The following is a 57,671-nucleotide window of genomic DNA, read 5'->3' as shown; positions in this document are numbered from 1 at the left end:
TTAAACAAAAAAATCCCCTGAGTATAATTTACCCAGAGGAAAAATTCTTAGTCTAATTCAGCAATTGCTTCTATTTCGATTATTGCTCCTTTTGGAAGAGCTGCAACTTGAACTGCACTTCTTGCTGGTTTGTGTTCTCCAAAAAATTCTGCATAAACTTCGTTCATATCAGAAAATTGTGATAAATCTTGCATGAACACGCCAACTCTTGCGATGTTTTCTACTTTGCCGCCTTCAGTTTCGATAATATGTAAAATATTATCTAATGATGCTTTTGTAGCTTTTTTTATATCAGTTTGTAACTCTCCATCAACGATTGGAAGTTGTCCTGATACATAAATTGTTTTGTTAGCAGATGTTGCTTGTGAATATGGTCCAATTGCAGCAGGTGCTTTGTCTGAATGTAAAAATTTCATACTGTCCTCCTAATTCCACAATCTTTCTATATCGTAGAAAGAACGTGCTTCTTCTGTAAATACATGTACTATAATATCATTAAGATCTAGCAAAATCCAGTTACCTTCGCTGTAACCTTCTTTTCCTAAAATCTCAAAACCATTTTCGTCGCACACTTTTTCCACTTCATCAATAATAGATTGAGCGTGGTTAGGTGCATTGGCAGTTGCAATCACAAAATAATCTGCAACAGCTGAATCTAATTTCAAAGTTACAATGTCTTTTCCAATCTTATCGTCTATTGCTTTTTGAACTAACTCTAATTCAGTCATCTATACTCCCTTCAATAAATAATTTCTGACATTAACACTAGTGATAGATATTTCCCTCTCACCTTCTATAAGATATTTTATCGTATCATCTAGTGATTTGACAATTGCTTTATTCAAATTTATTTTGGATAATCTTCTGATTTCATCAACGTCATCATAATCTCTCTTATCTTCGGTCTTATCAGCCAAGTAAATTATTTTTTCAAAATCAGTCATATTAGTTCTTCCAGTTGTGTGAAATTCTATCGAATCCAAAATCTCTTCGTCATTCACGCCGTATTCTTTGTTAGCGACAATTCTACCCAAATAGCAATGCAATAACTTAGGATTTTCCATATCAGGATTTTTCCCCCTCAATTCTCTAAGCTCTTCAAATTCTTTCTTGTACTTATCCAAATACATCTCTTCGTTGTTTTTTGCACAGTCATGAAGTAGTGCCGCTAATTCTATTTTTGTAACGTCTTGATTGTGAAGCTTTGCTAATTCAATAGCTTTGTCTCTTACTCTCAAAACGTGTTCGTATCTTGTTTTTTTGAGCATTTTACTCAAATTATTTTCTATTTCTTTAACTTTCATATAATTTGTTTCTCACAATATATTCAAAAACTTGATTTGGCACGAAATACCTAAAATCCTGATTTGTTTGAACTTTCTCTCTGATTTTTGTAGAAGAAATATCTATAAAACTTGTGGGAATTTTCTCCACAATATATCCCTTTGATTTTAAATCATCGATTTTTACATCTAGTTTGGAAATCTCTTCTTGTCTTCTAATACAAGCCAAAATCTTAGTATTTTTTAAAAAATCTTCTGCATTTTCCCAAGTTTCCACACTCATTAGCGAATCTTCGCCCATTATAAAATAAAAATCATAGTCGTAATTTTCTCTCAAATATTTCATAGTTTCCCATGAATATGTCACGCCATTTTTGTTGATTTCATAATCACATACATTAAACTTCTTGTTATCCTGTGTGGCAATCTTCACCATTTCAAATCTTTTTTGTTTGTCTGTGACATTTTTATCTTGCTTAAAATTCGGATTACCAGTAGGAATAAACCACACTTCATCCAAATTTTTGTAATTAATAGCTTCCATAGCTAATATCAAATGTCCTATATGAATGGGATCAAAAGTCCCACCCATTATTCCGACTTTAATCATCTAAATCTATTACCTTGTTTTCAGACTCTCTGTAAATTGTTAGAATATTTCCCATATATCTGACAAATTCACAGTCAAGTTTTGTCAATATTTCGTCTATCAACATATCTCTATCGTCCAAATTATTGTTGAGAATTTTTATCTTCATGACTTCTCTCTTGTTCAAAGTATCATCGATTTGTTTCAAAGTATTTTCTGAAATTCCACCTTTGCCGATATTTACAAGTGGTTTGTAACCATGAGAAATCTTTTTTAATTTCGCTCTTTGTTTTGGTGTTATCATTTTATCTCCTATTCGTAAAAATCAAATTCTACATCACCGATAACTACGTTGTCTCCATCTTGAATTCCAAGATCTTTTAATTGTTGGATAACTCCCTTGTCTTCGAGAACTTTTTGCAAGTGGTTAACAGATTCGTACACTTCAAAGTTTGTTCTGTAAATTAAGTTTTCAATCAACGGACCTTCGACAATGTAGTTTTCGTTTTCTTTTCGAACTTTGAAATCAGGTTCTTTTTCCTCTTCAAAGTAAACGTATTGTTCATCCAATGTAGAATAATCATCTTCTATACTATCCAAAGTATCTGCAATCAAATACATAAGTTTGTCCACATTCTCTGTTGTAGCAGCGCTTATTTCTACGATTTCATCAACTTTGTCAGAATATTTTTCTCTGAATTCTTTTATATTATCTTCTGCCCCTAGGTCAGTTTTATTCAAAACCACGAGCATCTTCTTGTCGTTCAATTTGATATTGTATGAAGCCAATTCGCTATTGATAAGTTCAAAATCTTCGATTGGATTTCTACCTTCACTTCCAGAAATATCCAACACATGAACTAAAATTTTAGTTCTTTCAATGTGTTTCAAGAAATCATGACCAAGTCCCAGCCCTTCACTTGCTCCTTCAATTAATCCAGGAATATCTGCAAGCACGAAACTTTTTTCTCCTACTTTACACACTCCAAGATTTGGCTCAAGTGTTGTGAAGTGATAATTTGCAATTTTAGGTCTTGCGTTTGACATTATAGACAACAGTGTAGATTTCCCAACATTAGGAAGACCAATCAATCCAACATCAGCTAAGAGTTTTAATTCTAACTTAATTGTTTTTTCTTCACCTTTTGCTCCAGGCTCTGCAAATCTTGGCGCTTGTCTTATAGATGATTTAAAATGAACATTTCCCTTTCCGCCTTTGCCGCCTTTGCAAATTACAAACTCTTCCTTGTCGTGTTTTACATCGTAGATAACCGTATCTGTATCGTAATTTTTTATCAAAGTTCCAACTGGAACTTTAAGAATTAAATCTTCACCTTTTTTACCAAATTGTTTTTTGTTTCTGCCGTCGCCACCATTTTCAGCTTTATAAATGGATTTGTAACTGTAATCCATCAAAGTTTTAATGTCTTTGTCTGCGACAATTATTATACTACCGCCATCTCCGCCGTCGCCACCTGCAGGGCCTCCTGATGGTTCGTATTTTTCTCTTCTAAATGCAACAGAACCGTCTCCACCTTTTCCAGCTTTTAGTTCTATCTTCGCTACATCTATAAACATTTTTCACCTCTTTATTAATGCTCACTATACTTGTAAGTTTACATTATTTTCCACTAAAAAAGCAACACCTTACGATTATAAAAAGGAAATCCAATTTATAATCATAACAAAGGTGTTGCTAAAAATTAAGCTTCTTTTGGATATACAGAAACTTGCTTTCTGTTTTTACCAATTCTTTCGAACTTAACTACTCCGTCAATTTTAGTGAAAAGTGTATCGTCTCCACCCTTTCCAACGTTGTTGCCTGGATGTATTTTTGTTCCTCTTTGTCTAACTAATATGTTACCAGCTAGAACGTATTGGCCGTCACCTTTTTTAGTTCCTAATCTTTTGGATTCGGAATCACGACCGTTCTTAGTAGAACTTACTCCCTTTTTACTAGAGAATAATTGTAAATCTAATTTTATCATTATTACACCTCCCGATAGTTAATTTTCAAGTGTTTTATATTTTCGTTTCGTATTGATTCCAGAGCGAATACCAATGATTTCATCAAAATATCCACTTGAATCATTTCAGTCTCATTTAGTAAGTCATAGTTTATTTCGAAGAAAGCATCTCCGCTTTCAAAATGAAATTTCAACTTATCACTGTCAAGCTTAAGTATTTCAGTAAATGTGTTAACAGTATTAATCAGATAAACACTGATAGCGCTGCAGACCACATCATTTCCATAGGATCCATGATCAGCATGACCAGTTGATTTGACTTTTACAAATTTTTCGTCTTTTCTAAAAATATCGACAGTTACCATTAAGCATCAATTTTTTCGATTTTAACTAATGTATATGGTTGTCTGTGACCTTTTTTCTTTCTGTAGTTTTTCTTAGCTTTGAATTTGAAAATAACAATTTTCTTGTCTTTCTTTTGATCCAAAACTTCAGCTGAAACCTTAGCTCCTTCTACTACAGGGCTTCCAACTTTAACATCGTCTCCAGCTACCATTAATACTTGATCAAATTCGATTTTATCGCCTGCTTCAGCTTCGATTTTTTCAACTTTAATGACATCTCCTTCAGAAACTTTGTATTGTTTTCCACCAGTTTTAATAATTGCGAACATTTAGTGCACCTCCTCATTTTTAAGACTCGCCAAATCTAGGTACTTTTGAAGTTTGAAAACCCGATTCGAGCGGTTACACACCAAATAATTGTACAGTAATTTCATTTATTTGTCAAGTTTTACTGTGAATTCTAATAGATTTAAATTGCTAAATCCATGAAAATTTATATTCGGTTCACCAAATTCATTTTCAATAAAATCTGATAACTTTTTGTTGTCACCTTCTCTGACGCAATCCACAATAACCATCCCCACCATATTCTTCAAATAAATCATTTGGTGGATTTTCTTCAATGCTTTTGTGTTTAATTCGTGAAAATAATCCTCACCCATTATCATTTGAGCTGAATTCACATCCACAACCCACATTGCCTCAGTTTTTTGAATGACAATCTCTGCGTTATTGTCCAGTTTTATTATTTCTGAATTTTTATCTATTATATCACGACTTATCAAATTATCATAGTTATAATTGTAATTTTCATCAAATTTTACATTTAAAATCCCCTTGTACTGTCTGTAAACTATTCTGTCATTAGTTATCAAATAATCCACATCTTTTTCTTGAATTATTTTATCCACTGGATTCTTCTTGTACAAAAGTTTTGGAATCGGAAGGAATTTCTTCTCTGTTTCAATATAGTGTAATTTGTTTACAATGAATTTCATTTCTTTTTCTTGTTGAGACTTTTCTTGTTTGAAGAAATCTTCTCCCACAATTCCTGTGAATGTGTATTTTTGTTTGAAATCATCGATATCTTTGTATTTTTGTTTGCCTTCAAATGTTAATTTATCGCCGTTTGTGTATTTCAAATTTTCTGTTTCAATCGTAATTTTGGTTGTGAATTTGGGGTATTTATCACCTATTGATTCTTTTGTCATCTGAACTATTATTTCATCAGATGGTTTCAAATTTTTGGTGAACTTTGTATTATTCAGAAATCCTGTTTTCTTTTTGTCGTATTCTATAAAAAACGCGTCGAGTTTTTTATCATATTTTGTGATTTTGGCTACATAGATGTTTCCAAGTTCACTGTCGTAATCTCCTAATAATTTAAGCTCATCATCATAATATCCCCAAGTGTTTTTGTCTATAAATAGATATTTCATCTTTTGAAAATCCTATCGAAAAATCCGATTTTCGCTTCTTTGTCTTGTTTGTAATTTTGGATAATTTCAGTTAGTTTTTCATCGACATTCTCAGAATAGGAATTAATTTTCATCTCGTATTCTTTTGTGAATTCTAATTTTCCAATGTATTTGTAGTCAGATTTCCTTTTAGATGATGAATCCGTAATTTGATACAATTTTTTTGCGTGAGATTTTTCTTCATTTCCCCACATTATTTCTTCATCAAATTCTATTCCAATATCTTCAGTGAATATTACAATGTCAAACTCACTTAAATTGTCTAGCAAATTTTCGTAATCTTCATTTGACGCAGAATATTTTTCAGGTTTTATGGTTGAAGGTATAACATATCTATCTTCTGTGATTTTGACCATTGATTTCTTGTAATCAACCACATTACTCAACACATCCAATGTGTCATAAACGCAGTAATCCTCCACCCCTAATGCGTATTCTATTTCTCTTGATTTTTCAGAATTTACTATTAAAATTTTTCCGTCTAATAAATTACAAAGGCTTTGTATCAACAAAGCCTTTTTTTGTAATTGTGAATTAACGAGTACTGTTTTCATACATATCATTCTCACTCTCAGTATTTTCTTGTTTTTCGTCTTTTTCTTTTTTTAATTTCAACGCTTCTGCCATTATATCTCTTGTCATTGGTCCATTATTCGTGCTCGTTCCACCTTGCATAATAACTGTTACCACTGCAACTTTAGGATTTTCAACTGGAGCAAATCCAATCATCCATGCATGGTTGTCATATGTCTCTCCAGTTACTGGATTAACCCCAACTTGGGCTGTTCCTGTCTTAACTCCCGCAGAAACTGGGAAGTTTTTAAAAGTATTTTTTTCGTAGCCTTCAGTCGTAGCCAAGTGAAGTCCTTTTCTGATATATTCCAAATTTTCGTAATTTTTCAATTTGATTTTTTCGCTTTTCTTTTCGTTTTTAAATAGCGATGTGGAATTGTCATTGGATTTTACTTCATTTACAAGCGATAATTTGTTCAAGTATCCATTATTTGCAAATGCAGACATATATCTTGCCATTTGAAGTGGCGTGTATGCGTTCTGTCCTTGACCGATAACTACGTTCAACATATCACCGATATTCCACTTTGATTGGCTCAAATAATCGAATTTGATTTTATCGGCGAACGAATTTCTCTCTCCGTCTAGTTTCTTTTCTGCATCAAATCCCAAACTATCCAACGTATTTATAATGTTTGTTCTTGTCTGAAGATTTTTGTCGTCTGCAAGTAACATTATTTTGTCGATTTTGGATTTCATTTCTTTTGCAGTAAATACTTCTCCTTCTTTGACGTATTTATCTGCGTTTTTTTCCAAAAATCTTCTGAAAATTGCTTTGAAGTTGTTTTCTTTTATTAATGGATCTGGAACCGTTCCTGTACTTTCGACTGGAACATTTATATCTATTCCTGTTTTACTTCCTAGACCAAGTTTTCTTGCAGTAGATACTAATTCATCAACACTTAATTGGTATCCCAAATCTCTGGAACGTCTTTGATCTTTTCCAAGTGCTAGAGAATAATAATAGTAGTTACAACTGTCTCTTAGTGCTTTCATCACATTGTCGCTACCGTGAGTTCCTTTGTGTTCATTCCATATCCAACAACCAAATATAGAGCCGCCGACATCCACGTATCCTCCACATTTTATTTCGTGATAAGGGTCAAATCCGCCTTCTAATGCTGCAAGTGAGGTGTTAAGTTTGAAAATAGAACCCGGTTGCATCGCAGCTTGCATTGGAATGTTATACAAAGGTCTTGGAGATATTGGATCTTTTGGATCTTCTGCTTGTAAACTTTCCCAATCAGTTTGTGAAATCCCCGTTGAAAACAAATTTGGATTGTACGATGGGAATGAAGCCATTGCAAGTATTTCTCCAGTTTCAACATCTACTGCAACTGCTGCACCACTTTTTGCGTTTTTGTATCCAGCTAAAGTTTTGTCGCCCCATTCGGATACATAAGTTCCTCCAGTGCTTACGGCTTTTATAGATTTTTTCAAAGATTCTTCGGCAACTCTTTGAACATTAGTGTCAATACTCAAATACACATTGTCGCCAGGAATCGCTTTTTTCTCGGACAAAGTTTCAGTTCTATTTCCTTTGCTGTCGACCATAACCCTCAAAGATCCGTCTTGTCCTTTTAATGCATCTTCCTTGCTTTCTTCAATTCCAGTTTTACCTATCAAAGCATCCTTGCTGTAGCCTTTTTGTTTTACGTATTCTTCGATTTCTTTTTCCGTAGAAATCTTGCCAATATATCCCAATACGTGGCTTAATTCTTCACCATTAGGATAATATCTAACTGACCTTGTCGCTACCTCTATTCCTTGGTTTTTACCAAATCTTTCTTCTATGCTACTCACGGATTCTTCCGTTAAATTGTAGCTTAGAGCGATTGGCTCATAACCTTTTTGTCCTTTGTTTTTCAATTGATTGTAAATACTTACGATGTTGTAGGCATCGTATTTTGAATATTTTTCGCATTTATTATTCTTCAAAATTTCTTCATACAAAAGCTTAACATCAGAATTTATTTCCTTGTCGTAACTCTTGTAGAAATCTTCCATATTTTTTTCGTAAATGTACTTCCAATCATTAACACTAATCGAAGGGTTGATGTTGTTTTCAGTGTTTACCGATTGAGCAATAAGTTTTATATCATCGTCTGTGATAAACTTATATGATAAATTATTCGAATTCAATAAATCTGCAACGTGTTTGTATGGATCTGTAGACTTTTTACTTTCTGTGACAAACTTAGCCTTAACTTTTGGATTTTGCTTGTCTTTTTCATCCAAGCTAAACTCTACATTTGTTTGTATTCCGTTTTTCTTGAGTAAGTTTAGGGCTTTTTCCAACACGACAGTTTTCTTGTCATCTTCTACATCTACTTTTTTCAAAAGCTCAACTATAGTATTGTCTTTTACAATATTTACAAAATCGTCAGCAGCCTCTGTTTTAAAATCAATTTTGTTGGACAACTTCATCATTTCAACTTTTTTCTCCAAAAGTTTTTGGTTGTCTTTCAGTTCCATATCTTTCAGAACGATATTATCTTGAAGATTTTCCTTTTCCAATTCCTTGTAAACCATCGACCTAATGACGCTGTCGTTCAAAAGTTTTCTGATAATTGATTTGTCTTTTTGAATTATCGTAGCTATCGCAGAATTAACATCTGAAGTTTCCTTTAGTCCGTGTTTTTTTAGTAACTTCACAGTTTCTTTGTCATTTGTATCGAACTTTGTATTATCTTTACGATCCAATTTCAAAGTCAAACCTTTTGAACGAAGTGCGTTCAAGCAATAATCCAAGACTGTTTTCTTATAAATTCCTTGATTAGTTTCTTGTGTGTAAGTCTTGTCGATCAGATTTGCCATTATGTTTTTATCCATGACAATTGATGCCACTTTATCAAGCGGTGATTTATCTTCTTTCAAATAATCGTCCGTATTTCTGTAAGTAAAAGCGTTTAGTGCGATTGGAAAATCTTCGGTGTTCATTGAACCATCTTTTTCCAAAATTCTCGATAAATTCAACAATGCGTCATTACTATCGTCAAGCTTCATTTGTTTGATTTGATCTTTGTACAAATTAGCGACATAAACATTTTTCGTCGTCGCTAACAATTCTCCGTTTCTGTCGTAAATATTTCCCCTAGGAGCAGGGATTTTGACTTCACGAAGTCTATTATTCTTGGCAATATCCCTGTAGTAGTTTCCTTTAATTAATGTCAAATGCATCAATTTCAAAGTAAGTACAGCCATCATTATCGCCAATATCACAATAATTATCGTGAATCTATCGTATTTTTCAAGTTTTTTTAAAAATTTATTGTCAACTTTCTTCATTTTGTACCTCAAATAAACTTAAATTTTGGAAATTTAAATATCTTTTTGAACAATTTGAACAAAACATAATACAATAGAACATTTAAAATCATTTCGATTAAAATCGGTCCTTTTAAATAAGCTTTATTGAATCCATTTCCTGTAATATAGAGTACAAAATAATGAACGAGAGTGTAATACAAAGTCACAAAAAACGTAAGTATCATCCCACTTCTTGGATCTTCTTTGTTAATTCCTGCTTCGCTATTTCCAATCAAAAATCCTGATGTAAAATAAATCAAAGCTCTTACTCCAATAACTGGACTGAATATCGAATCCTCAATTAGCCCAATTATCATACCGTTTAACGAGCCTGTGTACGCACCAAATCCAATGGACAATAACACTACTATCGGTATTGAAATATTCGTGTACACGTTGAACACTGAAATTCTGGAAAGAAGTGTCGCTTGGATTATGATGTCCAACAAAACTATCAAAAATATTTTTAATTTGTTCATCTAATTCACTCCTTGTCCATCAACTATAAGAACGCGGTACATATTGTTGAAGTTGATTTGGGATTTGCATTTGATAATTTTGGTGAAATTATCCTTTGTCTTGATAACTTCTGTTACTTCTCCGATTTTGATATCTCTCGGATACACTCCTCCAAGTCCCGATGTTGTAATAATATCTCCAACTTTTACATCAGCATTAGAATCGTACATATATCCTTTTAAAATATCTTTTTCTTTTTCATTCAAAATCCCAACATCTTCACTCTTTGCTAGTCTAAACCCAACGTTGTTTCCGCTATTCATAATAGTGTCCACTTTGCTATGGTTAAGTCCGACTTCTGTTACAACTCCAACCAAACCTTTTTCGATTCCATCATTTGAAGACACAGCCTCTATCACGATGTCACCTTTTTTGATTTTATCCATTGAACCTTTATCTATACTAAATCTAGTAAAAATATTTCCCGGATCTTTTCCTGTTATGAAAGCTTTTGTTTTTATAGTCCTATCCTTACTCAAAAGTTCATATTCTTCTTGCAAATATCTCTTGTCACCTATAACTTTGTTCAAATTATCTACGTTTTTTCGTAGCTTTGCGTTTTCTACAGTTAATCTTTGATTATCTTCACGCATTTTTTTAGTTCCAAAAACATAATGAACTGATTCCTTAAATTTGGAGCCTATCACATAAAACACTTTGTTAACAGGAGTAATCACTGTTCCTATCGCGTTTTCTCCAATAGACATGTAAGTTTTATTATTGTTTGATATTGTAATAGTCAATATGAGAAACAAAGTCACCGCAAAGAAGAACACTCTTTTTCTAAGCTTATTATTATATCCAAACTTAGCCAATTATTTGTCTCCCTTCTTTAAGAATTTGCCAATACCAATTCCCGTGCAATCCATCGGACTGTCCACTTTCAACACTTTGATTCCCAAAACATTTGTGATGTATTCATGAATGTAGTCGATAAGACTCACTCCACCTACAATGTAAATTCCTTCAGCTATAATGTCGTTTGCGATATCCGGTGGAGTTTTCTCCAAAACTTTTCTCAACGCTTCGATGCACATATCTGCTATCGGCACAATCGCAGGTGTAATATCCTTCGCCCTAATCTCAACAGATTTTGGCATCGTGGATATCACATCAGTTCCTCCGACAATCATCGTGTTGTTTTCCCTGTCAGAATTCAATGTCGCAATCTTAAACTTAATCGCTTCTGCTGTTGAAATACCGATGTTAACTCCAAATTTTTTCTTCAAAATTTGTTTGATTTCTTGGTCAATATCTTCTCCACCGCTTTTGATGCAGTAGCTTGTAACAATTCCACCCAAACTAATCACAGAAGCTTCGATTGTACCTGCGCCTATGTTTAAAACAATGTGTCCCGTTGGTTCATCTACATCGACACCCAATCCTTTAAGAGAAGCGATGTTTTCTTCAACCAATTTTACACTTCTCGCTCCAGAATTTAGCGCCAAATCTTCCACGCTTCTTCTCTCAACATCCGTCAAAGACGCAGACACCGATACACACACTTCTGGTTGAAAAACCGAAAAATTTGGTCTCGCTTTTTTTATAAAATACGAAAGCATACTAACAGTCGATTCAAAATCAGCTATAACGCCGTTTTCAATCGGACTTATCGCCACGATATTGTCAGGGGTTTTCCCAATCATACTTTTCGCTTCAGTTCCCACTGCGACAATATCATAATTATTTATATCTATAGCTACAACGCTAGGTTCGTTGATTATTATTTTCCCATTTTCATCGGAAATAATGGAATTAGAAGTTCCCAAATCAATTCCCAAACCCTCTTGTTGAAATTTAAATAATTTCATTTAAAAATACATTCCTTTCCTCATACTCAGACTATCATTTGAGCTAACGATAATATGATCTAACACTTGTATTCCTACCAAATCCCCCACTTTATCCAATCTTTTTGTAACTTCAATATCCGCATTTGATGGAATAAGAGAACCTGAAGGATGATTATGTACTAAAATAATCGAATTCGCTCCCTTCTTAATAGCAGATTTGAAAACTTCTCTAGGATGAACGATAGATTGATTGATAGTACCTTTGCTAATAAGCTCTTTGGAAATAATTCTATTTTTAGTATCGAGAAGTAGTGCGTAGAAGTTTTCCACATCGCAACTTCCAATCTCATTACAAAAAATCTCTGCAACGCTATCTGGATCATTCAGACTGAAACTATCCATCGCTTTTCTCAAAGCAAGTCTTCTTCCTATTTCAATTCCAGCCAAGATTGATGTAGCCTTTGCCATCCCAATTCCCTTTATTTTCATTAACTCTTCAACGCAAATATCCTTGTAATCATTTTCGTTAATGTAATCAACGACTCTTTTCGAGAGAATTTCTACTCCTTCTTCTTTGATTCCAGTCTTCAATATGATTTGCATCAATTCTTCATCACTCATTGAAGAAATACCATTGATTTTCATTTTTTCTCTGGGTCTTAGGGACTCATTCATTTCCTTAACTCTCATTGTTATCTCCTGTTATTAAACAAATAATTTTTTTGCTTAGAAAGTGCATTTGTTAGGTAATTTGAAGTAAGTCCAACAAATACACCTGTAAATATACTCAAAAACACCAAAATTGGCAAATAAACCAAAATTCTAAGATTGTTCAGCATAACTGCACACACCAAAACTTGCGATAAGTTGTGGGTAAAAGCTCCAAACAAGCTAACACCAATCAACGAAAAATATTTTCTCAAATACTTGTTGACCAAATACATCACAACAAGTGAACTTATAGCTCCTGCCAATGAATAGAAAAAGCTTATAACGGCCCCTGTGATTAGCATTAGTAAAAATGATTTTAAGATTCCTATTACAAGAGAATCCCTAAAACCAAAAACAATTAAGCATGTTAGTATTACAATGTTGCTGAGCCCAAGTTTTGCTCCAGGCATTACGATTGGAAGTGGAATCATTGACTCAATCAAGCTTACTACCAATGCAACTGCCGTTAAAATAGGAATATGTAATCTTTTCATCAATAATTCACCACATCAATATCATCTTTGTTTTGCTTGTTAGCCTTAATTTCTACAACTAATTTGTTCGGCAAACAAACAATAACATCCCCCGGTTTATCTATCTTTCCTTTTAGCATACACAACTTGTCCGGACAATCGGATTCAGTAATCGTAACACTGTATCCATTAATATGAACAATGTTGTGACCGTATTTATTATCGATTTTATAATCATAATGATCGATTGGAAGTGTAATTTGTTTGATTTCTTTTCCATTCACTTGAATTGAAACGTATTTGTCTTGTGAATTTACATTATTAATATTTAAAATCACAAACAATACAGCTGAAAAACACAACAAAAATCCAATCAAAATTTTATCGTATTTAGTCATTAAATTCTCCTTTAAACTACCTTATAGTTTATCATTTTATCGTGTATCTTTTCAAGATTAAACAAAAATGAAAATTCATTTGCAAATAAAAAAAGAACCTCGAAACTCAAATGCTTCGAAGTTCTTCAATCAAAATTTTTATGATTTTAAATCATATTTTATTTTAATGAGTTTTTCCACCTGTAACTTTGATGTCTTCATCATTGTCTATTACAGCTTCAATTGCTTTTTCCAATGCTTTTGCAATTGTATCCAAGTTCATTGAAGCAGTGTGTGGTTTATCTAAAACTTGTTCGGGCAAAAATGGAATATGAATAAATCCAGTTCTCATATTAGGATATTCAGTAGCTCTTACATGAGCCATTCCGTATGCAACATGGTTACATATGAATGTTCCTGCAGTGTTTGACACAGATGCTGGAATGTTTGCCGATTTAATATTTTCAACCATCGCTTTGATTGGAAGAGTCAACAAATATGCATCAGGGCCATCTTCGGCGATTTTTTCGTCTATTGGTTGGTTTCCTCCGTTATCTTTAATTCTACAATCATCAACATTGATTGCAACTCTCTCTACAGTGATGTCTTCACGTCCACCAGCTTGTCCAACTGATATTACAACATCTGGTTTAACTTCTTTTATCTTTTCTTTTAATTTATCTACACTTTTCCCAATAACTGTAGGAATTTCTATTTTGATTATTTCATTTCCTTTAATTGAATCAGGTAACAGCTTAACTGATTCAATTGCAGGGTTAATTTTTTCTCCGCCAAATGGATCAAATCCAGAAACTAAAATTTTCATAAATTTACCTCCTAAAATGCTAATATCATTAATAATACAACATGAACAACTACTAGAGCTAAAGCAACTGGAAGTTGCGCTTTAATAACTCCGTTTTTATCTTTCATCTCTAAGATTGCAGCTGGAACTATGTTAAAGTTTGCCGCCATTGGTGTAATCAAAGTACCGCAGTATCCAGCAGTCATACCAAGTGATGCAACAACAGCAGGATTTGCTCCTTTTGCCATCAACAATGGAACACCAATTCCTAGAGTAATAACAGTAAATGCAGCGAATGCATTACCCATTATCATCGTAAATACAACCATTCCAACAATATATGCAACAGCAGCTGCAAATACTCCCGCATCGCCTACAATTCCAGCAGCCAAGCTACCTATTAGCTTTCCTACCCCTGCAGATGCAAATATAACTCCCAAACCACCTAATAATTGTGGTAGTAATGATGAAGATCCAACTTGCATCAACATTTTTGTAGTGTCTTCTGCAGTTTCTTTTGCTTTTGGTTTTGCGATAATAATCGCAATAATCAAAGCCAATAAAGATGAGATAGTAAGAACTTGTGCAGCTGACAATGAGAATATTCCATCAGTGTTTTTCAAAGGAATCTTAAATGATTTCAATTGCGATAGAAGCATCGCACTAATTCCCATTACTAAAGCTGGAATAAAAATCTTGCCTCCAACTTTTTCAGCATTTTTCATTCTTTCTTCTTCTGTTAGTTCTTTAAATTCTGCTGGCTTGATTTGATTTGCAATTGACAATACTCCCAAGAATAAAAGTATAACACCTACAATTATTCCACCAGATTCTACATTTCTTACCAAGAATCCTCCACCAGCAAACAATACTCCAAGTAATATCCAGAAAAGCATTGTACCTATCTTTGCTTCTTTGTTGAATCTTGCACGGATACCAGTCATTATGCAGATAATTCCACATAAGATGTATGCTATCTCATCAAGAACAACCTGATTATCTACAAAAAAATCAAACATTTTTTATATCCTTTCTAAGTTTCATTTCAAAAACAGCACATTGTATAAGTGCAATAATCAACATACTAACACCTGCAAATATAGACCATTTTGCTATTTCTGCAGTTTCTAATGGAAATCCTGCATCTTTTAATGTAGTTTGCATCAAAAGTACACCAGATGCCAATGGAAATATATTTTGTCCGTAGAAGTTACCATAGTTTTCTACAGCAGCAGCAAGACCTTTTAACTCATCAAGTCTAACTTCTGTCAAATCAACCTTCTTTCTTGCAGCACCTTCTGCCATTGGTAAAATCAATGGACGTATAAATTGAACGTGTCCGCCAAGTCTTAAAGAAAAAGCAGCTGCTATCCATCTAATGAATAAGTAAATCCATAAAACAGAAGCTGCACTAGCCATTTTAAATTTCGATATAAAATCTCTAGCTTTTTCCTTTAGTCCGTATCGTTCCATAATAGCGATAACAGGGAATGAAATCAAAAACAAACTCATCAGTCTATTGTTGACAAATCCCTCTCCCATAATTTTCAAAGTGCCCGTTAATCCAAGACCTCCCGCAAGACCTGTAACAAGACCTGCCAAGAGAACTATTCCCAAAACATCTAGTTTTAGTGCGAATCCAACGACAATAATTAATATTCCTATGAAAACTAAATATTCTCCCATACTTTGCTCCTTAATTTTTATTAGCCAAACAAAATTTGACTTCTTAAAATTATACCCGATACTTTTTTATTTTAAACTTTTAATTACATTTTATTTTCAATTTTGATATTGTGTTATCTTTGTTTGTTAAATTTAAGATAATTAAACGTAAAAAAACAGACCGTAAAAACGGTCTGTAAAATATTAAGCTTCTTTAGCAGGAGCTTCTTGAGCTTTTGCTTTAGCTTGTTCTTCTTTTATTTTTAGTCCTGGATAAATAGCTTTTGTAGGACATTTGTCTACTGCTTTTTGAACTTGTTCTGGATCTAATCCTTCAGCATTGTTGAAGTGAGCTAAGTTATCTTCAACGCTGAATCCATCTGGACACATCTTAGCGCAAATTCCACAAGCAATACATCCAACTTTACAGTATTGTCTTACATCTTTACCTTTATCGTGACTGTTACATCTTACATAAATGTCTTGATCATAATCTACAAGTTTAATAATATTTCTTGGACAGATTTCAATACATTTTTTACAAGATGTACATTTTTCTTTATCTACTAATGCAATGCCATTTACAATGTGAATCGCATCGAAGTCACACACATCTACACAGCTTCCGCAACCCAAACATCCGTCCGGACAAGTTTTACTTCCACCTTGAAGATTATGGTTAACTCTACAATCCATAATACCTTTGTATTTAAATTTTTCAGTAGCGTATTCTGGAGTTCCTTGGCACATTACACATGCAACTTGCTTTGCAGAATCTACTGCATCAGCTCCCATGAATGCTGCTAATTTTTCGGCAGTTTCTTTTCCACCAACTGGACAAGAATTACAAGGTGCTCCTTTGTTTACAATGGCATCTGCAAGTCCGTCGCATCCTGGAAATCCACAGGCACCACAGTTTGCGCCAGGTAACATTTCCCTTACTTTAAGTACTCTTCTATCAACTTGAACTTCGAATTTTTTAGATGCAAAACCCAAAAGCAGTGCAAATAAAATTCCTAGTGCTCCTAAGATTATAAATGGAGTTAAAATTGTCATTTATTACCTCCTATACCAATCCGCCGAATCCGAAGAATGTCATCGCCATTAATCCAATAGTAATAAACGCGATTGGTACACCTTTAAAACTTTCAGGAATGTTTTTGTTCAATGCGATTCTTTCTCTGATTGCAGCTAATAAAGTTATCGCTAAAATGAAACCTAGTGAAGCACCAATAGCACTTGCTAATGTTTCAATTAAGTTGTATTTTTCTTTTACGTTTGCTAATGCAACACCCAATACTATACAGTTTGTAGTTATAAGAGGCAAAAACACACCAAGTGCCGAGTACAAGTTTGGACTCATTTTCTTCAATGCCATTTCTACGAATTGTACCAATGTCGCAATAACCAATATGAACACTATCGTTTGTAAGTATTCAATATGAAATCTTTCTAGTATTTGAATTTGTAGAACGTAAGTAACGACAGATGCTATTGTGATTACAAAGAATACTGCCATACCCATACCAATAGCTGTTTCTGTTTTTGAAGATACGCCTATCAATGGGCAAAGTCCTAAGAATTGACCAAATACGTAGTTGTTTACTAATAAGTAAAGAACTATTATTTTAAATATATTTGCTAACATTAGTCTTCACCTCTCATGTTGTTCTTCTTTCTTTCTTGTCTTGATAAGAAATAATTGTAAGTAGCTAACAATATTCCAAGTACTATGAATGCTCCTGGAGCTGCTGACATAATACCAATTGGAGGAATATCTCCTATTACAAGTTTTCCTAAGATTTTTCCTGAACCTAATAACTCTCTGATGAATGCAACCAATACGATTACAATACCATATCCCAATCCATTTGAGATACCATCTAACAATGATAAGAATACACCATTTTTAGATGCGAAAGATTCAGCTCTTGCTAAGATTATACAGTTTACAACGATTAGAGGAACGAATGCTCCTAATGAACTGTATAATGCTGGAACAAATGCTTGAAGCATCATTGAAACTAATGTTACGAATGTTGCTATTACAACGATATATGCCGGAATTCTAACTTTATCCGGAATAAAATTTCTAAGTAATGATATTACTATGTTTGAACAAATCAAAACGAATGTGAACGCCGCAGTCATACCAATTGCGTTTTCTACTGATGTTGATACACCAAGTACAGAACACAAACCTACCAATTGGATTAAAACTGGGTTGTTCTTAAGAATGCTGCTTTTGAAAACTTTAGCCGCTTTACCTTTTTCCATAATTTCCCTCCTATTTTAATCCCGCATTAGCTTTTTGAGATACGTTCAATGCGTTTTTGGCTGCTGTAGTGGAATAAGTCGCACCACTTAGAGCTTGAATTTCGTTGTCAGCTTGTGGTTTTTTAACAGCTGCTAATTCTTTTTCCATAGATTTACCAATAACTGAATCTACAAATTCAGGATCTCCAATTCTACTTCCAATTCCTGGAGTTTCTTGTGATTCAAGAATTGAATATCCAACGATTTTGTTCTCATTGTCTACACCAACTACGAAAACAACATTACCTGAATATCCACCAGCTCCAATTGCTTTGTATACATGACCTACAGGTTTTCCACCTTTGATAGCTTCTTGTACGTCATCTAAATTTTCGTCTTTTGCTTTTAAATCTTTAATTTTTGCTTCATCAAGTGGTTTAAAAGATTCCGCTTCAGGAAAAGCTACTTTTAAAGATTTTTGATAATTTTCTAGTCTCTTAGCTTCTATTATTGGTTCAGTAACTTGGTTTGCAAATGCAAGTACTACCGCACTAATTGCTGTGATTATAAACAATCTAATAGCTAAATTTATTGAACTTCTCATATTCCTTGTTTACCTCCTCTACCAATTGGTGTTGGAACTGTATATTGATCGATAAATGGTACAGCACAGTTCATGAAGATTATCGCATAAGATACACCTTCTGGAAGGTTACCAAATTGTCTTATGATAGCTGTAAAGAAACCACAACCAATTGCAAATATAATTTGTCCTTTTGGAGTAACTGGACTAGTTGAATAATCTGTAGCCATGTAGAATGCACCCAAGATTAAACCACCAATAAATATGTTCATGCATGCATCTTGAATTCCTACGCCGCAAATAAGTAATGTTACAAATGTTGTTGCGATGTAAACTAATGGAATTCTAAGATTAATTACTCTTCTGTATAATAGATAAGCCACACCGATAAGTAATGCCAACGCACTAACTTCACCGATTGTACCCCCCAAGTTTCCTAAAAATGCATCCATAAAGCTAACTGGTTGACCACCTGATAAAACAGTCGCATAAGTTTCTGCATCCACTGCTTTTTGTGTTAATGGAGCAGTGTAGTTACTCATTGCTTGTGCCCAACTTGCCATTATGAAAGCACGTCCTGCTAATGCAGGGTTCATAAAGTTTGATCCAATTCCTCCGAATAATTGTTTTACAATTATAATAGAAAATACCGATCCTATGATAATCATTGGAATTGGTAATGTAACTGGCACGTTAAATGCCAATAATATACCTGTAACAACAGCTGATAAATCGCTAATTGTAGAAGGTTGTTTCATTATTTTTTGATAACAATATTCTGATAAAACGCAAGCTGCAACTGCTGCCAATACCAAAACTAAACTTCTCATTCCGAATTCGTAAACACTCACTATCAAAGCAGGAACTAAAGCAATGATAACATCAAGCATAATTCTTTGAATAGATACTGCACTTCTTTGATGAGGAGCAGCTTCTACGATTAAATGAGATAAGTCGTATTCTTTTTGTACAATTTCTTTATTTTCCATAGACTATCCCCTTTTCCTTTGTTGTGCTTTTAATTGAGTCTTTGCGTGTACAATTGCTTCAACTAATGGTCTGTTTGATGGACAAACATAGCTGCAAGTACCACATTCTATACAATCATTCAAATGCATTTTTTCTGCTCCTTCAAAATCACCGTTCAATGATTTTAATTGCAAGAACAATGGTAATAAGCCGATAGGACATACATCCACGCACTTAGCACATTTAATACAAGGTTCTGGAGAAGCAAGAGTTGCATCTTTTTCATTCATAAAAATAATTCCGCCTGTTGTTTTAACAGTTGGAGCATCCAAGTTGTATTGGCAAGCGCCCATCATAGGTCCACCAACGACAATCTTATATGGAGTTTCTTTGAATCCGTCACAATAATCCACTAAATCTTTGAATTTAGTGCCGATAGGAACGTAAACATTCTTAGGTTCTTTAATAGCTGAACCTGTCATAGTAACTATTCTGTGAGTCAAAGGAATACTGTGAACTACAGCATCGTAAATCGCCATAGCACTTGAAATGTTCAAACCTTGAACTCCTCTTTCGTTTGATCTTTGAGCCTTCGAAATCTTCTTACCAGTAATTGCATTGATAAGTCTTCTTTCGTCCCCTTGTGGGTATTTAGTTTTAACAGCACAAATCGAAATATTTGTTTCATCTTTTGCAGCATTTTTCAAAATTCCGATTGCCTTTTGTTTGTTATCCTCAACCCCTATGTATCCTTTGTCACAATCCATCAATTTCATGATAATTTTCAATCCACCAATTGCTTTTTGAGGATATAATTCCATATTAAGTTGGTCACTAGTTAAATAAGGTTCACATTCTGCCCCATTTAAGATTACTTCTTCGATTTTTACATCTGGTTTTTTCTTCATCTTAATGTGAGTAGGGAATCCTGCTCCACCTAAACCTACTATACCAGCTTCTTTTATTCTTTCTAGGATAACTTCTTTTGATAATTGTGTGAAATCATCATTTGTTTCAGTGTATCCTAATTCGTTTAAACCGTCTGATTCGATTACTACAACTTCACCTTTTTGACCATTTGACAATACCATCTGCTCAATCTTCATAACCTTTCCACTAACTGAACTGTGAACAGGTGCTGAAATAGTCGCTTTAGATTCACCAATTTTTTGGCCCACTTTTACCTCATCTCCTACTTTTACTGTAGGTGTACAAGGCGCACCAATATGTTGATGCAATGGAATATAAACCATTTTAGGTTCAAAATTTGTATCTAAAGGACAATTTTGAGTATAGGATTTATGATCATCCATGTGAAATCCGCCTTTAAAAGTCAGATTTTCTAAACTCATTTTTTCACCCCTTTAATAAAATAAAAAATGGTGCAGAGAAAGAGACTTGAACTCTTACGGGATTACTCCCACTGCCCCCTCAAGACAGCGTGTCTACCATTCCACCACCCCTGCGTGATAAAGACCTTTTGTGCAAAGGTCTTTTAATATTTGTTAATAATATTTTTGATTAATTTAATGTAGTTTTTCGCCCAAACTTTGAAATTTTTGTGCATATTTTCTTCTAGCTTAGTATCTTCGTAGAAGATCTTGTAAATATTGTATTGGTTTTCAACCTTTACAACGTAATACTTCGTCTCAGAAGAAGGAATATCGTCTAAAGTTTGACCATCTTTTGAAAAAGATTCGTTAGACAACCATTCTTTTACATTTCCAATTCCGCCGTTATAAGCTGCAATCGCCAAATCGTGATTTTTGAAATGGTGCAATAAATAGGACAAATAAGCCGTACCCATTTCAATATTCTTATCAGGTTTTTTCAAATCTTCCACTGTAAAGTGAGTGTTTCTCATATTGTTAATACTTTCAGCAGTATCTGGCATCAATTGCATAAGCCCCAAAGCTCCAGCTTTTGATTTTACACTTGGATCAAAGTTAGATTCAACTTTAATCACACTCATAACCAAAAGCGGATCCACGTTATATTCTTTTGCGTATGTATTAACCAAATCGACATATTTCACTGGTCTTGTCATAGTTGAATAAGCGCTCACGCCAAATCCAATTAAAAACACAATCACAATAATAGAAATAATCGTGATTAAAAATCTTTTAATAAATTTCATAATTTTTTCCTATCTATTAGTTTGTCAACTTTTTGTAGCAAATCTGTTTCAGTCGTGTTGTTTACGATAACTTCGTCAAATTCACTAATTTTTTTCTCATAATCTAGTTGAGAATTAATTCTTGTAACTGCGGTATCGTAATCAAAGTTGTTTCTATCCATTATCCTTTGAATTCTGATATTTCTATCAGCTACAACTACCCAATCTTCGTCGACGTCGATATATTTGTCAATCAATTTTTTGCTTTCCAAATACATAGAAATCTCAAGAAAAATCAAATCAGACTTTTCATTCTTAATTCTTTTTACTACTCTTAATATTATATCAGTATGTGTCAATTCTTCAAGTTTTTTTAGTAATGTTTTTGAATTAAATACAACGTTGGAAAGTTTCTTCCTATCGATGTTAGAATTTTCGTCCAAAATCCCTTCGCCAAACTCATCTATAAGCTTGTAATAAAGTTCTGTACCTTGTTCATAGATTTGGTGAGTAATCTCATCCAAATCTATTACAACAAAGCCTTTTTCTTTTATCCTTCTACACACCGTACTTTTTCCGCTGGCTATGTTACCACATACTACGATGATTTTTTTATTTTGCATCATACCAATTATCTGCACTGTTAACATCAATCTTCATGTCGACTTTCAGATCAACAGCATGTGTCATGACATCTTTCATGATTTCTAAAACTTTTTCTCTTTCATCTTCTGGACAATCAACAATAAGCTCATCGTGAACTTGCAAGATTAACTTGGCTTTTAGATTTTCTTCATTCAATCTATTGTAGAATTTCACCATAGCAACTTTAATTATATCCGCTGCAGAGCCTTGAATTGGCGTGTTAAGTGCCACACGTTCTCCAAAGCTTCTCACGTTGTAGTTTTTGGATTTTAATTCAGGAATGTATCTTCTTCTTTTCATTATAGTTTCAACGTAGCCTTTTTCCTTACCAATTGCAACTATATCTTCCATGTATTGCTTGATGCCTTTGTACGTGTTCAAATAATTTTCGATATATTCCTTGGCTTCTTTTCTAGTTATGTGCAAATCTTTACTCAAAGAATAATCTCCAATTCCGTAAACAATACCGAAGTTTACAGCCTTTGCGTTGGATCTTTGAAGTGATGTTACCTTGTCAAAATCAACCTTGAACACTTCGCTGGCAGTTTTCCTGTGAATGTCTGCTCCGTTTTTGAATGCATCAAGCATCACTTCGTCATTTGCCAAATCAGCCAACACTCTAAGCTCTATTTGAGAATAATCCGCATCCAACAGCACACTTCCTTTGCTTGGAACAAATGCTTTTCTGATAAGTCTTCCTTCTTCAGTTCTGATAGGAATATTTTGCAAATTAGGGTTAGTAGAGCTAATTCTTCCAGTTTGCGCTATAGTTTGTTGGAATGTAGTGTGGATTTTGCCGTCTTCTTTGATTAAATCAACCATTCCGTCGATATATGTCGTTTTGAGTTTCGCAATAGTTCTGTATCTTAAAATGTAGTCGATAATTTCGTGTCTACCACTTAAAGCCTCCAAAACTTCTTGGTCTGTCGATGGACCAGTTTTATTCTTTTTTATTACAGGAAGTTCTAAATCTTCAAACAACACTTCTGCTAATTGCTTTGATGAGTTGATGTTGATTTTCTTGCCGATAAGTTCCTCAACACTGTCCTCGATTGATTTTATCTCATCTTCGAAAAGTTCTCCCATCTCAACCAAAGTTTCTTTTTCTACACAAACTCCAGTAAATTCCATATCGCACAAAACTTTTATCAAAGGAATTTCAACATCTCTGTAAAGATGCATCATATCCTCTTCTTCGATTTCAGAAATCTTTTCGTACAATTTATTTGTGAACATCATGTATTTTACTACGTAATTGTCGATTTCTTTGTCATCTGATTCCAAAATAGTCTTCTTGGATCTGCCTTTACCTGTAATATCTTCAAGCGGCTTGAAATCATAACCTATTACTTTAGGATCAGACCTTTCCATGCTATAACTTGTCTTGGAAGGATCAAGCAAGTATTCTATGATTACAACATCGTCGTAATTGTACGAAATGTCGATGCCATAACGCATCAAATGATAAATACATGGTTTGATATCAAATGACAGCTTGTTGATGTCTTTTGATTCAAATTCTTCCTTAAATGATTTTACAATGTCTACGTTTCTTGTAATGTACACCTTGTCAGTGTAAATCGCAAAAACCACAGGCTCATTGTCGACATAGTAATCATCGTTAAACAATGCAAAAGTAAACTTTTTATTTTCTTTAATATAAGCTTTAATCTCATCTACGTTTTCATCTAAGTTTTCATATTCAAACTTTTCACTAGATTCTTCGTTTGGAAGTTTTTTGATAAAACTATTGAATTCAAGTTTTGTAAGAACTTCAATCAAATGATCATTGTCAGCTTCTTTTATAGAACAATCATCGATTACAAATCCCATCAAATCTTTTGGAACATCTGTATTAATCGTTCCAAGTTCTCTACTTAGATATGCGATTTTTTCTCCATCGATGACTTTTTGTTTTGTTTTCTTGCCAGAGATTTCATCTACGTGCTCGTACAATCCCTCAATACTTCCGTATTTTTGAATGTATTTAAGAGCAGTCTTCTCTCCAACTCCATCAATTCCCGGAATATTGTCTGATTTATCCCCCATCAAGCCTTTCAAATCAATCATTTGCTTAGGAGTAATTCCGTATTCTTCTTTTAAAGTATCCACATCGTAGATTTTCGTTTCAGTAATTCCTCTTTTTGTAAGAACAACTTTTGTATTATCGTCGATAAGTTGTAGATAATCCTTATCACCAGTCAATAAATACACATCGTAGTTTTTTGATGAAGCTTGTTTTGCCAAAGTTCCAGCAATATCGTCTGCTTCATATCCTTTTAAATCAATGTATGAAACTCCCATCGCTTTTAGCAATTCTTTAAGCATATCGAATTGTGCGATAAGTTCTTCTGGAGTTTCTTGGCGATTACCCTTATATTCAGAATATTTTTCGTGTCTAAAAGTTGGCTCTTTTCTATCGAAACATACCACCACAAGTTCTGGATTGAGTTTATCCATCACAGAATAATACATATTCATAAAACCAAACACACCATTAGTGTGAATGCCATCTTTTGTAGTCAAATCCCTGATAGCGTAAAAGCCTCTAAATAATAGCGATGAACCGTCAATAATTAAAGCTTTTTTTGACATTTTATAATCCCTTGTTTTCTTTTTCGATGGCCATTATCTTATCCACTCTTCTTTGGTGACGACCAGCTTCGAATTCATTTTCCAAGAAAGTTTTGATGATAAGTTTGGCAACCTCATCTCCAATTACACGCGCTCCGATGCAAAGCACATTCGCGTTGTTGTGATTTCTGCTCATTTTCGCACTGTATACATCAGACACACAAGCTGCTCTTATTCCTTCAAATTTGTTCGCTGCCAAGCTCATACCAATTCCTGTCCCACAAATCAAAATCCCCAAATCAGAGTTTTCTTGTTGGATTTCTTCGCAAACTTTCTTTGCGTAATCTGGATAATCCACTGAATCAGCTGAATTTGTTCCCAAATCCACAACTTCATTTCCCAAACTTTTTATATATTCAACCATTGAATCTTTTAATTCAAATCCACCGTGATCTGCCGCTATTGCTATTTTCATAAAACCCTCCAAATAATTTATTAATTACATTTTATAATATGTTTATGTATTTATCAATTATTTGAAGAATTACACATTTTATGATAAAATATAGTTACAAAAATATGGGGATGTCTTGGTTTCGACAGGGATATTGAAGTTTGAATAGCGAGTCGTTTTCGTCTACAAACGTAAAAAAAGGAAAACTAAATATAAACGCTGAAGATAATAACTTCGCATTAGCTGCCTAATAACGGCGGCCGATTCAAAAACTAGAAAATCGTCCTGCGTTTTCTTTTTGAATCTCAACTAATTAGCAGGAACATCTCGTATATTTTCCTCTAGTATATGAGATTATTTAAGAGGATATATCGATCATAGTTTTGTCAATTAAATTTTGATCGACGAATAAAACTTAATTGACTGCACTCGGAGAAGTTCTTAGGGATATATTTTTGGACAGGAGTTCGAATCTCCTCATCTCCACCACTAAAAAAGGTAGCCTTATATAAGGCTACCTTTTTTTATTTGCTTTTTGTTATTTCAATTCATTAATTATTACCGTTGAGTTGTCCCCTGCAAACACGTTGTGTTTCAAATTAGTTTGCGTATCAATGTATTCGATGCATTTGTCATCGTAAGTAAAATCAAATTTGCCTGATTTCTTGAAAATTTCTTTTCCTTCTGCGTTGTAAATTATGATTTCTCTTTTGATTCCACCGCTGTACTCACTTTTTACATTTTTCTTAAATCTTTGAAATCCTGCTGATTTGAACACCAATGCACTGCACGACGCCAAAAATATAAGTACAACTACCAAAATAATCCATATTTTTTTCTTCACATTTTTTGTTTTGTTTTCTTCTGACATCTTATTCCTCCTTTTTTATTTCCCAAATTTTTATGAAACGCTTTTCAAATTCTCAAACTACGTTTTAAAATATCGTTGTTATTTGTCACGCTAAAATACTTTAACACTATATGATTTATTCGTTAAATATTTCGTTTTTTATTTGACTAAACGATTCCAATATTGATATAATATTATTATAGCAGAAACATATAAGTTTTTGTACAAATTACAAAAGGAGTGATTTATTATGGCAAATGGAGTACTTCATATTCCAGGTTTTATTCACTTTGGAGAAGGAGCTTTTTCAAAATTAAGTGAATTAAAAGGTAAGAAAGCAATCATAGTTACAGGCGGTAATTCTATGAAGAAAAACGGTTTCGTAGACAGAGCTTGTGAAGAATTGAAGAAAGCAAACATGGAAGTATGTGTTTTTGATGGCGTTGAAGAAAATCCATCAGTTACAACTGTTGAAGCAGGCGCTAAGAAAATGCAAGAATTCCAACCAGATTGGATCGTAGCATTAGGTGGCGGTTCTGCAATGGACGCCGCAAAATGTATGTGGGCTTTTTATGAACATCCTGAATTAAAATTCGAAGACATTATCGAACCAGGATCACTTCCAGAACTTCGTAAAAAAGCAAAATTTGTAGGAATTCCATCAACTTCTGGTACAGCAAGTGAAATCACAGCATTCTCAGTAATCACTGACACAGAAAAACACATCAAATACCCATTGGTATCTGATCACATCGTTCCAGACATCGCTATAGTAGATCCAGTCCTACCATCTAAGATGCCAAAATCAGTTACAGCAAATACTGGTATGGACGTTGTAGCACACGCAACTGAAGCATTGGTTTCTAATATAGCTAACGATTATACTGATGCACTTGCAATTCACGCATTGAAATTGGTATTTGAATATTTGCCAAAAGCTTGTGAAAATCCAGATGACATGGAAGCTCGTGAAAAAATGCATAATGCATCAACAATGGCAGGTATCGCATTCACATCAGCTTCACTTGGTTTAGTTCACTCATTAGCACACAAAATTGGTGGAGAATTTGGAATTACCCACGGACTTGCTAACGCAATTCTACTTCCATACATCACACAATTTAACAGAAAAGCTACTGACAAAGTTGATTGGATTGAAAAAGAATTAAACGTTGAAGATTATCCAATCGCTGTTAGAGAATTAGCTAAAAAAGTTGGCATTCCACCAACATTGAAAGAAGTTGAAGAAAAATTCGGATTTAACAAAGAAAAATTTGACGAAGTATTAGATGAAATGAGCAAGAACGCTTATGAAGATCCATGTACTTTGACAAACCCACGTGAATCAAATCCAGAAATAGTTAAAATGATATTTACTCACGCTTACAACGGAGAAGATATAACAGAATAATATAACTCAAAAAATCCTGCGTAATGCAGGATTTTTTTATTGCTTTTATATTTGATTTTACAAATACTCTACGAATTTTTCAATTTGCTTTTTTACATTTTCATCTAATTTTTCAATCCACCTTTTAGGAATTGTAGAATATCCATGAATTGATCCACTGATACTTCCAGCAATTGCAGCTATTGTGTCAGAATCTCCCCCGTGATTTACAGCATTTATAATACAATCTTCAATTGAATTTTCCTTAGCCCAATGAATCGCATTATTGAAAGTGTTCACGATATATCCTGATGGTTTTAACAATTGCGTATCTTTTAGTTCATGATTTTTTCCGTTGATATTATCTCTGATAATTTGTGTGTATTCTTTTAAAATTCTGTCACACATTTCGTTATTGTGAGTGAGTCGTCCTTGTTTTATATTCAAATCTTCAGAAGTTTCATTATCTAATAATGCACAAGGAAGCGCTCTCATCAAGCTTCCATTTCCAAGCGCTGTATCGTCTTCTTCGATAAATATTTCGTATTGAATGTAGTGTTCGATAGCACGTCTACATTGATTGCCAATACCTCTTGGATGAGTATTGTACCACTCCACGAAATTTTTCATAGTATTTTTCTCAAAATTATAACGGTCATTTTCCATCAGAGAATTCATAACACAAATACTCATATCAGTATCGTCAGTGCATTCTCCTGGATTCAAATCAAGCCAACCACCTCCGACAATATCTGTAATCCTGCCGTATTTTTCATGGATTTCTTCTTCTGTCATAAATTCCGTCGTAGCTCCCATGCTATCACCTATCGCAAATGCATACAACGCTCCTTTGATTTTGTCTTTGTAATCAGAGTTCATTTTTTCATCCCCTTTTGTATATTATATCTCAAACCGATAGCTTATTGAATTTATCAACCATAAAAACATTTACATAGTATAAAAATATGATAAAATAATTTTAGAGGTGAAAAAATGAAATTTACAGAATACAAATACACTAGACCTAACTTCGAAGAAGACAAGAAAAAGGTCGAAGATTTTATCAAAAGATTTAACGATTCCACAACTTCTGAAGAACAAATCAAAATCATGGAAGAAATGGACAAATACAAGAAAACATTAAGCACTAATGTCAACCTTGCCTACATTCGTCACACAATTGATACAAACGATGAATTCTACAAAGAAGAACAAGATTTCTTGGATGAATACATGCCACATTATTCAGTGCTTGACACTAAAATGTACGAAGCAATCGACAACTCCAAATTCAAAGACGAATTGGTTAAACATTTCGGACAACATTTGTTTGATTTGATCAGCTGCCAATTGATTTTTAATGAAAAAGCTGTTCCTTTTAAGCAAAAAGAAAACCAATTAACTACTAAATACAACAAATTAATAGCATCTGCACAAATCGAATTTGACAATAAAACATTGACATTGTCACAAATGGCTCCTTACACACAATCAAAAGATCGTGATGAAAGAAAAGCTGCCACAAGAAAAATCTCAGAATTTTTCGCAGAACATGAAAAAGAAATCGACGATATTTACGATGAAATGGTTCACGTTAGAACAGATATGGCTAAAGCTTTGGGATTTGATTCATACATTGAATACCAATACAAATCATTAATGAGAACTGATTATGACAAGAATGATGTTGCAAAATACAGAGAATTTGTCAAAAAATATGTAACACCAGTTTATCTTGAATTGAGAAAGAAACAATCTAAGAGAATTGGCATTGAAGATATGAAAGCTTACGATAACAACGTAATGTTCACTGATGGTAACGCAAAACCTCACGGAGAAAAAGACTTCTTGGTAGATAACGCTAAGAAAATGTACTCAGAATTGTCACCAGAAACTAAAAAATTCTTCGATTTTATGTATGAAAGAGAATTATTCGATTTGGAAAGTAAAAAAGGTAAAGAAGGTGGCGGATATTGTACTACAATTGAAGATTATGAATCTCCATTCATCTTCGCAAACTTCAACGGAACTACTCACGATGTCGAAGTAATGACTCACGAAGCTGGTCATGCATTCCAATCATACACTTCAATGGACGGAAGAATTTTTGAATACATCTGGCCAACATTTGAAGCTTGTGAAATCCACTCAATGAGTATGGAATTTTTGACATGGCCATGGATGGAATTGTTCTTCGAAGAAGAAACTAACAAATTCAAATTTTCTCACTTAGATGGAGCTATCAGTTTCATTCCTTACGGTGTAACTATCGACCATTTCCAACACTTCGTATACGAAAATCCAGATGCAACAGCTGAAGAAAGAAAAGCAAAATATCACGAAATAGAATTGATGTATCGTCCAAACTTGGATTATGATGATGAATTCTTGGAAAAAGGAACTTGGTGGTACAGACAAGGTCACATCTTCAATAACCCATTCTATTACATTGATTACACATTGGCACAAGTTTGCGCATTCCAATTCTTATTGAAATCAAGAAAGAACCGTGAAGAAGCATTCAAAGATTACCTTGAAATCTGTAAAGTTGGTGGAAGCCAATCATTCTTCGGAATAATGAAAGCTGGTAACATCAAAAACCCAATGAACGATGGAGTTCTTGAAGAAATCCTTCCACAATTATTGGAAATATTAGACGAAATAGAAAAAAAATTATAAAATTTTAGAGTGGACATAGTCCACTCTTTTTTTTGTATATAAGATTTGTTTTTTTTAGAAAACGTTATATAATTAAATTAAATAAACAGTTTGGAGGCTTTTATGAAACGTAATAAATTATTTGTGATTTTACTGTCTGTACTGATGATGTTTTCATTCACTATGTGTAAGAGTAAAACTATGAATACTTACAATCCGTATTCTGAAAGATACGGCATAAGTTCTGAAGATGATTTAAAAAAGGCTATGCAATCCATGAAAGAAAACGAAGATTATCCAATTTACAAGGATGGTAAGGAAGAATCCAAAATTCACAGACAATATCTATTGGATTTGTATGAGAAAAATGATTTGTCTGCGATAAAAACCTACATTGATAACAACAAATTAATATTAGGAAAGAATTAGAAAAAGACACTCTATTTTTATGAGTGTCTTTTAAAATATATCTGATATTACCGATCTTATGCTATCAAATTGTTTGATTTCAAGATCGTATTTTTGTGTTAGTTTTGTGTTTTGTGAGATATAAACTTTTTTGTATCCCAATCTTTCAATTTCTTTTAATCTGGTTTCGATTTGTGGGACTCTTTTGATTTCTCCAGTTAATCCGACTTCTCCAATGAACACGACATCTGATGGAATTGGTTTATTCATAAGTGATGATGCAATCGCCATTATTATGGACAAATTCACAGATTGCTCTTGGATTTTGATTCCTCCTGTGGTTTTGATGATGACATTCTTGTCGTACATATTCATTCCAGCGCGTTCTTCCAAGATAGAAATCAACGTATTCAATTGGTCTTTACGAAGGCTATCCCCTATTCTTTGAGGATACGGAGTGAATGATTTGGACACCAATGCTTCAACTTCGACAACCAAAATTCGTGATCCTTCTTTTATTACAGAAAGCGCTGCACCATTTACATCTTTTTTCCTTTTCGTGACGAAATAATCTGACGCATCTGTGATTTCTTTTATTCCATCTTCTTGCATATTAAACAGTCCAATCTCTCCAGTTCGACCAAATCTGTTTTTCGTCGTTGTCAACAATCTCAATGGATCGTCACTTTCACCTTCCAAATAAAGCACAGTATCCACCAAGTGTTCAAGCGTTCTGAGTCCTGCCATTTCGTCTGATTTTGTCATATGCCCAACCATAATCGCAAGAGTTGGTTTTTCGGGATTTTTGCAGATTTCTACAATTTTATTCGCACATTCTACAGTTTGCACAGGAGAACCTGGACGTGAAGTGTATTCACGAAGCTGGAATGTTTGAATACTATCCAAGAAAATCACATCCGGTTTTATTTTGTGAATAGAATCCAAAGCGTTGTCCATGCTTGTCGTTGAAATCAACCAAATATTTTCCGGGATTTTCTCCATAGTTCTCATCGCTCTTTGTTTGATTTGAGATGTGGATTCTTCTCCAGAAATGTAGAGAACTTTTATATTTTTAGAAGCCAAATCATTTGCTAGTTCCAACAGCAAAGTCGACTTTCCAGCGCCTGGTCTTGCAGTTAGAATTGACACGGAATCTCTGACAAGTCCTCCACCAAAAACTCTGTTTAATTCAGTAATCGACGATTGAATTCTCTCCGATGAATCAATCTTTACATCGACTAATTTAACTGCTTTTGAAGATTTGGTCGAACTTGTCGTTGTAGTATTCGATTTTTCATCTACGATTTCTTGTTCTTGCATAGAACCCCAGCTGTTACAACTGGGGCATTTTCCTATCCACATGGCTTGCTCGTAGCCACAATTTTTGCACACGTATTTTGTTTTCTTTTTCATATTATTGTTTCACAGTCTTTTTGCGTCTTACATATCTTCTAAAGCTAACCTTGTCGTTAACCACAGTTATAGTTGTTTTTCTATTTTTGTCGATATCTCCGTTCAGGATCTTGTCGGCAAGTTCATTTTCAATATCTGTTCTGATAAGTCTTTCAAGAGGTCTTGCTCCGAATTTCTTGTCGTATCCTTTGTCTACAAGATAATCCAAGATTTTTTCGTCATATGAAATTATCAAATCATTCTTAGCCATTCTGTCAACTAATTCATCCATCATAAGTCCAGCAATTTCTTTTACATTTTCCTTGTTCAAATTGCTAAACACGATAACATCGTCTAATCTATTCATAAATTCTGGCTTGAACATCGACTTCATTGCATTGTTGATAGTTTCTTTGTTTCTGTTGTATTCATCAACTTCAACATCTTCTGCTGTATTAAACCCAATTACATTTTTGCTTTCAAGTTCACTTGCGCCAATGTTTGATGTCATTATGATTACAGTGTCTTTGAAATTAACCACACGTCCTTTGGAGTCTGTAAGTCTACCGTCGTCCAAAACTTGCAAAAGCGTGTTGAAAACATCTGGATGAGCCTTTTCGATTTCATCAAACAATATTACAGAGTATGGTTTCGTACGCACCATATCAGTTAATTGTCCACCATCATCATGGCCAACATATCCTGGAGGAGATCCTATCAGTTTTGATACGGAGTGTTTTTCCATATATTCTGTCATGTCGATTCTAATCATCGCATTTTCATCATTGAACAATTCCTTGGCAAGTTTCTTCGCCAAGTATGTTTTACCGACACCAGTTGGTCCAACAAATACAAACGATCCAATTGGCTTGTTAGGATTTTTGAGTCCGACACGCGCTCTTTTAATTGCATTAGAAATTGAATCGATAGCCTTGTCTTGACCGATGACAACTTTTTTCAAATTATCAGCCAAGAACAAATATTTTTGTGATTCTGATTCTGTTAGCTTGGACACAGGAACCTTCGCCCAGCGTGACACGATATTCGCTATTTCATCGAATCCAATTTCCAATTTGTTTTCGTCTTGGTCTTCTTCTTCCATTTCTGCTTCTACTTCCTTGATGGCATCTCTTTTTTCTGCTGCAAGCAAAAAGTCAGAATTTTGAATAGCTTCTTGTTTTTCTGCTTCTAATTCTTCTAGAATTTTCGCATAATTTTTGCCACCAGTGAAGTTTTTCACTCTAACCATCGATTGAGCTTCATCTATCAAATCTATCGCCTTGTCTGGCAAATATCTGTCGTTCAAATATCTGTGCGATAATTCTACACTCGCTTTGATTGCTTCGTAACTAATTAGAACGTGATGGTGTGATTCGTATTTGTCCTTCAATCCTTCAATAACTTGAATAGAATCCGAAACAGAAGGCTCATCTACCATGATAGTTTGAAGTCTTCTCTCAAAAGCTTGGTCCTTTTCGATAGTTTTTCTGTATTCATTGATAGTTGTAGCTCCGATTATTTGTAAATCGCCTCTCGCCAATGATGGTTTCAAAATATTTGATGCATCCAGCGCACCCTCTGCACCACCTGCGCCCATCAACGAATGAAGTTCATCTATAAACAAAATTTTGTTTTCGGAATTTGACAAAGTATCGATAACTTTTTTGATTCTTTCTTCAAAATCTCCTCTGTATTTTGTTCCAGCCAACAACGCTGCCAAATCCAATGACAAAATCTCCTTGTCCTTGAAAATATCATTAACATCTCCATTGACAATCTTGACAGCCAAGCCTTCCACAATAGCAGTCTTTCCGACACCAGGATTTCCAATCAACACAGGGTTATTTTTCTTACGTCTAAGAAGAACTTGGATTATCCTTTCGATTTCTTCCTCACGACCAATACATGGATCAATCTTTCCCTCTTTTGCCAATTCGTTCAAATTCTTAGTGTACTTTTCTATCTCACTTGACTTAGAAGAACTAGCTGATGTGTCGTTGACATCTCCTTGTTCTCTCTTCATCTTCATAAAGAAATATTTTCGAAGTTCCGCTGTCAATTTCATAATATCCACGCCTGTTTTTTTCATCAAATGATTAGCGTAGTTAGAACTATCCATGCAAAGCGCTGCCATAATGTGTTCTGGAGTAATCGCCCTTTCTCCGTAAGTGTTGGACAATCCCACAGCTTGAGTGATTATTTCTTCAAGTTTCGGGCTAATTCTTTGATTAGTTTCCTTGCTGTCTCCATAACCCAACTCATCTATAATTAAATTTCTAATTTTTTCGTAATTTCCACCGTGTTTTTTCAAATATTGAGACGCCTTGAAATCAAACTTGAACATCGCAAGTAGCACATGCTCCACTCCAAGATCCGCGTGCTTCAAACTAATTGCCTCATACACAGCCTCAGTTCTTAAATTATAAATATCTGATTTTCTCAATTTTTCACCTGTCTTTCCAAAGTATCCTTGATGATTTCGCTTCTCAAAACTCCAATGTTTTGATTCAATTTATTGTTTTCACGAAATTTTTCAAGCTTCAACTTATTTGTCTTATCGTACAAGTCCAGAATATCATCTACATTGAAACCATCGACTATGCCAAAATCGATAGCTATCAGTAAATCTCCAATCCTGTTCATTCCTTCAATTTCATCCAAAACTCTTGAATATTTTAGCATCGAAACACTTCTCAAAAGATCATCCTTAAACTCAGGATTATTTTCGAATAAAATGCGTCTGTTTTCAATTTCCTTTCTAGAAATCGAATCAATCAAAAGCGTCATATCATTGATAATATATTCAGGATCCATCAAATGACCATTAGTCGTAAGCCTGTAAATCGAACTTTTCGTATTAGAATTGAAAGCTTTCTCAAACATATATCCTCTGTATCTTGCAACATCTTGAATATCATCAATCTTGTTGAAATACTCCAAAGCCTTCAAGTTCATACACACGCTCACATCCATCATACATCCCGAATCGTAGAAATCATCTGACAAATATCCAAAATCAATATCAAAAGCAAAATTCAATTTATCATTCAATTTTTCTTCGATATTCAAACATTTTTCGTAAATATCTCTCAAATTTTTCCCAAAATCGTAAGCAGTAATGCAAATGTGGTCATTATCTGCCAAAGTAAACACGCATTTTTTATCGCTATTTATGATAACTTCCGGAGACACATCCTCATAGTAAGCACTGGAAATATATCCTTGTTTTCTAAGATAATCTCTGTTCGTACTTTTAGTATCCTTAAAAGAATAAACGCTAGACTCCTTCAAATATTCCAAATTATTCAATTCTTTTTTAATATCTGATTTCATATCGTCGCAAGAATCCGTATCTATAACCAACATAAAATTATAGTCCGACAAATTTCTTCTCAACGACACATCAGATTTCATTACAACACTTGAATTATTCATAACATTTTTCCCTATACTCTTGTAATTTCAATTCCAAATCGTCAATCTTCGTTTGAATATCGTGACACTTTTCAAATTCCTCATTATCCATTGCAATGAAAAGTTCATCAGACAAGCTATCCAACTTCTCCAAAATTTCCTTAGCCTTTTCAAAATTCTTAGGGAATTTGCCCCTGTAATATTTTGGATAGCTTTTCGAATTTCTCTTATCCATTATGAAATCTCTGAAATGATCGTAACAATATTTGCAACCAATCGATGAATAATTCTTCAACTCATCAAACGGCATATTGCACACTGGACACACACTTTTATCGTCAACATCTTTCTTTGAAGATTGTTGTACCTTTTCAAAAGGTAAATGTTCCACCACATCAGAAATTTGCTTTGCGATTTCTTCAAAAAGCTCCTTGTTTTCGTTCAATTCTTGATCAGAATCAAACTTAAAATCAGAATTCGAAATAATCTCATTCTTCAAATTATTCATATATTCTTCATAGCAATCATGACACAAATTAACATCACGAGCACCAAATGGCCCCACGATTTTAACTTGAATAAAAGCAGGTTTGCCACAATTATCGCAATTCATATAATCACCTCTATCTCATAAAAGCCAATAACATATTCTTCAATAAATCAGCCCTCAGAATATTTCTGTCATTAAAATCCACCTTCGACAAAGTATTATCCTCCAAAGCGTGAACCATAACCAAGGCTTCCCTTTCAGTTATCAATTCCTCATCCAAAAGCATATTAATAATATTATTCGACTTATCCTTTGTAATTCTATCTCCAATAACATTTTCGACAATCTCCTTAATCGGATTACTGTCTTCAATTGTTAATTTTATTATTTTAACATATCCACTTCCACCGCGTCTACTTTCAATATAATAACCCTTGTACGGAGTAAATCTAGTAGTCAGAACGTAATTAATTTGCGATGGAGCACAATTAAACTGATTGGCAAGATCATTTCTTCCGATTTCGATGAAATCATCGTCAGTGTTACTCAACAACTGCTTCAAAAAAGCTTCAATGCTGTTACTAAGCCCTGCCATACTATCACCTCTTTTGACTTTCTCTGACTAATTGCATAAAAAAATTTATCTTGATTAAATTATACCATCTTTGACCTTTCATATCAACAACAAAATCCTACAACATTTCTAATATTTTCAAAATAAAAAGGAAAGCTATTAAAGCTTCCCCAATTAATTTATATTCCCACAAAAACCTCTACGATTTTTTCTATTTTTTCGAGAACAATTTGTTTTTTCTTTTCCCTTGCACCTTGTCTACGAGAAGTAGTTGGCAAAATTTTATCTAATCCAGTACCTGCATAATCCACAAAATCTTTTGCTATTGACTTATTGATAAAATGATATGCGCCTTCTTTTAATTTTTCTTCTTCAACAAGAACTTTGCCATTCTTTATCTGTAAAACCTTCCATATATTCTTCGTAGCTTTTTTCAAGAATTTCAGCACTTATCATCGCAGTATTGTTGCCTCCTTTCCGGGGGAAATAAAAAAGCGGCCCAGACTTTTACATCTGAACCGCTAAAATTTTAATTCTATAGTTTTTTATTATTTTTAATTTTATTACTGTTGTGACGTACTTTATAAATTATATGTCGCAAACTATTCTTTGCTATTTAATGCTTTATTGATGGTTTCTTGAATAAGAGGACTACAGCATTTACCCAAAGGATTGTTAATTTCGCACTTTCCATTTTTCATTGCCCCTGTAAGTCTAATAATATCTTTAATATTCTTTGCACCATCATCTAAAACAGCATTTATAATTTGTTGCTCTGTAACTTGGTTGCAATAGCATATATATTTGGGATTTGCATTCTTTTTAAACCATATAGGAACTTTTACTTCTTCCTTATAAAAAACTCTTTCATTGTTTAAGTTATAATACACGACATCACAATCTTCATTCATACATAAATAGTAAGTTTCTTCATCTACAACCTTTCCCCTAAGGTTTTCTGATACCATATGCTTTACAGTTATATTCTTAACCTTTTCTCCTATTTCGTAACATTTGGGGCAATTTTCTTTTTCTTTCACTGTACCAGTGGTTTTTTGTATTGAAACGCAGCAAGATTGATTTATCTTATTTTCTTGACTCACTTTATTTCCTCCTGTCTAAATAAATATTATTTCTTTAGTTAATCAGGATATCTAATACCTCTTTCAATGTATCTACAATATATTCTCCCTGTCGGTATCTCCTTTTCTCTGCTATAACTCGAACTTGGTCCTTAGATTCAACCACATCTATTATTCTTTTAGGATATTGAACCCATTTCCCTATCTCCTGATATTCTTGATTCATAATAATAAATGTTGGTGTAATAACTTTTTCATTAGGCATAAACTTACTGTAACTATCTGTATCTATTACTTTAAGTTTTATATTTTCATTATTTTTTTCTAACCAATGAACTACAGGAATATTAATTATAGAATCAATACACCAGTTTTCTCCAATCGCAAGTATATTAAATTTGCTTGTTATACTACTAACCTTTTCTAAATATCTCTCTAAATTTAAATAATTTCTTATCGCATTATTAGCATACTTCTTATATCTATCCTGAGCAGTATCGTAAAATTGTTGAAAAGAAACTCCAGAGTTAAATATTTGCTTGTATTTCAAATTGTCACTTCCTCCTAAAAAAGTAAGTTACTCCATATAATTTACTTACTATTTATCTAATTAAATTTTACCCTTTGCTCTACTAAGATATTCAACTTGAACATAATTATACTGATGCGTAACTAACTATCACCTTAAATATGATTGTATTAGATAATTATCAACTATTCAAGAGCTAATGTCCTTACCTCTCATGCACTGCTCACAGCAATTAGACCCTAATTACTCTAAGCAATGTACGAAATATATTTAGTTAAAGTTCCTGAAACCGTTGATTTATTAGCAAAAACTGCACCCATCACTATTATGACACGTTCCCCCACATCTCGGATCATATACCTTTTTAATGCTTGTTTTGCCGTCCATTACAAGCTTTGCCAAAAGCTTTGACACTGTTTGGGGAGTGAAGAATTCTCCACCAGATTTTCCTGCATTACTGGCATAGTTGGATGTCAAATATTCGTATGCATCTCCGAATGCGTCGATGTCGTTGTTTTCAAATTTGCCGAAATTAATTTTGTCAATTCCAGTTAGTATGTCGCATAATCTTTTGTTCTTCTCAGCTACCGTTGCTCCAAGTTTGTTGCTTGTGGTGTCAACATCTTCGAATAATCCTTTGATGTCATCTTTTGAAGGATATCCTATTGCGCTTTTTTCGATTGATTTGAATATATTTGCCAAATCTGTGTTCAAATTTTCATTGGTGCGTGCAGTTTTTACGACATTTTGAAATAATTGGCTTGGTAGTATGAAAAACCCTTTTTCTTCTACTGTATCTGGTCTGAAATCTGTTTCGGCTTCTTCATCTGTTATTTCTGCATAATCGAATGATTCATCTCCAGCTTCGTGTTCAACTTTGTTGAAAAATTCTGTGATGTTTTCTGAGATAAATCTGTAGAATAAAATTCCCAATATGTATTGTTTGAAGTCCCATCCGTCAACAGCACCTCTGACATCATCTGCAATCGCCCAAATTTTCCTGTGAAGTTCCGTTCTTTGTGTTGACTCGTTATTCTAATTTAATACTACTTACATTTTCATCTCTCCTATTTATGTTAATTTCTCATTATGTTTTTTTAAATTTTACGTAATATTTCATTTAATTGGATCATATAATTAATTGACTATATCGTGTTTTATATTTCAGATATTAATTGATTTGTATTTTTGATTTTGTTTACATTCTCAGCATATGTGTTATAGACTATTATTATCCATCACTATGATAACCTCTTGTTAATTAATGCAGCTTGTCAGTTATCACTATTTAATTATTGGAGGTTCCATTTTTGAGTATAATCCTTTGTGTTCATCTTATATAGCGGTATTTTTCATGTAAAAAAATTACAGGCAATTTTCATTGCCTGCAATTTATAAAAATGAGATAGATATGATTGCTTATTTTCCCCAAACTTTTTCAGCTATTTTTTTAATTAATTTTAGTTTTTGCCATTGTTGCTCAATCGTCAATATGTTTCCATTTTCGTTAGATGAAAATCCACATTGTGGACTTAGACATAATCTATCAAGAGATATGAATTCAGATGCTTTGTGAATTCTAGCGATGATTTCATCTTGGTCTTCGAGTTGTCCTCTTTTTGATGTGATAAGTCCAAGAACGACTTTTTTATCTCCTGCAACGTATTTTAATGGTTCAAACCCGCCTGATCTTTCATCGTCGTATTCAAGATAGAATGCATCTACGTTTTCTTGTGCAAATAATATTTGTGCGATTTTGTCGTAGGCACCACTTGCTGCATATGTTGATTCGTAATTTCCTCTGCAAACGTGCGTTGTTATTGTCAAATCTTTGGGTCTGTCTTCAAGTGCTAAGTTATTAATTCTCAAATATTTGTTAGCTTCATCATCCAATGAAACTGATTCGCCGTATTTTCTGTTGATATAATCAGAATCTACTAACATTCCCCATGTGCAATCGTCAAATTGTATGTTTCTGCATCCTGCTTCATACAAATCCTTGATAACTTGTTTGTATGCCTTCGCGATATCTTGTTCCAACTTTTCATAATCTGGATAGATTTGTTTCGTGATTTCTGCATTATCTTCCCTGAATAATTCCACGATTAATTGTGCTGGAGCAGGTATTGTTTGTTTTGCGATTGTATTGTCATCTTCAAATTGTTTTACGAATTTAAAATGTTCTACGAATGGATGATTTTCTCCTGTGATTTTTCCTTCAACTTGTACTGATGTATGGTACGTTTCCTTGCCATGGAAATAATATCCATGGTCAAGTTCAACTCTTTTAATTCCATTTAGTCCCCAGAAGAAATCCAAATGCCAGCTTTTTCTTCTGAATTCTCCATCAGTTATTACGTGATAGCCCAATTCCTTTTGTTTTTCGATTAATTTTTTGATACATTCATCTTCTATTTCTTTTAGTTCTTGTTTTGTGATTGTTTCTTTTTCGAAGTCCGATCTTGCCTTTAGTAATTTTTCATCTCTCAAGAAACTTCCTACATAATCATATCTAAATGGTACGTGTAAACTCATTTTCAATCTCCCCCTTAATGCTTCCTATTTTGCTGGTATTATTTCGCCTTCAAATTTTTCTTCGATATATTTCTTAACTTCGTCTGATTGGAAAGCTTCCAATACTTTCTTGTAAGTTTCGTTGTCTTTGTCTTCTTCTCTAGCTGCTATTACATTTGCAAATGGGTTTCCCTCAGCTTTTTCTGTTGCAATTGCATCTTTCTTTGGTGATAGATTTGCTTCTAATGCGTAGTTTGAATTGATTACAGCAATTGCGGCGTCTTCGTATGCTCTTGGAATTGTTGCAGCTTCAACTGGTGTGAATTTCAAGTTCTTAGGATTTTCTGCAATGTCTTTTTCAGTAGCTTCCAATCCTGCATCAGCTTTTAATTTGATTACTTTGTTTTCTTCTAATAATTTCAACGCTCTTGCTCCGTTTGTAGCATCGTTTGGAATTATAACTTCATCTCCATCTTTTAATTCATCAAGTGATTTGTATTTTTTAGAATAAACTCCCAATGGTTCGATGTGAACTCCACCTAATGATACGATTTTTGTTCCTCTTTCTTTGTTGAAGTTTTCCAAGTAAGGTATGTGTTGGAAGAAGTTCAAGTCGATGTCTTTTTCTTCAAGTGATGTGTTTGGTGTTACATAATCGTCAAATTCTTTGATTTCTAGCTCAATTCCATCTTTTGCCAAGATTTCTTTTGCTTTTTCTGCAATTTCTTTGTGAGGTGCTGGAGATACTCCAATCACAACCTTCTTGTTTTCTGTAGTTTGTGATTCTTGTTTTGTGCTTTGTCCGTCTTCTTTTTTGCTTTCTTTTTTAGCACATGATGTTAATACCAATGCTAATGCCAATACTACTAATAAAATTTTCTTTTTCATTTTTACCACTCCTATATGTTTTTTTTGTTTAATTTATTTGAAATTTTTGTACCTGATATTTGTACAATTTCAACCAAGATTATAATTACAACTACTGCCCACAATAATACTTCTGTGTTAAATCTGTCGTAGCCGTATCTTTTTGCCAAGGCTCCCAAGCCTCCTCCACCAATTGTTCCTGCCATTGCAGAATATCCAATCAGTGTGATCATTAAGTTTGTTATTGCCAACACCAATTGTGGCAATGATTCTGGAATCAATACTTTTGTCAATATGTTAAAATTACTTGCTCCCATTGATTTGGACGCTTCAATGATTCCTCTATCCACATTCAAGAATTCTTGTTCGAATAATCTCGCTAAAAATGGAATTGCACCGACTGTCAATGGAACGATGGATGCTGATGTTCCTATTTTTGTTCCGACGATCAACTTGGATAGTGGAAGTAATACTATCATCAATATGATGAATGGAAATGATCTTGTAATGTTAACTATTACATCCAACACCGCGTATAGTTTTGGTTTTGGATTAAGTCCAGATTTTCCAGTTGTATACAAAATAAGTGCCAATGGAAGGCCAAATAAAATTGTGAAAAACGTACTTACTAAAATCATGTACAATGTCTCGCCTGTGGCTTCTAATACCAAATGTAATAAATCATCCATTATTTAACCTCCTCTACTCTAATATCATTTTCTGTCAAAAAGTCTTTTGCTTTTTGAATATTTTCTTTGTCACCGATAAGTTCAACCACTGTGTATCCAACTCCTGTGGATTGAAGTTTGTTGATATTTCCAGATATTATACTGAAATCTATTCCAGAAATTCTCGCTGCTTGTGATAATAATGGTTTGTTGTAGGATTTCTTTGAGTAAGTTAATCTAACGACATCTCCCTTAAAATCGTCAGTTATTATCTCTTCTTCATCCTCTTCTACAAGCTTTCTGATGAAGTTTCTAGTAACATTTGTTTTTGGATTTTTGAATAATTCTTCTACAGAATTTTCTTCGATGATTTTTCCATTTTCCATCACTGCAATCCTGTCACAAACATCTTTTGCAACTTCCATTTGATGAGTTATCATTATTATCGTGGTTTTGTATTTGTCTACTGATTTTCTCAATATCTCCAAAACTTGTTGTGTGTTTTGTGGGTCAAGTGCGCTTGTAGATTCATCTGACAAAATCACCTTAGGATTTGTGGATAATGCTCTTGCAATCGCAACTCTTTGTTTTTGTCCACCGGATAATTGGCTAGGATAACTTTTTGCTCTGTCTCTAAGTCCAATGAAATCCAACAACTCGTTAACTCTTTTTTCTATTTCATTTTTTGGAATGTTTTGAAGTTTCAACGGATAAGCAATGTTTTCGTAGACATTTTTTTGATTAAACAAATTAAAATGTTGAAAAATCATGCTAATTTCTTTTCTCGCTTCCAATAATTCCTTTTGCTTCAACGATGTTATGTCAACATCATCTATTATTACCTTTCCACTTGTAGGTTCTTCCAATCTATTTAAAAGTCTTACAAGTGTCGATTTGCCAGCTCCTGACAAACCAATTATTCCGTAAATTTCACCCTTATCGACTTTGAAACTTACATCATCAACTGCATTAAATTCTTTCTCACTTGTATTAAAAGTTTTCTTCAAATTTAATACTTCAATCATACTCTCACCTCATTTTTATAATAAAAAAAGCCCTTATGTGACATTCATCACATAAGGGCGAATATATCCGCGTTACCACCTTATTTTTAAATACATATATACATATGCATTTTCTCATTATTCAGTACGTATTCATACCTAGCACAAGATATCGGATGCAACCGGAAAAGTTTAAAAGCAAATGCTATTCGACTTTTCTAACTCCAAGACCATTTTCAACAACTATTCTTTATCTCATTTCACCAAACTGAGACTCTCTGAAAAAGCATTCATTGTTTACTCTTCTTATCAACGTTAATGTTTATTCATTTAGCTTATGGATATATAATACAGGCTCCAAAAATATTTGTCAAGCTTTTTTTCAAAAAACTTTTAAAAATTTTTTTATCATTTAATTATAACTACTTAAAGTACGGGTTTTTACGCAAATTATCCAGTAATTGTCCGTATGTTGTCCAACCCAAACCTAGGTCAGAATACTTTGCATAAGGGTTATCTATACTGTAGTGCCCATCGCAAAATCCTTTGTTAACCAAAATTGGCTCACGAACTTTTGAATATCCAGTGTATAGTTGGTTCTTGCCGCGTTCTACTTCCGGTAATTTCTCCATAATCAGCTTCGGTCTGTTTTCAAATCCGTAGTCTTTTGCGTTTTTGTGTGAAATCGTAGAGTGAGTAAAATCCAAGAAATACATCTTGCCATTTAATCTTGCTCTGTCAATCGAATGGTTGCGGTATGGGTTGGAATTTTTGTCCAATTCATCGTCAGGCAATGAATCTACCCACCAAATTTCAGAATAAATTCCACAATTATTTAGCACATCATTGGCAAGTTCACTGAACGAATTGCAAGTTCCCTCTTTGTTCAGCAATAAATCACAACCAAAAGTCGATGAAAGTTGTGGATCGTATCTGTAATCGTCAATCAAAACTTTCGCCAAATTTTTCACTGTTTCAAAATCATCCTTGCCTTTTACTTTTTCAGATAATTCGTTTAACTTGTCGATGTATTTATAAGTGAATTCCAAGCTATAAGGCTCATCTCTGAAATCTTCGTTTAGTACCGATTTTAATTTCATGGAGAAGATTGGTTTACCGATTGAAGAATCCTTCACAAATTTCATATCGCCAACCACCAAATTTTCCTCGGCAGTTTTCTTGTCGTTCTTATCGTATTCATTCAAGAAGTTTTCGATTTGAGATTTGTCATTGCCCAAAAACACAATCTCTTCTTTGCCACGTGTTTCGTGCAATTTTTTGATGACTTTGATTAATTTGACCTTCGTATCCACGTATTCATCGTAATTTATAGACGAATCAATTTCGCTTGGCTTTTTGCCATTTAAATCGTCTTTTGGTTGAACTTTTTCTACAGGAGCTTTTGTTTCAACTTTTTCTTGTTTTTTGTTGCAACCCGTTACACCTAAAATAAGTGCAAAGCTCAAAATTACTGATAATAATTTTTTCATAAAAATTATGCACTGCAGCTATCGCAGTCCTCCACTTCTAATGATTTACTTCTAACATAATAGATGGATTTGATTCCTTTTTCCCACGCTCTGATGTAGATGTTCAATATAGTTCTCATCGTATAATCAGTCGTGATGTAAATGTTGACCGATTGTCCTTGGTCGATGTGGCGTTGTCTTATACTTGTAGCATCTACAGTTATGTTTTGGTCCAGTTCGTGGGCATTTTCGTACAACCAGAATGTTTGTGGGCTAAGTCCTGGAGCAACACGTGGGACAATTGTACCCTTCTTTTCTTCAAGGAAATATCTGCTCATTACAGGGTCTACTGCCGCAGTAGTTCCTGCGATTATAGAAGTTGAACCAGTTGGTGCCACTGCCATCAAGTATCCATTTCTCATTCCGTTTTTCTTAATATCATGATACAATTCGTTCCATTTTTCAGAATTGTAATCTCTTAATTTGAAATATTCACCATTTTCCCAATCAGAACCCTCAAAATATTCGTAGGATCCTTTTTCTTTAGCGATTTTATTACTTGCTTTGATAGCGTAGTAATTGATTTTTTCGTACAATTTATCTGCAAATTTCAAATGTTTTTCAACATCCGAATACATAATATTGTTTTTTACTAAGCAGTGATGATATCCACTTGTTCCAAGTCCGATTGGACGGTATTTTTTGTTAGTGTACTTTGCGTATTCCAATGGATAAAAGTTCAAATCAATAACATTATCAAGCCCTCTAACCGCTGTTTCCACAACTTCTTCTAATTCTTCATCATTGTTCACATCAATATTTCCCAAAACAAGAGAAGCCAAGTTGCACACAACAAAATCTCCCGGTTTTGTTTTTGTAACGATAATATCGTCTCCGTCTTCTGTTTCTATAGTTTCACTAATAGAATGAATTTCGCTCATATTTTGCATAATTTCTGTACACAAATTAGAAGAATAAATCATTCCCTTGTGTTTGTTTGGATTCATTCTATTTACAGTATCACGGTTGAAAGTGAATGGAGTTCCTGTTTCTGTCCATGATTTTATAATAAGTCTTACCAAATCTTTTACTTTTATGCTACGTCTGGAAATACTTTCGTCAAGCACACATTCGTTGTATCTTTTTTCCCATTCGTCTCCATAATAATCTTCCAAGTTATATCCTTTTTTCACGGAGATTTCGTGTGGGTCGAACATATACCAAGTTCCGTCTATATCGTCACGAACCATCTTCCAGAACAAATCAGGATAGCAAACAGATGGGAACACATCGTGTGCCTTCATTCTGTCATCACCGTTGTTTGTTCTAAGTTGCAAAAATTCCAATATATCTTTGTGCCATACATCCAAGTACACAGCTACAGAACCTTGGCGCACTCCCAATTGATCCACTGCAACAGCAGTATCATTTGCAAGTTTAATCCATCTGATAACTCCACCTGCAACACCTTGGAAACCACGAATGTCGGATCCATTTGCACGAACTTTTCCGAAATACAATCCCATTCCACCACCATGCTTAGAAACTTGTGCGAAATTATTAATCGAACGATAAATTCCTTCCAAAGTATCAGGAACAGTGTCTATGAAACAGCTTGACAATTGATTGAATGGTTTTCTGGCGTTACTCATTGTAGGAGTTGCCACAGTCACTTTCAATGTGGACAAATTATCGTAGATTTTTTTTGCCCAATGAATTCTATCCTTTTCTTTAAGTGCCAAATGCATCGCAATCCCCATGAACATTTCTTGTGCAGATTCCATCACTCTGTTGTCATGAGTTTTAATCAAATATCTTTTTATAATCAAATCCAAAGCACTGAATGTGAATAACTTATCCCTATCGTCATCAATGTATTTTTCCAATTCGTCAATATCATCATCAGTATACACTTCTCTGATGTATGAGCCGTATAATCCTCTCTCATCCAAAAACTTAATCTTTGATTTAAAATCTTGAAGATCGTATTGAACTTCTAACTTCTTAATATTTTGTTTCAAATTATAATTCATAAACAAAGAAGCAATATATTCCCAATTTGGAGCTTCCTTACTAACAAGTTCCCCAGAAGCCTTCGACAATAAATTCACCATATCGTATTGTGACAGATTAGGCTTAACAAATGATTCGAACTTCAAATACAAATTCTCAATCGAATACCTAGTAGAATCGTAGTGTTCTTGAATATATCTAATGATTTCGATGACATCTTCATCTGTGATAAATCTTTCGAACTCTTCAATAACTTTTCTGTCTGTGGTATGTTTTGCACGATACAAAATAAAAGATTTTACAACCTTGTATTGACCGTGATCGATCAAAGTCAATTCCACCAAATCTTGGATTTCTTCCACAGTAACCACATGATTTTTTGGATACTTGTTCACAATAGTGTTTTCAATTTCTTGTGCCATAGCTTCCAGTTCATTTTCCTCTGCGTAAATTCCTACAGAAGCATAAGCTTTTTTCATGGCTAATTTTATCTTCGACCTATCAAAATCGACAATATTGCCATCTCTCTTTTTTATTTCCATTATTACTCCCTTTTATCGTGTATATAGTGGATTATAAAAACCCAACTACAATTTATAGTATTAATTCCTATTAAATATTACCACAAATCTAAGTGAAATAACACTGAAAATATAGTATTAAAATTTTTCAAAAAGCTAAAAATATATAATTTTAATAAAATGTTCAAATCATTTTACATCAGAAATGCTACTCTTGCCTAGCTTCAAAATCGGTAAATCATCAACTAATTTTTTCTTCTTGTCACACAAAATAATGTAGTTGATATTCTTCTCATCAAACATTTGAGTAAGTTTTCTCATATTTTTCTTAGCAAAAATTTTTGTGTAATTATTGTAATTTTTTATAATCACAAACTGACTCTGTGCCAACACAACCTTCGCATAAAAAAGTTTGATGATAGTATCATAATCACATTCTTTTAACTTATTATCCAAATCAACATTCAGACTTTCATTCAAACTATCAATTCTCCTGTAAATTGTCACAGGAGACATCTTCATTGAACGCAACACCAACGACAAATTATCATACACATTCAAATGAGGATACAACATAAACTCATCCACAACATAAAATCCACGGTACTTCGATATCACATTGTTTGAAATTTTTCCATCTATTAACATCTTGCCATTTGCGTATTTTACATTCATTAATACAGCTATGAACTTATCCAAAGTTATTTTGTTTGAAAAAACCTGACAATTCTGAGAGATTTTCCCTGTCAAATTTTCAAAATAATTCGTACTATAATTTTCAAATACAATATCCATAACTACCTTCTAACCCTAATCTTAGTTATAATATCCCAACACAAATTGACAACAGAAAATATCGCTACAATTATAAAACCTATCAAGTAATAATAATTACTGTTAAGCTTTCTTACAAAAAATATGAGAATATCCATAGCGCCTTCATTGTAAATATCAACCATGTGAGAAAAATACACTCCAGTGAAACAAAACATCACATAAAAAGCCATAAAATTCAACAAAATCGTAACCAAATTAACCTTATTAGAATAAATCGGAAAAACAACCCATCTATAATACTCAAACTTGTTCATATCGTCATTGTGCATCAAATAATTGATATTATTAGAGAAAAATCCTATTCTTTGCATAGAATACACGTTATAAGCTGTTAGCGCACCTATAAGTAACCAAAAAGTCAACCAGAAAACAAGCATCAAACTTTGATCGTGAAGCACGTATTGGTCAAATACCCCAAATATTTTAGTAAACACAAAATCATTTGGAAACATCAGCAATACAAAAAGCGATGCTATTGACAATATGCACATAAAAAGATTCAATTCCTTGTCAACTCTGGAGAAAATCCTCCACACAATCAAAGATACAATCTCTCCAATCGAAAACACCATCACACTAAGCAGAGCACACGCACACACTATCTTCAAATCAAACTGAATGTAAAATCGTTCGTAATTTTTCAGAACAAATGTCAAATCCTCTCCCAAAACAGTTGCAATCACAATAAAAATATTAAAAACGGCAACTATTCCACACAGTACCCAGTAAATAAGTTTAATATTATTAATGAAAAATCTTTTAACCTTTAATTTGATGTTAATAATCGACTCTCTAAAATTATTCGGACGAATTCCTTTATTAATATCTCTGACGATTTTTTTATAATTTACTATATTGATAATCCCCAAAACCACCAATATGCCAATAATAAACTCATCCAGTTTATCGATATGCGTATCACCAATGAGAATGAACACACTCGCCAAAAATATCGCAATCATAATCAAAAACTTGTACAGTTGATTGAACTGAAGCTGTCCCACACCAGGAATTAAATACAAAGCCTTGAATTTTGTATCGTAATCTTTGGGATCGACCTTCATATTTTTTCTCAAATCGTACAAATCACGCCTAAGCTTGTTCACCTCAGTATTTATTCTCTTTTTGTACACTTGCTTCAGGCTTCTCTTAACACTGTACAAATACACGCTATCCTTTGAATACTCACTTATTATGAACTCCCTTTTATTTTTCGATTTAAGATGAGCTCTTTTGCTTTTCTTATCTGTGTCTTTTGAATTATAGCGTGAAAATTTATAACTCTCTACAATTTTCTTCAAATAAAACCTAAAATTAAATCCTTTTTCTATATCTCCAGAATTTTTGATAGCATCGTCCAAAAAACTCATATCATTTTCCATATCTTGAAAAATCTGAATGATTTCATCGCATCTTTCTTCTACAAGTTTATTCTTAGTGTATATGTAATTATACTGAGAAGATACATCCTTATATTCCTCATAAAAATCAATCTTAGATTGAGATATGAATTTTTCCACAAGAACCCTATTTAACAAACTATCGTTGTGATGAGGAAGACTGTGCTTAAATCTGATGACAGAATTGTCAAGTTCTTTGAGGAAATTTATCTCTTTAGTTTTGATTAATTCGATTTTTTCGTTCATATCGAACTCCTAAATTTTACAAATTATTGACATATTTTTACTTATTTAGTATGTAGCTTTTATGCAGATTATTTTATTGTGATATTATATTTACATATTTTTACCACTTTCAAATATTACATTGTTAATTAATAAAAATATTACTTTACAAATTGAATAAAATATATTATCATATTTCGTGGAGGATTATGATGTTTTACATATTAATAAATGTTGTAGCGGTTGCAGTCGCAGCCCTTTTGGGAAGACTTTTGAAATCTTTCCTGCCAAAAAAACTAATAAAAAGTATAATGGACGTTGTCGCCGTTTGTATATTAATAATGGGAATACAAGGAAGTGTCAAAACAAATAATTTTATTTTTATGTTGATTTCCTTAGTTATCGGTGCTATAATAGGTAACGGTCTTGATTTGGACAAGAAATTAGCCAACCTTGTAGAGTATTTGCAAAACAAAGTTCCAGACTCATCTGGCTCGTCCATGAAAGGCGCCATTGCATTAATAATGCTACAAAATATCGGATCATTGGCAATCCTTGCTCCATTGAATTTAGGATTAAGCGGATCCGCTGACATAATGCAATTTAAAATAATATTAGACGGTATCACAACATTTTTGTTCTCAGCAACATATGGATTCACAGTTGCACTGTCAGGCGTTGTTGGACTTGTGATGAACACACTAATATTTTTATTATCAACATCACTAAGCAAAGTCTTAGTACCAGAAGTAATTGAAAATATCTCCGTAGTAGGATCATTGTTGATAGTCTTACTTGGTATAGATATGCTAGAAATCAAAAAATTCAAAATCATGGATTACATTCCAGCAATATTTATTCCAATATTTTGGTTTATCATCAAACAATTACTTCACATCTAAATTAGTTAATAAGTTAGAGGGGAAAACTCTCATGCCTTCAAAATTTTCCAGAGTTGACTCCCCTTACTCCTTTCTTATATGCGCATGATTTTAAATCATGTGTTTTTTTTATTATACCTCATTTCAAGAAATTTAAAACAAAATCAATTTTTTTCAATTTTTTTTTAATATTTTTCAAAAAAACTTCAAAAAAGTGTTTAAAACATTTTTCAGTGGGTATATATATACTACAATAAAAGATATCTAAATTGTAGAGCAGAACTGTTACTTTAGTTTATTGATTCCGATGAAAAGGATATATAAACAAAAAATGCAGGAATACTACCTGTTTTATTTGAAGACAAATAAAACTAGAACCTTTAAACATTTAAACTTAAAACATTAAAATTTAAAATTTTATCCTATGTATCGAAAACTTTAGTTAATTAAAGATTTAAAGATTGATTCGTTATATCTTGAAAAGCAAGTTTATCTGATAGATTACTATTAAGGAGTGGATAAGGAAATGATCGAACCAAAATTTCAGTTTAAGTGCAGTTTGCTCGGAAAATAAGAGTTGTTTCAGAAGATGGAAAATGACTCTTATTTTTTTGTGTCCATTTTCTTTCATTTCATTCCCCGTAATTTTTAAAGAAGACTATCTGTGTTCTTTAATTTTATGCTTTTTCTATTTTTTTTTAATTTCTGCCACATGTCTATCCTTCAATTTTGTCTAGCGACTTTTCTCAGCAATTCTCCATCCTTATCTTGCAATCCATAACTTTCGCGAAACCTTCAAGCAAACAATCGAAGCTGCATACCGTGATATTATTTAAACAGTCAAGCCTTTTTGCTAAGAATATCATACGGAAAAAATTTTGCTGATTTCAAATCGAAAAAATCCGTCAGAAATCGCACCGCTTGAGCGTAAGCGAGCTTGCGATTTCAGAATTTTAAGATTTATAAATCACAAATTTTTGTAGTCTAGATATTCGTGCAAAATGCTTGACTGTCTTTTTTTGCGATTGAAATTATTAATTTTTTCTCAAGATATCAGTACGATAGGTTTCTGTTTCTCAGACTACGATTTTGCTATTGCTTCTTCTGCCATCACCTCACGGTGATAGCCTTGCAAGTTGCTATGAGGTTCGTCGTCAACTACGCCCTACGTGGACTTTCACCACAGACTGATGGCATGCCCATCATACTAAAAAAAAGAGTCAGGGTTTTATATTCACCCTAACTCATATTTTGTACAATCTCCAACGAAGACTATCTATTTTCTATTTTCATATCCTATAGAGAAAAATAGAATTGATATAGCTACTAATGTTATTGATAGAGGCAACGCCTTAGCAGCTAATACTATAGGATTATAATTACCAAATACGCATTCTTTTATTATATACATGGTGATTAATGCAAAACTTACTCCCAAACAGCATTTACAAATATAAACAATGTTTATCTTCTTTAACATTTTACTTACCTTCCTTTCGATTTATTCATATAAATTACTAAACCTGTCTATCGAAAAGTAATTAGTCTCCGTTTTTATACCTCTGAGGATTATTATAGTTCATAAATTTCACCCCACATTTACACAATGTAATCATATAATTGTTAACACCTATTATGGTCATGACACTTATATGTTTCTCCTCCGTCCAAGTCGAAAACCTGATACATACAAACTCCTAAAGCATTTTCTATATAGTTAGCAGTTTTAATACTCGGAATTGTTTTCCTGGTTTCTATTTTGATTATACTCGTCCTTGATATTCCAACCTTTTTACCTAGTCTATGCTGAGATTAACCTAAATGTTTTCTATATTCCTCGATTCTATTTCTCATTATTTTGCATTCTTCCTTTGGTTAATTTAAGTTTACCATAATTATTTTTATTGTCAATAAATTAATGTTTAATGACTTTTTTGTCGGTTACACATGATAAGTTTCCTCCCTTGAATCTCACAGCGATTTTCTTTTTATAATACTCTATCCATGTCGTTCAACCCCCACTGCCTTTAAACCTTCTAGCAAACAATCGAAGCTTGCGAATATCACCATAGAAAATTTAATGTTTCTTATGAGCGACGCTTCGAACGATGAAATCTTCATTTCATATTCTAAAAAGAAGATTTCTGAAGTGAGGCTGAGCGAATAAGATTATTAAATTTTCACCTAGATATTCGTGCGAGATGTTTGCTTGCATATTGACCTATGTGTGAATTACTATTGTTATCCAGCGAAACCTATTCACCATTTACCTTTTCTGTGCATAAAAAAAGAAGCCTTATTCAGACTTCTTTTTGAGTTTAACAATATCATTGTTGTATAAAATTTGTATGAATTGAGATAGTCTCTCGTATAGAGGTTCTACCTCATCTCCGTATTTTTCTTTTAATTTACTCCCAATTTCTATAATGTTACTCTTGCCATCAATCATCCTGAAAACATCACTTCCGTAACTTTCAAGCTTGATGTTGGATTCTTTTGGTGTGAAGAACATCTTTTGAGCAATCTTATCAAAAATATGATTGTGCTTTTTTACTAAATACACAAGATCATCTTTTTCATAAAACTCTATCTTGTCATTGACCTCAGGAATAAATTCTAGGAAATTTTTATTTCGCTTCATTAGTATTTACGTTTTTAATACAAGTTCTAACTAGAACTGCTAATAACAATATGAATACTATAATTGATCCAATTGCGCCAATGTTGAATTTTGAAGATAAATCAAGAACTTCACTTAATGTCTTGTCTCCTACTTTGATTATAGCAAATGCAGCAAGTAAAATACCTACAACACCTTCACCTGCTATAAATCCAGATGTGAACAATACACCATTTTCAGCTTGTTCTTTTCTTAATTCTTCGTTTTTAACTTTTCTCTTGTCAACAAATAATCTGATTAAACCACCAGTCATGATTGCTGTAGAAGTGTTGATTGGCAAATACAAACCTACTGCAAATGGTAAAACTGGAATTCCTAAAATTTCAACAACAACTGCAATGAATGCCCCTGCGAAAACTAATCCCCAAGGAAGTGATCCACCCATTACACCTTCAATTATAAGCTTCATCAACATACCTTGTGGTGCAGGAAGTTCTTCTGAACCATATCCCCAAGATGAATCTAATAACCATAAGATAGCACCGATTACAAGTGCAGATACTGCAACACCGATTAATTCACCGATTTGTTGTTTATATGGAGTAGCTCCAACCAAGAAACCAGTCTTTAAGTCTTGTGAAGTATCCCCTGAAATAGCAGCGATAACACAAATTACAGTACCAATTGAAATTGCCATCATCATACCATCGTGACCAGTATTTCCCATAGCTTTGATTAATATTGAAGTTATCAATAAAGCAGCGATAGTCATACCAGAAACTGGGTTGTTTGAAGATCCAATAAGACCAACCAAACGAGATGATACAGTTGCAAAGAAGAAACCAAATACAACGATAATTATTGAGCCAATAGGTCCAACTGGAATAATTGGTAAAACAGCCATTACAACTGCGATAGCAAGAATAGCTATTCCTATGAATTTCATACTTAAATCTTTTTCAGTACGAAGAACTGAATCTGTACCCAAACCTTGTGATTTGTAGTCTTTCATAGCATCTCTGAAAGTTCTAATAATTAGTGGCAATGATTTAATTAAAGATATAATACCACCAGTAGCTACAGCACCAGCTCCTATATATCTTAAATAAGTACCCCAAATATCTTTTACAGTCATAGCAGAAATAGCCTTATCTGCAGCACCGATTATGTTGTCTCCACCGAATAATTTCATAAGTGGCATAATAACTAACCAACCTAAAGTTGCACCACTTAGCATATATCCAGAAATCTTAGGACCACAAATATAACCAACACCTACCAAAGATGGAAGTGGGTCGATACCGATACCAGCACCTGAGAAAGATTTAACTGTAATTTCTTTTGATAATGAAGATGGGAAAATCTTCAAACCATCAGCAAAGAATTTGTATACAGCAGCCAAACCTAAACCCTTGAATACAAGCTTAGCCTTGGATCCACCTTCTTCACCTGCTAATAAAACTTCTGCACAAGCAGTTCCTTCTGGATATGGAATAACCCCATGTTCCTTAACTATTAAAGCATTTCTCAACGGAACCATGAATAAAACCCCAAGTAAACCACCAATAAGAGTAATAACCCCTATTTCGATTAATGATGGAGCTGGTTCATTCCATTCCTTCATCCAAATAAATAATGCTGGCATTGTAAAGATAGCACCTGCGGCAACTGATTCCCCTGCAGAACCTATAGTTTGAACGATGTTGTTTTCCAAAATAGAATCCCTCTTGAAAATCAATCTGATAACTCCCATTGAAATAACTGCAGCAGGAATTGATGCAGATACTGTCAAGCCAACTCTAAGACCTAAATATGCATTAGCTCCACCAAATACAATTGCCATGATAATACCAAAAATAATAGAGAATGGTGTAAGCTCTGGCAAGACCTTATCGGCCGAAATAAAAGGCTTAAAGTCATTATTATTGTTACTCATAAATATACCCTCCTTTTTATATATATAAATTAACAAAATCATTATACCAAATTGAATTTATTTTGTCAATAATATTTACTATCTTACACTTAAATTCACAAAAAAATACGTGAAATAATATTTTGAGATTTTTTAAACATTTTCACAAAAACAGTTCAAATTTTCTTAAATTAATAGTATAATAAAAGAGTTGGAATAAATTAATTGGAGGGAATTATGAAAAAGAAATTTTTAACAGTAGTATTAGTATTATCAATGGTTGTATTGGCATCATGTTCTAATCAAAAAGGATCAGAATTAGAAAGCAAATTAAAAGAAGTAGAAACAGATAAAAAATTTGCTATCGAAAACTTAAACGACGCTAACAATAAAATCAAAGAATTAAACGCAAAAATTCAAGAACAAGAACAAGGATACAGCTCAAAAGTATTAGTAAACGACCTAACAGCTGAAATGACAAACGAACAATTGCAAAAAGTATTAACAAACACAATCGCTTACAAATTGACAGCTGATGATCAAGAATTAGCACAAGAAACAACAGTTGAAGTAGCAGAAATGCCTAAAACATTAAACTTCATCGTACAAATTCCAGAAGACTTAAAATCATCAGAAAAAGCAAAAACAATCTTGAACTTACAAGCACCAAAAATCAATGTAAATGGTAAAGCAGCACAAGTTGAAGAACAAGAAGAACACGACGCAATAAAATACGTAGTAAACTTAGAATCTGCAGGAAAAGAAGCAAAAATCGACCTACCACAAGACATTAACGCAAAATTACAAAGACCAAACCAACAACTTGTAATCAAAGCAAAATAATGAACACCTAGCCACTAGAAATCTAGTGGCTATCATTTTATCCATTTCTATCCATATTTTATAGTGGTATTTTTACACAGTCTAGTGATTAAATTTAATAATTTTCTATTTAAATCTCTACGTCCTTTATCCTAGTCTAGTGATTCTTATCAAAAATTTATATCTGTGTCTCTCAATTCTTGAACATCGCGAAACCTTTGAGCAAACAATCGAAGCTAAGAATATCATACGGAGAAAATAATCATAAATTCAAGCGAAGGGAACCGTGAAAAATTGTGCTGTTTGAGTGCATAGCACGAGTTCACAATTTTAGGTTCACAAGCTTAGAATTTATTTATTTTGTAGTCTAGATATTCGTGCGAGATGTTTGCTTACTTTTTGACCTATCTGTGTCTTACTACTGTTGTCTTGCGAAAAATTTTTTATCATTTTCTATCCTCTTCCTGCAATCCCCAACACTGCGAAACCTTAAAGCAAACAATCGAAGCTAAGAATATCATCATATAAAATTTAATGCTTCTTATGAGCGACGCTTCGAACGAAGAAATCTTCATTTCACTTTTTTTTAAAAAAAGATTTCCGAAGTGAGGCTGAGCGAGTGAGAACATTAAATTTTTCCCAAGATATTCGTGCGAGATGTTTGTATATTTTTTGAACTACGTGTGTCTTGTAACTGTAAATCTTGCGAAAATTTTTTTATCATTTTCCATCCTCTCCTTGCAATCATAAACACCGCAAAACCTTAAAGCAAACAATCGAAGCTAAGAATATCATACGGAGAAAATAATCATAAATTCAAGCGAAGGGAACCGTTAAAAAATCGCACTGTTTGAGCGTTAGCGAGTTTGCGATTTTAGGTTCACAAGCTTAGAATTTATTTATTTTCGTAGTCTAGATATTCGTGCAAGATGTTTGCTTACTTTCTAACCTACGTGTGTCCTGCAACTGTTGTCTAGCGAAAAGTTTTTTATCATTTTCTATCTTCTCCTTGCAATCCCAAACACTGCGAAACCTTTGAGCAAACAATCGAAGCTAAGAATATCACCATATAAAATTTAATGCTTCTTATGAGCGACGCTTCGAACGAGGAAATCTTCAGTTAAATTTTTTAAAAGAAGATTTCTGAAGTGAGGCTGAGCGAGTGAGAACATTAAATTTTAACTAATATATTCGTGCAAGTTGTTTGCTTATTTCATTACCTTTGTTTATCTTGCAACTGTTATATAGCGAATTCTATAAACCATTTTTAATCCCAGTATAGCTAAAAGAACGCACAAAAAAAGACCTAGCGGACATTATCATCACTAGATCTTAATTGTTTGGCGACTACCTACGTGCCGTCAGTTCCTACGAATCAAAGATTCGTGGCAACTGGTTGCATCAGACCTACGACGAAATCATAGATTTCTGTTAGGTCTTGCTCTCCCATAAGTGGGATCGTAGGTCTTATGATTAAAATAAAAAAGATCTAACGGATTAAATCACGTTAGACCTTAATTGTTTGGCGACTACCTACTCTCCCACGACGTTTCCATCGTAGTACCATCGGCGTTAAGAGGCTTAACTTCTGTGTTCGGCATGGGTACAGGTGTATCCCTCTTGCTTTTATCACCATACTTATTCA

General features: G+C 33.4%; 57 protein-coding genes, 1 tRNA gene, 1 rRNA gene, 1 other RNA gene, 2 pseudogenes and 2 other annotated features. Of the genes and pseudogenes, 6 read left to right on the top strand and 56 right to left on the bottom strand.

What is annotated here, in order from left to right; translation table 11 throughout:
- Positions 1–47: 47 nt before the first annotated feature.
- From ABDJ34_RS07215 to rpiB, 32 genes are all read right to left on the bottom strand, one after another.
- Complete coding sequence (locus tag ABDJ34_RS07215; RefSeq protein ID WP_094224410.1) at positions 48–416, bottom strand: Rid family detoxifying hydrolase; 369 nt, start codon at positions 414–416, stop codon at positions 48–50.
- 9 nt (positions 417–425) lie between these two features.
- Positions 426–728 carry a ribosome silencing factor gene (gene rsfS, locus ABDJ34_RS07210; protein ID WP_002835520.1) on the bottom strand — a complete coding sequence of 101 codons (303 nt, stop codon included), beginning with the start codon at positions 726–728 and terminating at the stop codon, positions 426–428.
- Positions 729–1,304 (bottom strand): bis(5'-nucleosyl)-tetraphosphatase (symmetrical) YqeK, encoded by a 576-nt coding sequence (gene yqeK / locus ABDJ34_RS07205; RefSeq protein WP_412701870.1) that lies wholly within the window; start codon positions 1,302–1,304, stop codon positions 729–731.
- On the bottom strand, positions 1,294–1,893 hold the full coding sequence (gene nadD, locus ABDJ34_RS07200) for a nicotinate-nucleotide adenylyltransferase (RefSeq protein ID WP_412701869.1): 600 nt from the start codon (positions 1,891–1,893) through the stop codon (positions 1,294–1,296). The genes yqeK and nadD overlap by 11 nt, the downstream gene beginning before the upstream one ends.
- Positions 1,886–2,176: a YhbY family RNA-binding protein gene (locus tag ABDJ34_RS07195; protein ID WP_002835523.1), complete on the bottom strand. Its 291-nt coding sequence runs from the start codon at positions 2,174–2,176 to the stop codon at positions 1,886–1,888. Before ABDJ34_RS07195 ends, nadD begins: the two co-directional genes overlap by 8 nt.
- Before the next feature lie 8 nt (positions 2,177–2,184).
- The gene (obgE, locus tag ABDJ34_RS07190) at positions 2,185–3,450 is read right to left on the bottom strand and encodes a GTPase ObgE (RefSeq protein ID WP_412701868.1); all 1,266 of its coding nucleotides are present in this window, start codon (positions 3,448–3,450) and stop codon (positions 2,185–2,187) included.
- A 125-nt stretch (positions 3,451–3,575) separates the two neighbouring features.
- Positions 3,576–3,860, bottom strand: a complete 285-nt coding sequence (gene rpmA / locus ABDJ34_RS07185; protein WP_035109683.1) for a 50S ribosomal protein L27 — start codon at positions 3,858–3,860, stop codon at positions 3,576–3,578.
- Between the two features lie 2 nt (positions 3,861–3,862).
- Positions 3,863–4,204: a ribosomal-processing cysteine protease Prp gene (locus ABDJ34_RS07180; protein ID WP_094205326.1), complete on the bottom strand. Its 342-nt coding sequence runs from the start codon at positions 4,202–4,204 to the stop codon at positions 3,863–3,865.
- Positions 4,204–4,512, bottom strand: coding sequence for a 50S ribosomal protein L21 (rplU, locus tag ABDJ34_RS07175; protein WP_094208313.1), 309 nt, complete (start codon positions 4,510–4,512; stop codon positions 4,204–4,206). The genes ABDJ34_RS07180 and rplU overlap by 1 nt, the downstream gene beginning before the upstream one ends.
- 12 nt (positions 4,513–4,524) lie before the next feature.
- Positions 4,525–4,597, bottom strand: a sequence feature (ribosomal protein L21 leader region).
- Positions 4,598–4,617: 20 nt separating this feature from the next.
- Entirely contained in the window at positions 4,618–5,622 is a 1,005-nt protein-coding gene (locus tag ABDJ34_RS07170) for a ribonuclease E/G (RefSeq protein ID WP_412701867.1), read from the bottom strand.
- Positions 5,619–6,215 (bottom strand): P-loop NTPase family protein, encoded by a 597-nt coding sequence (locus ABDJ34_RS07165; protein ID WP_412701866.1) that lies wholly within the window; start codon positions 6,213–6,215, stop codon positions 5,619–5,621. The genes ABDJ34_RS07170 and ABDJ34_RS07165 overlap by 4 nt, the downstream gene beginning before the upstream one ends.
- A complete protein-coding gene (locus ABDJ34_RS07160; protein WP_412701865.1) occupies positions 6,196–9,522 on the bottom strand; it encodes a penicillin-binding transpeptidase domain-containing protein in 3,327 nt (1,108 codons plus the stop codon). Before ABDJ34_RS07160 ends, ABDJ34_RS07165 begins: the two co-directional genes overlap by 20 nt.
- An 8-nt stretch (positions 9,523–9,530) precedes the next feature.
- Positions 9,531–10,022, bottom strand: a complete 492-nt coding sequence (gene mreD / locus ABDJ34_RS07155; protein WP_412701864.1) for a rod shape-determining protein MreD — start codon at positions 10,020–10,022, stop codon at positions 9,531–9,533.
- Entirely contained in the window at positions 10,023–10,877 is an 855-nt protein-coding gene (gene mreC, locus ABDJ34_RS07150; protein WP_412701863.1) for a rod shape-determining protein MreC, read from the bottom strand.
- On the bottom strand, positions 10,878–11,873 hold the full coding sequence (locus tag ABDJ34_RS07145) for a rod shape-determining protein (protein ID WP_316515647.1): 996 nt from the start codon (positions 11,871–11,873) through the stop codon (positions 10,878–10,880).
- Positions 11,874–12,545, bottom strand: coding sequence for a RadC family protein (gene radC, locus ABDJ34_RS07140; RefSeq protein ID WP_156849876.1), 672 nt, complete (start codon positions 12,543–12,545; stop codon positions 11,874–11,876).
- Positions 12,546–12,547: 2 nt separating this feature from the next.
- A complete protein-coding gene (locus tag ABDJ34_RS07135; RefSeq protein WP_353316949.1) occupies positions 12,548–13,060 on the bottom strand; it encodes a Gx transporter family protein in 513 nt (170 codons plus the stop codon).
- Positions 13,060–13,437: a NusG domain II-containing protein gene (locus ABDJ34_RS07130; RefSeq protein ID WP_412701862.1), complete on the bottom strand. Its 378-nt coding sequence runs from the start codon at positions 13,435–13,437 to the stop codon at positions 13,060–13,062. The genes ABDJ34_RS07135 and ABDJ34_RS07130 overlap by 1 nt, the downstream gene beginning before the upstream one ends.
- 163 nt (positions 13,438–13,600) lie before the next feature.
- Positions 13,601–14,242, bottom strand: coding sequence for a pyroglutamyl-peptidase I (pcp, locus tag ABDJ34_RS07125; protein ID WP_412701861.1), 642 nt, complete (start codon positions 14,240–14,242; stop codon positions 13,601–13,603).
- A gap of 11 nt (positions 14,243–14,253) precedes the next feature.
- Entirely contained in the window at positions 14,254–15,240 is a 987-nt protein-coding gene (locus tag ABDJ34_RS07120; RefSeq protein WP_154254403.1) for a 5-oxoproline transporter, DUF979 family subunit, read from the bottom strand.
- The gene (locus ABDJ34_RS07115; RefSeq protein ID WP_353316948.1) at positions 15,233–15,907 is read right to left on the bottom strand and encodes a DUF969 domain-containing protein; all 675 of its coding nucleotides are present in this window, start codon (positions 15,905–15,907) and stop codon (positions 15,233–15,235) included. The genes ABDJ34_RS07120 and ABDJ34_RS07115 overlap by 8 nt, the downstream gene beginning before the upstream one ends.
- A 183-nt stretch (positions 15,908–16,090) precedes the next feature.
- Positions 16,091–16,942 carry an RnfABCDGE type electron transport complex subunit B gene (locus ABDJ34_RS07110; RefSeq protein ID WP_412701860.1) on the bottom strand — a complete coding sequence of 284 codons (852 nt, stop codon included), beginning with the start codon at positions 16,940–16,942 and terminating at the stop codon, positions 16,091–16,093.
- Positions 16,943–16,952: 10 nt separating this feature from the next.
- Complete coding sequence (locus tag ABDJ34_RS07105; protein WP_094205310.1) at positions 16,953–17,534, bottom strand: electron transport complex protein RnfA; 582 nt, start codon at positions 17,532–17,534, stop codon at positions 16,953–16,955.
- Positions 17,534–18,163, bottom strand: coding sequence for an electron transport complex subunit E (locus ABDJ34_RS07100; protein ID WP_353316944.1), 630 nt, complete (start codon positions 18,161–18,163; stop codon positions 17,534–17,536). Before ABDJ34_RS07100 ends, ABDJ34_RS07105 begins: the two co-directional genes overlap by 1 nt.
- 10 nt (positions 18,164–18,173) lie before the next feature.
- Entirely contained in the window at positions 18,174–18,746 is a 573-nt protein-coding gene (locus ABDJ34_RS07095; RefSeq protein WP_094209439.1) for an FMN-binding protein, read from the bottom strand.
- Positions 18,743–19,714 (bottom strand): RnfABCDGE type electron transport complex subunit D, encoded by a 972-nt coding sequence (locus tag ABDJ34_RS07090; RefSeq protein WP_094206812.1) that lies wholly within the window; start codon positions 19,712–19,714, stop codon positions 18,743–18,745. The genes ABDJ34_RS07095 and ABDJ34_RS07090 overlap by 4 nt, the downstream gene beginning before the upstream one ends.
- Before the next feature lie 3 nt (positions 19,715–19,717).
- Entirely contained in the window at positions 19,718–21,046 is a 1,329-nt protein-coding gene (gene rsxC / locus ABDJ34_RS07085) for an electron transport complex subunit RsxC (RefSeq protein ID WP_316522344.1), read from the bottom strand.
- A 28-nt stretch (positions 21,047–21,074) separates the two neighbouring features.
- Positions 21,075–21,160, bottom strand: a tRNA-Leu gene (locus ABDJ34_RS07080).
- 29 nt (positions 21,161–21,189) lie between these two features.
- Positions 21,190–21,831 carry a lytic transglycosylase domain-containing protein gene (locus ABDJ34_RS07075; RefSeq protein ID WP_278730612.1) on the bottom strand — a complete coding sequence of 214 codons (642 nt, stop codon included), beginning with the start codon at positions 21,829–21,831 and terminating at the stop codon, positions 21,190–21,192.
- Complete coding sequence (coaE, locus tag ABDJ34_RS07070; protein WP_412701859.1) at positions 21,828–22,436, bottom strand: dephospho-CoA kinase; 609 nt, start codon at positions 22,434–22,436, stop codon at positions 21,828–21,830. The genes ABDJ34_RS07075 and coaE overlap by 4 nt, the downstream gene beginning before the upstream one ends.
- Positions 22,423–25,050 (bottom strand): DNA polymerase I, encoded by a 2,628-nt coding sequence (gene polA, locus ABDJ34_RS07065; protein WP_412701858.1) that lies wholly within the window; start codon positions 25,048–25,050, stop codon positions 22,423–22,425. The genes coaE and polA overlap by 14 nt, the downstream gene beginning before the upstream one ends.
- A gap of 1 nt (position 25,051) precedes the next feature.
- The gene (rpiB, locus tag ABDJ34_RS07060; protein ID WP_412701857.1) at positions 25,052–25,504 is read right to left on the bottom strand and encodes a ribose 5-phosphate isomerase B; all 453 of its coding nucleotides are present in this window, start codon (positions 25,502–25,504) and stop codon (positions 25,052–25,054) included.
- 106 nt (positions 25,505–25,610) lie between these two features.
- Between rpiB and ssrA the strand changes: the two genes are divergently transcribed.
- Positions 25,611–25,972, top strand: a transfer-messenger RNA (tmRNA) gene (gene ssrA, locus ABDJ34_RS07055).
- 49 nt (positions 25,973–26,021) lie between these two features.
- On the opposite strand, the gene ABDJ34_RS07050 is transcribed toward ssrA, so the two are convergent.
- Entirely contained in the window at positions 26,022–26,354 is a 333-nt protein-coding gene (locus tag ABDJ34_RS07050) for a hypothetical protein (RefSeq protein ID WP_094208301.1), read from the bottom strand.
- Between the two features lie 229 nt (positions 26,355–26,583).
- Between ABDJ34_RS07050 and ABDJ34_RS07045 the strand changes: the two genes are divergently transcribed.
- The gene (locus ABDJ34_RS07045) at positions 26,584–27,744 is read left to right on the top strand and encodes an iron-containing alcohol dehydrogenase (RefSeq protein WP_094206807.1); all 1,161 of its coding nucleotides are present in this window, start codon (positions 26,584–26,586) and stop codon (positions 27,742–27,744) included.
- Between the two features lie 57 nt (positions 27,745–27,801).
- Here ABDJ34_RS07045 and ABDJ34_RS07040 read toward each other — a convergent pair whose 3' ends face one another.
- Entirely contained in the window at positions 27,802–28,602 is an 801-nt protein-coding gene (locus tag ABDJ34_RS07040) for an ADP-ribosylglycohydrolase family protein (RefSeq protein ID WP_412701856.1), read from the bottom strand.
- 114 nt (positions 28,603–28,716) lie between these two features.
- Here ABDJ34_RS07040 and ABDJ34_RS07035 point away from each other — a divergent pair, with 114 nt between their 5' ends.
- Together ABDJ34_RS07035 and ABDJ34_RS07030 are read left to right on the top strand one after the other, a co-directional pair.
- Complete coding sequence (locus tag ABDJ34_RS07035) at positions 28,717–30,402, top strand: M3 family oligoendopeptidase (RefSeq protein ID WP_412701855.1); 1,686 nt, start codon at positions 28,717–28,719, stop codon at positions 30,400–30,402.
- A 102-nt stretch (positions 30,403–30,504) separates the two neighbouring features.
- Positions 30,505–30,810 carry a hypothetical protein gene (locus tag ABDJ34_RS07030; RefSeq protein ID WP_412701854.1) on the top strand — a complete coding sequence of 102 codons (306 nt, stop codon included), beginning with the start codon at positions 30,505–30,507 and terminating at the stop codon, positions 30,808–30,810.
- A 30-nt stretch (positions 30,811–30,840) separates the two neighbouring features.
- Here ABDJ34_RS07030 and radA read toward each other — a convergent pair whose 3' ends face one another.
- From radA to ABDJ34_RS06945, 17 genes and pseudogenes are all read right to left on the bottom strand, one after another.
- Positions 30,841–32,202 (bottom strand): DNA repair protein RadA, encoded by a 1,362-nt coding sequence (radA, locus tag ABDJ34_RS07025; RefSeq protein ID WP_316094613.1) that lies wholly within the window; start codon positions 32,200–32,202, stop codon positions 30,841–30,843.
- A 1-nt stretch (position 32,203) separates the two neighbouring features.
- Positions 32,204–34,624, bottom strand: a complete 2,421-nt coding sequence (locus ABDJ34_RS07020; protein ID WP_412701853.1) for an ATP-dependent Clp protease ATP-binding subunit — start codon at positions 34,622–34,624, stop codon at positions 32,204–32,206.
- Positions 34,621–35,616: an ATP--guanido phosphotransferase gene (locus tag ABDJ34_RS07015; RefSeq protein WP_110057909.1), complete on the bottom strand. Its 996-nt coding sequence runs from the start codon at positions 35,614–35,616 to the stop codon at positions 34,621–34,623. The genes ABDJ34_RS07020 and ABDJ34_RS07015 overlap by 4 nt, the downstream gene beginning before the upstream one ends.
- Positions 35,609–36,208 (bottom strand): hypothetical protein, encoded by a 600-nt coding sequence (locus tag ABDJ34_RS07010; RefSeq protein ID WP_094210321.1) that lies wholly within the window; start codon positions 36,206–36,208, stop codon positions 35,609–35,611. The genes ABDJ34_RS07015 and ABDJ34_RS07010 overlap by 8 nt, the downstream gene beginning before the upstream one ends.
- A 10-nt stretch (positions 36,209–36,218) precedes the next feature.
- Positions 36,219–36,680 carry a CtsR family transcriptional regulator gene (locus tag ABDJ34_RS07005; protein WP_002835572.1) on the bottom strand — a complete coding sequence of 154 codons (462 nt, stop codon included), beginning with the start codon at positions 36,678–36,680 and terminating at the stop codon, positions 36,219–36,221.
- A gap of 158 nt (positions 36,681–36,838) precedes the next feature.
- Positions 36,839–37,096, bottom strand: a complete 258-nt coding sequence (locus ABDJ34_RS07000) for a hypothetical protein (protein WP_412701852.1) — start codon at positions 37,094–37,096, stop codon at positions 36,839–36,841.
- Between the two features lie 165 nt (positions 37,097–37,261).
- Entirely contained in the window at positions 37,262–37,744 is a 483-nt protein-coding gene (locus ABDJ34_RS06995) for a Csac_0668 family 2Fe-2S cluster-binding (seleno)protein (protein ID WP_412701952.1), read from the bottom strand.
- Positions 37,745–37,796: 52 nt separating this feature from the next.
- The gene (locus ABDJ34_RS06990; protein ID WP_412701851.1) at positions 37,797–38,291 is read right to left on the bottom strand and encodes a thioredoxin family protein; all 495 of its coding nucleotides are present in this window, start codon (positions 38,289–38,291) and stop codon (positions 37,797–37,799) included.
- A 318-nt stretch (positions 38,292–38,609) separates the two neighbouring features.
- Positions 38,610–39,266: pseudogene (locus ABDJ34_RS06985) on the bottom strand (type I restriction-modification system subunit M); the annotation flags it as partial.
- A gap of 423 nt (positions 39,267–39,689) precedes the next feature.
- Positions 39,690–40,805 (bottom strand): 5-methyltetrahydropteroyltriglutamate--homocysteine S-methyltransferase, encoded by a 1,116-nt coding sequence (locus tag ABDJ34_RS06980; RefSeq protein WP_412701850.1) that lies wholly within the window; start codon positions 40,803–40,805, stop codon positions 39,690–39,692.
- Between the two features lie 24 nt (positions 40,806–40,829).
- Complete coding sequence (locus ABDJ34_RS06975) at positions 40,830–41,672, bottom strand: MetQ/NlpA family ABC transporter substrate-binding protein (protein ID WP_412701849.1); 843 nt, start codon at positions 41,670–41,672, stop codon at positions 40,830–40,832.
- Positions 41,673–41,683: 11 nt separating this feature from the next.
- Entirely contained in the window at positions 41,684–42,340 is a 657-nt protein-coding gene (locus ABDJ34_RS06970) for a methionine ABC transporter permease (RefSeq protein WP_094224375.1), read from the bottom strand.
- Complete coding sequence (locus ABDJ34_RS06965) at positions 42,340–43,344, bottom strand: methionine ABC transporter ATP-binding protein (protein ID WP_412701848.1); 1,005 nt, start codon at positions 43,342–43,344, stop codon at positions 42,340–42,342. Before ABDJ34_RS06965 ends, ABDJ34_RS06970 begins: the two co-directional genes overlap by 1 nt.
- A 50-nt stretch (positions 43,345–43,394) precedes the next feature.
- Positions 43,395–43,645 (bottom strand) — a binding site (T-box leader).
- A 100-nt stretch (positions 43,646–43,745) separates the two neighbouring features.
- Complete coding sequence (locus ABDJ34_RS06960) at positions 43,746–44,813, bottom strand: hypothetical protein (RefSeq protein ID WP_412701847.1); 1,068 nt, start codon at positions 44,811–44,813, stop codon at positions 43,746–43,748.
- A gap of 5 nt (positions 44,814–44,818) precedes the next feature.
- Entirely contained in the window at positions 44,819–47,347 is a 2,529-nt protein-coding gene (locus ABDJ34_RS06955) for a ribonucleoside-diphosphate reductase subunit alpha (protein WP_412701846.1), read from the bottom strand.
- Positions 47,348–47,515: 168 nt separating this feature from the next.
- A complete protein-coding gene (locus ABDJ34_RS06950; RefSeq protein WP_412701845.1) occupies positions 47,516–48,121 on the bottom strand; it encodes a P-loop NTPase family protein in 606 nt (201 codons plus the stop codon).
- A gap of 2 nt (positions 48,122–48,123) precedes the next feature.
- Positions 48,124–49,809 carry a hypothetical protein gene (locus tag ABDJ34_RS06945; protein WP_412701844.1) on the bottom strand — a complete coding sequence of 562 codons (1,686 nt, stop codon included), beginning with the start codon at positions 49,807–49,809 and terminating at the stop codon, positions 48,124–48,126.
- Between the two features lie 191 nt (positions 49,810–50,000).
- Between ABDJ34_RS06945 and ABDJ34_RS06940 the strand changes: the two genes are divergently transcribed.
- A complete protein-coding gene (locus tag ABDJ34_RS06940; RefSeq protein WP_094206788.1) occupies positions 50,001–50,690 on the top strand; it encodes a DUF554 domain-containing protein in 690 nt (229 codons plus the stop codon).
- Between the two features lie 1,255 nt (positions 50,691–51,945).
- Here the strand turns inward: ABDJ34_RS06940 and ABDJ34_RS06935 are convergent.
- The 4 genes and pseudogenes from ABDJ34_RS06935 to ABDJ34_RS06920 form a co-directional block, all read right to left on the bottom strand.
- On the bottom strand, positions 51,946–52,149 hold the full coding sequence (locus tag ABDJ34_RS06935; protein ID WP_080503394.1) for a hypothetical protein: 204 nt from the start codon (positions 52,147–52,149) through the stop codon (positions 51,946–51,948).
- Positions 52,150–52,292: 143 nt separating this feature from the next.
- Positions 52,293–52,469 (bottom strand): annotated as a pseudogene (locus ABDJ34_RS06930) (helix-turn-helix transcriptional regulator); the annotation flags it as partial.
- Positions 52,470–52,965: 496 nt separating this feature from the next.
- Complete coding sequence (locus tag ABDJ34_RS06925; RefSeq protein ID WP_412701843.1) at positions 52,966–53,310, bottom strand: PqqD family protein; 345 nt, start codon at positions 53,308–53,310, stop codon at positions 52,966–52,968.
- Positions 53,297–55,225 (bottom strand): OPT family oligopeptide transporter, encoded by a 1,929-nt coding sequence (locus ABDJ34_RS06920; RefSeq protein WP_412701842.1) that lies wholly within the window; start codon positions 55,223–55,225, stop codon positions 53,297–53,299. Before ABDJ34_RS06920 ends, ABDJ34_RS06925 begins: the two co-directional genes overlap by 14 nt.
- A gap of 216 nt (positions 55,226–55,441) precedes the next feature.
- Between ABDJ34_RS06920 and ABDJ34_RS06915 the strand changes: the two genes are divergently transcribed.
- On the top strand, positions 55,442–56,047 hold the full coding sequence (locus tag ABDJ34_RS06915; RefSeq protein ID WP_412701841.1) for a hypothetical protein: 606 nt from the start codon (positions 55,442–55,444) through the stop codon (positions 56,045–56,047).
- A gap of 1,499 nt (positions 56,048–57,546) precedes the next feature.
- Here ABDJ34_RS06915 and rrf read toward each other — a convergent pair.
- Positions 57,547–57,663 (bottom strand): 5S ribosomal RNA (gene rrf / locus ABDJ34_RS06910).
- Positions 57,664–57,671 lie beyond the last annotated feature (8 nt).

Origin of the sequence: Finegoldia dalianensis, assembly GCF_046255015.1 — a bacterium.
GTDB classification, from domain to species: domain Bacteria; phylum Bacillota; class Clostridia; order Tissierellales; family Peptoniphilaceae; genus Finegoldia; species Finegoldia magna.
This window is presented reverse-complemented; position numbering and strand designations above follow the sequence as displayed.

Coding starts and splice junctions, on each gene's coding strand:
- ABDJ34_RS07050 (WP_094208301.1), bottom strand. CDS start 26,354: ATGTCAGAAGAAAACAAAACAAAAAATGTGAAGAAAAAAATATGGATT.
- ABDJ34_RS07075 (WP_278730612.1), bottom strand. CDS start 21,831: ATGAAATTTATTAAAAGATTTTTAATCACGATTATTTCTATTATTGTG.
- ABDJ34_RS06955 (WP_412701846.1), bottom strand. CDS start 47,347: ATGGAAATAAAAAAGAGAGATGGCAATATTGTCGATTTTGATAGGTCG.
- rsfS (WP_002835520.1), bottom strand. CDS start 728: ATGACTGAATTAGAGTTAGTTCAAAAAGCAATAGACGATAAGATTGGA.
- ABDJ34_RS06980 (WP_412701850.1), bottom strand. CDS start 40,805: ATGAGTTTACACGTACCATTTAGATATGATTATGTAGGAAGTTTCTTG.
- ABDJ34_RS07015 (WP_110057909.1), bottom strand. CDS start 35,616: ATGAATAATTCAAGTGTTGTAATGAAATCTGATGTGTCGTTGAGAAGA.
- rsxC (WP_316522344.1), bottom strand. CDS start 21,046: ATGAGTTTAGAAAATCTGACTTTTAAAGGCGGATTTCACATGGATGAT.
- ABDJ34_RS07120 (WP_154254403.1), bottom strand. CDS start 15,240: ATGTTTGATTTTTTTGTAGATAATCAGGTTGTTCTTGATGAGATAGCA.
- ABDJ34_RS07105 (WP_094205310.1), bottom strand. CDS start 17,534: ATGTTAGCAAATATATTTAAAATAATAGTTCTTTACTTATTAGTAAAC.
- ABDJ34_RS06935 (WP_080503394.1), bottom strand. CDS start 52,149: ATGTTAAAGAAGATAAACATTGTTTATATTTGTAAATGCTGTTTGGGA.
- ABDJ34_RS07100 (WP_353316944.1), bottom strand. CDS start 18,163: ATGGAAAAAGGTAAAGCGGCTAAAGTTTTCAAAAGCAGCATTCTTAAG.
- ABDJ34_RS07160 (WP_412701865.1), bottom strand. CDS start 9,522: ATGAAGAAAGTTGACAATAAATTTTTAAAAAAACTTGAAAAATACGAT.
- ABDJ34_RS07170 (WP_412701867.1), bottom strand. CDS start 5,622: ATGAAATATCTATTTATAGACAAAAACACTTGGGGATATTATGATGAT.
- ABDJ34_RS07110 (WP_412701860.1), bottom strand. CDS start 16,942: ATGACAATTTTAACTCCATTTATAATCTTAGGAGCACTAGGAATTTTA.
- ABDJ34_RS06940 (WP_094206788.1), top strand. CDS start 50,001: ATGTTTTACATATTAATAAATGTTGTAGCGGTTGCAGTCGCAGCCCTT.
- ABDJ34_RS06965 (WP_412701848.1), bottom strand. CDS start 43,344: ATGATTGAAGTATTAAATTTGAAGAAAACTTTTAATACAAGTGAGAAA.
- ABDJ34_RS07115 (WP_353316948.1), bottom strand. CDS start 15,907: ATGGGAGAATATTTAGTTTTCATAGGAATATTAATTATTGTCGTTGGA.
- ABDJ34_RS07090 (WP_094206812.1), bottom strand. CDS start 19,714: ATGGAAAATAAAGAAATTGTACAAAAAGAATACGACTTATCTCATTTA.
- pcp (WP_412701861.1), bottom strand. CDS start 14,242: ATGAAAATTTTAGTTTCTGGATTTGATCCATTTGGCGGAGAAAAAATT.
- ABDJ34_RS06925 (WP_412701843.1), bottom strand. CDS start 53,310: ATGAAGCGAAATAAAAATTTCCTAGAATTTATTCCTGAGGTCAATGAC.
- ABDJ34_RS07215 (WP_094224410.1), bottom strand. CDS start 416: ATGAAATTTTTACATTCAGACAAAGCACCTGCTGCAATTGGACCATAT.
- ABDJ34_RS06915 (WP_412701841.1), top strand. CDS start 55,442: ATGAAAAAGAAATTTTTAACAGTAGTATTAGTATTATCAATGGTTGTA.
- ABDJ34_RS07040 (WP_412701856.1), bottom strand. CDS start 28,602: ATGAACTCTGATTACAAAGACAAAATCAAAGGAGCGTTGTATGCATTT.
- ABDJ34_RS06920 (WP_412701842.1), bottom strand. CDS start 55,225: ATGAGTAACAATAATAATGACTTTAAGCCTTTTATTTCGGCCGATAAG.
- ABDJ34_RS07180 (WP_094205326.1), bottom strand. CDS start 4,204: ATGGTAACTGTCGATATTTTTAGAAAAGACGAAAAATTTGTAAAAGTC.
- ABDJ34_RS07130 (WP_412701862.1), bottom strand. CDS start 13,437: ATGACTAAATACGATAAAATTTTGATTGGATTTTTGTTGTGTTTTTCA.
- polA (WP_412701858.1), bottom strand. CDS start 25,050: ATGTCAAAAAAAGCTTTAATTATTGACGGTTCATCGCTATTATTTAGA.
- ABDJ34_RS07095 (WP_094209439.1), bottom strand. CDS start 18,746: ATGAGAAGTTCAATAAATTTAGCTATTAGATTGTTTATAATCACAGCA.
- radA (WP_316094613.1), bottom strand. CDS start 32,202: ATGAAAAAGAAAACAAAATACGTGTGCAAAAATTGTGGCTACGAGCAA.
- ABDJ34_RS07165 (WP_412701866.1), bottom strand. CDS start 6,215: ATGAAAACAGTACTCGTTAATTCACAATTACAAAAAAAGGCTTTGTTG.
- ABDJ34_RS07030 (WP_412701854.1), top strand. CDS start 30,505: ATGAAACGTAATAAATTATTTGTGATTTTACTGTCTGTACTGATGATG.
- nadD (WP_412701869.1), bottom strand. CDS start 1,893: ATGATTAAAGTCGGAATAATGGGTGGGACTTTTGATCCCATTCATATA.
- mreD (WP_412701864.1), bottom strand. CDS start 10,022: ATGAACAAATTAAAAATATTTTTGATAGTTTTGTTGGACATCATAATC.
- ABDJ34_RS06970 (WP_094224375.1), bottom strand. CDS start 42,340: ATGGATGATTTATTACATTTGGTATTAGAAGCCACAGGCGAGACATTG.
- ABDJ34_RS07005 (WP_002835572.1), bottom strand. CDS start 36,680: ATGGCAGGGCTTAGTAACAGCATTGAAGCTTTTTTGAAGCAGTTGTTG.
- rplU (WP_094208313.1), bottom strand. CDS start 4,512: ATGTTCGCAATTATTAAAACTGGTGGAAAACAATACAAAGTTTCTGAA.
- ABDJ34_RS07135 (WP_353316949.1), bottom strand. CDS start 13,060: ATGAAAAGATTACATATTCCTATTTTAACGGCAGTTGCATTGGTAGTA.
- rpmA (WP_035109683.1), bottom strand. CDS start 3,860: ATGATAAAATTAGATTTACAATTATTCTCTAGTAAAAAGGGAGTAAGT.
- ABDJ34_RS06950 (WP_412701845.1), bottom strand. CDS start 48,121: ATGGATATTGTATTTGAAAATTATAGTACGAATTATTTTGAAAATTTG.
- radC (WP_156849876.1), bottom strand. CDS start 12,545: ATGAGAGTTAAGGAAATGAATGAGTCCCTAAGACCCAGAGAAAAAATG.
- ABDJ34_RS06960 (WP_412701847.1), bottom strand. CDS start 44,813: ATGAAAAAATTATTATCAGTAATTTTGAGCTTTGCACTTATTTTAGGT.
- ABDJ34_RS07145 (WP_316515647.1), bottom strand. CDS start 11,873: ATGAAATTATTTAAATTTCAACAAGAGGGTTTGGGAATTGATTTGGGA.
- rpiB (WP_412701857.1), bottom strand. CDS start 25,504: ATGAAAATAGCAATAGCGGCAGATCACGGTGGATTTGAATTAAAAGAT.
- obgE (WP_412701868.1), bottom strand. CDS start 3,450: ATGTTTATAGATGTAGCGAAGATAGAACTAAAAGCTGGAAAAGGTGGA.
- coaE (WP_412701859.1), bottom strand. CDS start 22,436: ATGATGCAAAATAAAAAAATCATCGTAGTATGTGGTAACATAGCCAGC.
- ABDJ34_RS07045 (WP_094206807.1), top strand. CDS start 26,584: ATGGCAAATGGAGTACTTCATATTCCAGGTTTTATTCACTTTGGAGAA.
- ABDJ34_RS06975 (WP_412701849.1), bottom strand. CDS start 41,672: ATGAAAAAGAAAATTTTATTAGTAGTATTGGCATTAGCATTGGTATTA.
- yqeK (WP_412701870.1), bottom strand. CDS start 1,304: ATGAAAGTTAAAGAAATAGAAAATAATTTGAGTAAAATGCTCAAAAAA.
- ABDJ34_RS07035 (WP_412701855.1), top strand. CDS start 28,717: ATGAAATTTACAGAATACAAATACACTAGACCTAACTTCGAAGAAGAC.
- ABDJ34_RS07010 (WP_094210321.1), bottom strand. CDS start 36,208: ATGAATTGCGATAATTGTGGCAAACCTGCTTTTATTCAAGTTAAAATC.
- ABDJ34_RS06945 (WP_412701844.1), bottom strand. CDS start 49,809: ATGAACGAAAAAATCGAATTAATCAAAACTAAAGAGATAAATTTCCTC.
- ABDJ34_RS07195 (WP_002835523.1), bottom strand. CDS start 2,176: ATGATAACACCAAAACAAAGAGCGAAATTAAAAAAGATTTCTCATGGT.